The sequence below is a fragment of the Micromonospora rhizosphaerae genome, assembly GCF_900091465.1.
Lineage (GTDB): Bacteria > Actinomycetota > Actinomycetes > Mycobacteriales > Micromonosporaceae > Micromonospora > Micromonospora rhizosphaerae.
Genome location: NZ_FMHV01000002.1, coordinates 4,180,740 through 4,238,221, shown reverse-complemented (window position 1 = coordinate 4,238,221; position 57,482 = coordinate 4,180,740). Strand labels below are relative to the sequence as shown.

The 57,482-nt window shown below is 68.6% G+C and carries 49 protein-coding genes and 2 pseudogenes (1 of these 51 only partly in view); 16 read left to right on the top strand and 35 right to left on the bottom strand.

Annotated elements, in window-relative coordinates:
* Positions 1 to 211: 211 nt before the first annotated feature.
* From GA0070624_RS19815 to GA0070624_RS19775, 9 genes and pseudogenes are all read right to left on the bottom strand, one after another.
* Entirely contained in the window at positions 212 to 1,540 is a 1,329-nt protein-coding gene (locus tag GA0070624_RS19815; protein ID WP_091343239.1) for a radical SAM protein, read from the bottom strand.
* A 282-nt stretch (positions 1,541 to 1,822) separates the two neighbouring features.
* On the bottom strand, positions 1,823 to 2,566 hold the full coding sequence (locus GA0070624_RS19810) for an alpha/beta fold hydrolase (protein WP_176731786.1): 744 nt from the start codon (positions 2,564 to 2,566) through the stop codon (positions 1,823 to 1,825).
* A 649-nt stretch (positions 2,567 to 3,215) separates the two neighbouring features.
* Positions 3,216 to 3,344 (bottom strand): annotated as a pseudogene (locus GA0070624_RS19805) (NUDIX domain-containing protein); the annotation flags it as partial.
* An 83-nt stretch (positions 3,345 to 3,427) separates the two neighbouring features.
* A complete protein-coding gene (locus tag GA0070624_RS19800) occupies positions 3,428 to 4,591 on the bottom strand; it encodes an IS110 family RNA-guided transposase (RefSeq protein WP_091343234.1) in 1,164 nt (387 codons plus the stop codon).
* 335 nt (positions 4,592 to 4,926) lie between these two features.
* Entirely contained in the window at positions 4,927 to 5,568 is a 642-nt protein-coding gene (locus tag GA0070624_RS19795) for a nucleotidyltransferase domain-containing protein (RefSeq protein ID WP_091343231.1), read from the bottom strand.
* A 170-nt stretch (positions 5,569 to 5,738) separates the two neighbouring features.
* Positions 5,739 to 7,214, bottom strand: a complete 1,476-nt coding sequence (locus tag GA0070624_RS19790; protein WP_141715101.1) for a tetratricopeptide repeat protein — start codon at positions 7,212 to 7,214, stop codon at positions 5,739 to 5,741.
* A 130-nt stretch (positions 7,215 to 7,344) separates the two neighbouring features.
* Positions 7,345 to 8,247 carry an IS5 family transposase gene (locus tag GA0070624_RS19785; RefSeq protein ID WP_091343225.1) on the bottom strand — a complete coding sequence of 301 codons (903 nt, stop codon included), beginning with the start codon at positions 8,245 to 8,247 and terminating at the stop codon, positions 7,345 to 7,347.
* A 120-nt stretch (positions 8,248 to 8,367) separates the two neighbouring features.
* On the bottom strand, positions 8,368 to 9,546 hold the full coding sequence (locus GA0070624_RS19780) for an IS110 family RNA-guided transposase (RefSeq protein ID WP_091343223.1): 1,179 nt from the start codon (positions 9,544 to 9,546) through the stop codon (positions 8,368 to 8,370).
* A gap of 347 nt (positions 9,547 to 9,893) precedes the next feature.
* A complete protein-coding gene (locus tag GA0070624_RS19775; protein ID WP_141715100.1) occupies positions 9,894 to 10,109 on the bottom strand; it encodes a putative signal transducing protein in 216 nt (71 codons plus the stop codon).
* A gap of 186 nt (positions 10,110 to 10,295) precedes the next feature.
* Here GA0070624_RS19775 and GA0070624_RS19770 point away from each other — a divergent pair.
* The 4 genes and pseudogenes from GA0070624_RS19770 (at position 10,296) to GA0070624_RS34880 (ending at position 13,777) form a co-directional block, all read left to right on the top strand.
* Positions 10,296 to 10,861, top strand: a pseudogene (locus GA0070624_RS19770) (DinB family protein).
* Between the two features lie 305 nt (positions 10,862 to 11,166).
* Positions 11,167 to 12,396, top strand: coding sequence for an IS110 family RNA-guided transposase (locus GA0070624_RS19765; protein WP_218105216.1), 1,230 nt, complete (start codon positions 11,167 to 11,169; stop codon positions 12,394 to 12,396).
* Between the two features lie 131 nt (positions 12,397 to 12,527).
* Positions 12,528 to 13,250, top strand: a complete 723-nt coding sequence (locus tag GA0070624_RS19760; protein WP_091343216.1) for a hypothetical protein — start codon at positions 12,528 to 12,530, stop codon at positions 13,248 to 13,250.
* A 365-nt stretch (positions 13,251 to 13,615) separates the two neighbouring features.
* Positions 13,616 to 13,777, top strand: a complete 162-nt coding sequence (locus GA0070624_RS34880) for a hypothetical protein (protein WP_176731785.1) — start codon at positions 13,616 to 13,618, stop codon at positions 13,775 to 13,777.
* Here GA0070624_RS34880 and GA0070624_RS19755 read toward each other — a convergent pair.
* The 8 genes from GA0070624_RS19755 to GA0070624_RS19725 all read right to left on the bottom strand — a co-directional run bounded on the left by GA0070624_RS19755 (position 13,742) and on the right by GA0070624_RS19725 (position 19,765).
* Complete coding sequence (locus GA0070624_RS19755) at positions 13,742 to 14,968, bottom strand: RNA polymerase sigma factor (protein WP_091343214.1); 1,227 nt, start codon at positions 14,966 to 14,968, stop codon at positions 13,742 to 13,744. The genes GA0070624_RS34880 and GA0070624_RS19755 overlap by 36 nt on opposite strands.
* 43 nt (positions 14,969 to 15,011) lie before the next feature.
* Complete coding sequence (locus GA0070624_RS19750; RefSeq protein ID WP_091343212.1) at positions 15,012 to 15,383, bottom strand: YciI family protein; 372 nt, start codon at positions 15,381 to 15,383, stop codon at positions 15,012 to 15,014.
* Positions 15,384 to 15,778: 395 nt separating this feature from the next.
* Complete coding sequence (gene infA / locus GA0070624_RS19745) at positions 15,779 to 16,003, bottom strand: translation initiation factor IF-1 (protein WP_091343210.1); 225 nt, start codon at positions 16,001 to 16,003, stop codon at positions 15,779 to 15,781.
* A gap of 52 nt (positions 16,004 to 16,055) precedes the next feature.
* Entirely contained in the window at positions 16,056 to 16,826 is a 771-nt protein-coding gene (locus GA0070624_RS19740) for a GNAT family N-acetyltransferase (protein ID WP_218105215.1), read from the bottom strand.
* 282 nt (positions 16,827 to 17,108) lie between these two features.
* Entirely contained in the window at positions 17,109 to 17,561 is a 453-nt protein-coding gene (locus tag GA0070624_RS19735; protein WP_141715099.1) for a hypothetical protein, read from the bottom strand.
* A 421-nt stretch (positions 17,562 to 17,982) separates the two neighbouring features.
* A complete protein-coding gene (locus tag GA0070624_RS35870; RefSeq protein ID WP_245718888.1) occupies positions 17,983 to 18,438 on the bottom strand; it encodes a DUF6069 family protein in 456 nt (151 codons plus the stop codon).
* Positions 18,435 to 18,731 carry a hypothetical protein gene (locus GA0070624_RS35865; protein WP_245718887.1) on the bottom strand — a complete coding sequence of 99 codons (297 nt, stop codon included), beginning with the start codon at positions 18,729 to 18,731 and terminating at the stop codon, positions 18,435 to 18,437. Before GA0070624_RS35865 ends, GA0070624_RS35870 begins: the two co-directional genes overlap by 4 nt.
* 5 nt (positions 18,732 to 18,736) lie before the next feature.
* Complete coding sequence (locus tag GA0070624_RS19725; protein WP_091343205.1) at positions 18,737 to 19,765, bottom strand: RNA polymerase subunit sigma-70; 1,029 nt, start codon at positions 19,763 to 19,765, stop codon at positions 18,737 to 18,739.
* A 338-nt stretch (positions 19,766 to 20,103) separates the two neighbouring features.
* On the opposite strand from GA0070624_RS19725, the gene GA0070624_RS19715 reads away from it, so the two are divergent.
* Complete coding sequence (locus tag GA0070624_RS19715) at positions 20,104 to 20,958, top strand: sulfotransferase family protein (protein ID WP_091343201.1); 855 nt, start codon at positions 20,104 to 20,106, stop codon at positions 20,956 to 20,958.
* A gap of 181 nt (positions 20,959 to 21,139) precedes the next feature.
* On the opposite strand, the gene GA0070624_RS19710 is transcribed toward GA0070624_RS19715, so the two are convergent.
* Complete coding sequence (locus GA0070624_RS19710; RefSeq protein WP_091343199.1) at positions 21,140 to 21,343, bottom strand: hypothetical protein; 204 nt, start codon at positions 21,341 to 21,343, stop codon at positions 21,140 to 21,142.
* Between the two features lie 189 nt (positions 21,344 to 21,532).
* Here GA0070624_RS19710 and GA0070624_RS19705 point away from each other — a divergent pair, with 189 nt between their 5' ends.
* Complete coding sequence (locus tag GA0070624_RS19705) at positions 21,533 to 22,003, top strand: VOC family protein (protein WP_218105214.1); 471 nt, start codon at positions 21,533 to 21,535, stop codon at positions 22,001 to 22,003.
* Between the two features lie 498 nt (positions 22,004 to 22,501).
* Entirely contained in the window at positions 22,502 to 23,131 is a 630-nt protein-coding gene (locus GA0070624_RS19700; RefSeq protein WP_091343194.1) for a VOC family protein, read from the top strand.
* 167 nt (positions 23,132 to 23,298) lie between these two features.
* Here GA0070624_RS19700 and GA0070624_RS19695 read toward each other — a convergent pair whose 3' ends face one another.
* Positions 23,299 to 23,838, bottom strand: coding sequence for a hypothetical protein (locus tag GA0070624_RS19695; RefSeq protein WP_141715098.1), 540 nt, complete (start codon positions 23,836 to 23,838; stop codon positions 23,299 to 23,301).
* A gap of 154 nt (positions 23,839 to 23,992) precedes the next feature.
* Between GA0070624_RS19695 and GA0070624_RS19690 the strand changes: the two genes are divergently transcribed.
* A complete protein-coding gene (locus GA0070624_RS19690) occupies positions 23,993 to 24,307 on the top strand; it encodes a YciI family protein (protein WP_091343189.1) in 315 nt (104 codons plus the stop codon).
* Between the two features lie 334 nt (positions 24,308 to 24,641).
* Here GA0070624_RS19690 and GA0070624_RS19685 read toward each other — a convergent pair whose 3' ends face one another.
* Positions 24,642 to 25,277, bottom strand: a complete 636-nt coding sequence (locus GA0070624_RS19685) for an acyl-CoA-like ligand-binding transcription factor (RefSeq protein WP_091343186.1) — start codon at positions 25,275 to 25,277, stop codon at positions 24,642 to 24,644.
* 80 nt (positions 25,278 to 25,357) lie between these two features.
* Here GA0070624_RS19685 and GA0070624_RS19680 point away from each other — a divergent pair, with 80 nt between their 5' ends.
* A complete protein-coding gene (locus GA0070624_RS19680; protein ID WP_091343184.1) occupies positions 25,358 to 26,296 on the top strand; it encodes an oxidoreductase in 939 nt (312 codons plus the stop codon).
* 145 nt (positions 26,297 to 26,441) lie between these two features.
* On the opposite strand, the gene GA0070624_RS36900 is transcribed toward GA0070624_RS19680, so the two are convergent.
* Positions 26,442 to 26,963, bottom strand: a complete 522-nt coding sequence (locus tag GA0070624_RS36900) for a DUF6624 domain-containing protein (RefSeq protein ID WP_425413552.1) — start codon at positions 26,961 to 26,963, stop codon at positions 26,442 to 26,444.
* Between GA0070624_RS36900 and GA0070624_RS19675 the strand changes: the two genes are divergently transcribed.
* Positions 26,847 to 27,086, top strand: a complete 240-nt coding sequence (locus GA0070624_RS19675) for a hypothetical protein (RefSeq protein ID WP_141715097.1) — start codon at positions 26,847 to 26,849, stop codon at positions 27,084 to 27,086. The genes GA0070624_RS36900 and GA0070624_RS19675 overlap by 117 nt on opposite strands.
* Positions 27,087 to 27,484: 398 nt before the next feature.
* A complete protein-coding gene (locus tag GA0070624_RS19670; protein ID WP_091343180.1) occupies positions 27,485 to 27,829 on the top strand; it encodes a DUF6966 domain-containing protein in 345 nt (114 codons plus the stop codon).
* Between the two features lie 297 nt (positions 27,830 to 28,126).
* Here the strand turns inward: GA0070624_RS19670 and GA0070624_RS19660 are convergent, their stop codons facing one another.
* The 4 genes from GA0070624_RS19660 to GA0070624_RS19645 form a co-directional block, all read right to left on the bottom strand.
* Positions 28,127 to 28,534, bottom strand: coding sequence for an MmcQ/YjbR family DNA-binding protein (locus GA0070624_RS19660; protein WP_091343178.1), 408 nt, complete (start codon positions 28,532 to 28,534; stop codon positions 28,127 to 28,129).
* 129 nt (positions 28,535 to 28,663) lie between these two features.
* Positions 28,664 to 29,113: a VOC family protein gene (locus GA0070624_RS19655; protein ID WP_091343176.1), complete on the bottom strand. Its 450-nt coding sequence runs from the start codon at positions 29,111 to 29,113 to the stop codon at positions 28,664 to 28,666.
* Positions 29,114 to 29,192: 79 nt separating this feature from the next.
* Entirely contained in the window at positions 29,193 to 29,606 is a 414-nt protein-coding gene (locus tag GA0070624_RS19650) for a DUF2267 domain-containing protein (RefSeq protein ID WP_091343174.1), read from the bottom strand.
* A 338-nt stretch (positions 29,607 to 29,944) separates the two neighbouring features.
* Positions 29,945 to 30,238, bottom strand: coding sequence for a DUF1330 domain-containing protein (locus GA0070624_RS19645; RefSeq protein ID WP_091343171.1), 294 nt, complete (start codon positions 30,236 to 30,238; stop codon positions 29,945 to 29,947).
* Positions 30,239 to 30,404: 166 nt separating this feature from the next.
* Here GA0070624_RS19645 and GA0070624_RS19640 point away from each other — a divergent pair, with 166 nt between their 5' ends.
* A complete protein-coding gene (locus GA0070624_RS19640; protein WP_091343169.1) occupies positions 30,405 to 30,836 on the top strand; it encodes an SRPBCC domain-containing protein in 432 nt (143 codons plus the stop codon).
* Positions 30,826 to 31,155, top strand: a complete 330-nt coding sequence (locus GA0070624_RS19635; protein ID WP_091343167.1) for an ArsR/SmtB family transcription factor — start codon at positions 30,826 to 30,828, stop codon at positions 31,153 to 31,155. Before GA0070624_RS19640 ends, GA0070624_RS19635 begins: the two co-directional genes overlap by 11 nt.
* 111 nt (positions 31,156 to 31,266) lie before the next feature.
* Here GA0070624_RS19635 and GA0070624_RS19630 read toward each other — a convergent pair whose 3' ends face one another.
* From GA0070624_RS19630 to GA0070624_RS19605, 6 genes are all read right to left on the bottom strand, one after another.
* Entirely contained in the window at positions 31,267 to 32,055 is a 789-nt protein-coding gene (locus GA0070624_RS19630; protein ID WP_091343165.1) for a hypothetical protein, read from the bottom strand.
* Entirely contained in the window at positions 32,052 to 33,335 is a 1,284-nt protein-coding gene (locus GA0070624_RS19625; RefSeq protein ID WP_091343163.1) for a CHAT domain-containing protein, read from the bottom strand. The genes GA0070624_RS19630 and GA0070624_RS19625 overlap by 4 nt, the downstream gene beginning before the upstream one ends.
* Positions 33,332 to 36,694: an NACHT domain-containing protein gene (locus GA0070624_RS19620; RefSeq protein ID WP_091343161.1), complete on the bottom strand. Its 3,363-nt coding sequence runs from the start codon at positions 36,692 to 36,694 to the stop codon at positions 33,332 to 33,334. Before GA0070624_RS19620 ends, GA0070624_RS19625 begins: the two co-directional genes overlap by 4 nt.
* 30 nt (positions 36,695 to 36,724) lie before the next feature.
* A complete protein-coding gene (locus GA0070624_RS19615) occupies positions 36,725 to 39,259 on the bottom strand; it encodes an AAA family ATPase (protein WP_176731783.1) in 2,535 nt (844 codons plus the stop codon).
* Positions 39,260 to 39,630: 371 nt separating this feature from the next.
* The gene (locus GA0070624_RS19610; protein WP_091343157.1) at positions 39,631 to 39,882 is read right to left on the bottom strand and encodes a hypothetical protein; all 252 of its coding nucleotides are present in this window, start codon (positions 39,880 to 39,882) and stop codon (positions 39,631 to 39,633) included.
* On the bottom strand, positions 39,879 to 40,175 hold the full coding sequence (locus tag GA0070624_RS19605) for a DivIVA domain-containing protein (protein ID WP_091343155.1): 297 nt from the start codon (positions 40,173 to 40,175) through the stop codon (positions 39,879 to 39,881). The genes GA0070624_RS19610 and GA0070624_RS19605 overlap by 4 nt, the downstream gene beginning before the upstream one ends.
* Positions 40,176 to 40,498: 323 nt before the next feature.
* Between GA0070624_RS19605 and GA0070624_RS19600 the strand changes: the two genes are divergently transcribed.
* From GA0070624_RS19600 to GA0070624_RS34140, 3 genes are all read left to right on the top strand, one after another.
* Positions 40,499 to 41,386, top strand: a complete 888-nt coding sequence (locus GA0070624_RS19600) for a helix-turn-helix domain-containing protein (RefSeq protein WP_091343153.1) — start codon at positions 40,499 to 40,501, stop codon at positions 41,384 to 41,386.
* On the top strand, positions 41,379 to 41,582 hold the full coding sequence (locus tag GA0070624_RS19595) for a DUF397 domain-containing protein (protein WP_091343151.1): 204 nt from the start codon (positions 41,379 to 41,381) through the stop codon (positions 41,580 to 41,582). Before GA0070624_RS19600 ends, GA0070624_RS19595 begins: the two co-directional genes overlap by 8 nt.
* 328 nt (positions 41,583 to 41,910) lie before the next feature.
* Positions 41,911 to 42,963, top strand: coding sequence for a hypothetical protein (locus GA0070624_RS34140; protein WP_141715095.1), 1,053 nt, complete (start codon positions 41,911 to 41,913; stop codon positions 42,961 to 42,963).
* A 249-nt stretch (positions 42,964 to 43,212) separates the two neighbouring features.
* On the opposite strand, the gene GA0070624_RS19590 is transcribed toward GA0070624_RS34140, so the two are convergent.
* The 4 genes in view from GA0070624_RS19590 to GA0070624_RS19575 are tightly spaced (at most 52 nt apart) and all read right to left on the bottom strand, a layout consistent with a single transcriptional unit that may run on beyond the window.
* Positions 43,213 to 44,478 carry a serine/threonine-protein kinase gene (locus tag GA0070624_RS19590; protein ID WP_091343150.1) on the bottom strand — a complete coding sequence of 422 codons (1,266 nt, stop codon included), beginning with the start codon at positions 44,476 to 44,478 and terminating at the stop codon, positions 43,213 to 43,215.
* Between the two features lie 52 nt (positions 44,479 to 44,530).
* Entirely contained in the window at positions 44,531 to 46,705 is a 2,175-nt protein-coding gene (locus tag GA0070624_RS19585; protein ID WP_091343148.1) for a UvrD-helicase domain-containing protein, read from the bottom strand.
* The gene (locus GA0070624_RS19580) at positions 46,705 to 53,133 is read right to left on the bottom strand and encodes a DEAD/DEAH box helicase (protein WP_091343146.1); all 6,429 of its coding nucleotides are present in this window, start codon (positions 53,131 to 53,133) and stop codon (positions 46,705 to 46,707) included. The genes GA0070624_RS19585 and GA0070624_RS19580 overlap by 1 nt, the downstream gene beginning before the upstream one ends.
* Positions 53,130 to 57,482, bottom strand: the 3' portion of a protein-coding gene (locus GA0070624_RS19575; protein WP_091343143.1) for a DNA methyltransferase family protein. It continues 558 nt past the right edge of the window; only the last 4,353 of its 4,911 coding nucleotides appear in the window; the start codon falls outside the window, past its right edge; it ends in the stop codon at positions 53,130 to 53,132. Before GA0070624_RS19575 ends, GA0070624_RS19580 begins: the two co-directional genes overlap by 4 nt.

The following is a 57,482-nucleotide window of genomic DNA, read 5'->3' as shown; positions in this document are numbered from 1 at the left end:
CAACCACTCATCTCAAGGCGTCTCGCGCAAACTCGGCTACGAGCACGACGGGGTTTCCGTCGATGCGCGCGACGGTGAGGCCCGTCGTCTCCGACCGCCTGCGTCTGACTCTCGTTCGGCCTCTGATCCAGCATCCGGATCTGCCGCTGGTCGGGCGTTGGCAGCCCAGTGAGCCCGGCACGTCCAACTGTTGGCGCCGGTCTGCGGTGCGTCACGCCGGGGTGGCTGCCAGCCTCCCCTCGACAGGGAGGCTGTCCATGAAGGAGCTTACCGAGAAGACCGCGTTGCCGGCGCCGGGTGGGCCGTAGCCCGGCGGGCTGGACAGCCGGTTGGCTTCCATCGTCGCCCGGTAGACCTCTAGCAGGCGGATGTGGTACTCCAGCGGGGCGCCCTGCGGGTTGGTGCGGCCCAGCGGCGTCGTCGGCTCCGGGCACCAAGTGGTGAACCGTGGGGTGATACCGCGGGACATGAAATACTGCAGGCCCTCGGCGGTCGAATCGATCGCCTCGTCAACCGTCGCGAACCCGAACGGCGCGGCCATTTCGACCCCAGCGACGAAGTTCGGGATCACGTTGCGCGGCCCGAAGATTTCGGCGGAGTCGAGGATCCGGCGATGCCACTCCTCGCGTCCTACGTACCGCTCCTTGCCCGGGCAGTACAGCTCGAAGAGCCGCTTGTCCCACACCTCGTAGTTCGGGTGGTAGATGCGGATGCCGTAGTCGTGGAAGCGCTGCACGTCGTCCTTCGGCAGCGCCTGGGCGACGACCTTGCCGATCCACCGGCCCGGGAACCGCTCCTCGATCGCCTTGGCGTAGCGGCCGTAGAAGTCCGCCTCGGCCAGCCCGTCGACCCTGGAGGTGACGCTGCCGCCGGTGAGGGTGTACGCACGCGAGGCCCCGGCCGTGTCGTACCGGTCGATGATCTCCATCGCTTCCAGCACCTCGTCGATCGGCTTGACCCCGGTGTACGGTCGGCCGGCCGCCTTGTGCTGGCGCCAATTGTGGTTGATGTCGCAGTACTGGCACTCCTCCTTGGCGCCGAAGTACTGGCAGACCCGGAACACGGTCAGGTAGACCAGGTAGCCCCATTGGATCGTGGGCGCGACCTCCATGACCGACTTGCCGTTGGCGAGTCGGTGCCGGTAGTACTCCGGCATCGGTGGCAGACCGACGTACGCGATCGGCCGGTCGTCCAGGAACAGCTGCAGGGCGCCACTTCCGTCGTCCTTCACCCGGTACGGCGAGTCGGGATTGACGCGCACCGACACGACGGTGCGCCGCAACCCGTACGGGCCGCCGGTGAGCACGATCTCCTCCGGTGGCCGGCGCAGAGCCGCCGTGCCCAACTCCGGCAAGGTCCGATGGTCGAAGGAGAAGATGAAGTACGACTTTGGCTTGACGTCGCCGTTCTCGTTGTCGGTCAGCGCCGAGTCGTCGAAGGCCATGCCGCCACGCAGCAGGTCCTCCTTGATGACCGCCTCTGGCGGAATGTGCGGGAACCGCCCCATCAGGTCCTCGATGAGATCCGTGCGGGTCTGCATGCGCGCTCCCTCGGTCCGCCGTGACTACGCCGCCGCGACCACAGCATCAACCAGGCCAGCGGCCGCGAGCATCGTTATGCCCCGCCGACGCTACCCGCTCCCACGCCGCGAGTGAGGGGTCACCTCCGGCGCTCACCGGGCCTGGTCGACGCGATCTGCTCCGCGCCCCACCCGTCGTAGCCGCCGCACGGGGAATTACCCGGGCCGAACGCACTGACATGCCGAATAGCGGATGTGCTTCAATCCGCTCCGGTTCCGCGGCCATCTCGGGAGAGCCGGTTCTCAGCCGCTCGTTACCCACGTCAGCATCGCTTGCCAGTGGGCCGGAGACGGCGTGTGGGCTGCGTCCTCGCTGATGCGAATCTTGACGTTGGGCATCCGTGCGGCGATCAGCGGTGCGTCGGGAACGGCTCGGCCGGGGTCGTGTCGACCGGCCCAGATGAGGACGCGGCAGGGCACCTCGCGCAGGCCGAACCCCCATGGGCGGATGTCGGTGGCGAGCCAGTCGCCGGCCAGCCCGGCCGCGCCTTGGCGGGCACCTTCGCGGTTGGACTCCTCGTGGGGCCGCATCCAGGGGTCCTGGCCCGCGGCAAGCAGTTGCCGGTGCTGCTTGAGCGGATCCTCGGCGTACCATGCGGCGGCGCGGGTCACGTAGCGGCGCCCGAGCCCCGGAACGGTCCGCAAGGCCCACGCCTGAAACCGCTGCCAGCCACGCACTGTGCGCAGTTCCCGATACGGGCCGGTGAAGCCTGCGGCGACCACTCCGGTCAGTCGATGCGGGAACCGGGCCCCACAGGCCACGGCGTACGGCGCGCCACCAGAGAACCCGATCAGGCCGAAGCGCTCGATCCGCAGAGAGCTCATCACCGTACCGACGTCGTCAGCGACGCCGAGGAGCGTTGGCTGTCGGACAGGTGTGGACCGACCGTACCCGGGCCGGTCCACGGTGATCAGGCGGACGCCCGCCAACGCCGTGTCGTCCGGGCGGCTGATCCGAGAGCCCGGCGTGCCGTGCAGGAACACCACCGGCGGCCCGGCCGGATCGCCGTACTCCGCCCAGCCCAGGACCCGGCCGTCCGGCAGCGCAAGATCCATATCGCCTCTCCGCTAGATACCCGACGCAGCACCCAGTACAGCGCATAGACATTAGTCGCCGTATTGTGCAGTGTGGCAATGCCGAAGCGCACTGACATGCCGCGATCAGCGCGCTGAGTCGTCGCAGATCAGTTGGCGGCCGACTGTCGCGCCTCAGTCGACGGAGGACAGGCCGACTGCCGGCGTGTCTAGTCCCACCACCTGCTTGACGAATCCGTCCCAGCACATGCACGACAGTCGGCCTTGGTTCCTCGGTCGTCCTGGTTACAGTCGGTGACATCTGAGTGCCTGGGGGCCCACTCAGGCTCAGGCAGAGAACGAACCAATGCCGCCAAGTCGCCATGCACGAGGGGAAGGCCGTCCAGCTCGCTGATCCCGACCCATGCGATGTCGTCATGCTCGTCAGGTGCACGGTTGGTGGGAGAGCCAACCCAGTCTCCGATTTGCCAGACGCCCACGTGAACGGCGTCCTCACCACTGCCGGCATGCAAGTCGCCCAACCGCCCAACCGTGAAGAGGACTCCGCCACAATGTGAACACCGAGCTCCTCGCACATCTCACGCGCGAGGGCTTGTAGTTCCGACTCACCCGCTTCGACATGCCCCCCGGGCAGATCCCAGAGATCTGGGTATGCCCGGCGGGTCGGGCTGCGGTGTACTAGCAGGACCGCGCCGTTTTCAACGAGTGCGCCTGTGACGATGACGTGCATGACGGGATTAGAGCACAGGGATAGGACAAGCTCGCTCCAGCCAAAGGGGACACCCAGACATCCGGATCTGGCACCCCTCTGTGTCAAGCGGCCGCGGCGTGGGTTGTTCTAGGCTGGGGTGTGGCGGGTCCGGGAAGTGACTTTTCCGAAGTGTCGATCTCGGGGTTCAGGTCGGCCGCGCTGGATTGCAGAGTCGCCCCCGCGTGTCCTCCCGGGCCCGTCTTGACCAGCTTCGCGTCGGCGACCATCTGCCGGTAGACGATGTCGGACAGGCGCCGCTTCAGTGCCCGTAGGGCCTCCATCGGGGTCTTGCCCTCGGCCAGTCTGCGCCGGTGGTAGCGGCGCTCTTCGGTGTCACGGCGCAGTTGGACGATGGCCATGATGTGAAGGGCCCGGTTGATGCGCCGGTTCCCGGCTCTGGAGAGCCGGTGCCGGTTCTGCTCGCCGGACGAGGCGTCGATCGGTGCGGTGCCGTTCCACGAGGCAAAGTGGGCGCGGCTGGTGAACCGGGCAATGTCTCCGATGTCGCCGAGCAGGCGGGCCGCGCCGGACGGTCCGGTGCCGGTCAGGTCCATCAGCCGGCTTCCGGTGCTGTTGACCAGGTCGGTGAGCTCCTGTTTCGCGATTTTGATCTTCTTGTCGATGACGACGAGCTCGCCGATCAGCTCGCAGGCCAGCCGGCGACGGGTCTTGCCGACCACGTCGCGCGGGCGAACAGTGCCCAGCAGGGCGCGGGCTTGCTGGGCGGACAGATCCTTCTTCGCGCCGCCGGGCACCAACTCGAGTAGCAGGTGATGCAGCCGGGAGACCACTTCGGTGCGGGCCCGGCCGAGCTGGTCACGCCGGTCGACCAGCAGCCGTAACGCGACCGTGGTGTCGTCGGTGACGACCTGCCGCAGACCTTCGGTGCGCAGGGCGACCACGGCGACGCTGCGGGCATCGACCGGGTCGGTCTTGCGGCCCTGGCCGGTGGCGAACACGCGGGCCCGGGCGGACAGCTTCGCGGGAACGTCCACGACGGTTTCGCCGTCGGCGACCAGGCGTTGAGCGACGTGCCGCCCGATGCCGTTGCAGCCCTCGACCGCCCAAAGGCGGTCTTTGTGCTTGCGGCCGGCGGCGAGCATGGCCTGGTAGCCGTCGCGGTCGGTGCCGAACCGGCCCTGCCCGACCGTCTTCTCCCGCGCGTTGATGATTTCGATGGTGGCGGAACGCTTGTGCGGGTCCACGCCGATGATGACCTGAGCCATCCTGTCCTCCCTCGATCCGACGGTGTTCGTCGACGGGAGGGCAGCGCTACCTTGAGCCGGGCAGTCCCCTCTTGAGCCTCTCTCCGCCGCGGTGACCGGCGGGGCGCACGCCAGATGAGAGCCACACCAAACAGCGGTGGGCAGCCGCGATGAGAGCGACCCCACCGGTCACCTCGACCAAGCCTGGCCGGGCTGCGGTCGTACCACAGTCAAGAGGTAGCCGCGATCCGCGCGCTACCCGGGTGACGGCGTGCCGGGGCCGCTCACACGCGAATCCGTTGGAATGAGGGGACGGGCCGTGCTGCGTCACTGTTGCGGCTCGCCGTAGGACACGGCTACACGGCCGCCAGCCAGGCATGTCCCGGATGCACTTGCGTTAGTAGCCTGGACAGCGTCTCGCGTTGGGTATGAGTCAGCAGCGGGAGGACGCCGTCGAAGTCAGCCTGATCCTTTGGCCGTACGTGCTTGGCCTTGAAGAGAAGAACGAGCTCAGGGCTTAAGTACGGGATCCGGTCCGAGGTATGCCGGATGATCTCGGCGTAGGGCAGCCTGATCGTCTCGTCTCTCCGGTAGATCCACACCTCGCCGTCGTGCGGCTCACGGAAGACATCAAGCAGGTAGTGTCCGGTCGCCGGCTCGCGCAGCCAGGTCTGCCGAGTGGCACTCAGCACCTGTGGCGTCGCCGATTCCCAGATCCGAGCCGCGCCAACTGCGTCGAAAGTGAACTCGGCAAAGTGTTCGCGGATCTCCGGGAACTGCCCGGCTGGGACGCCGATCTCGATGTCGTGGTGCTCGCGGGTCTGCTCACCGCGGAACAGGTCCAGAGCCCAGCCTGCCGCGATATACCAAGGCGCGGAGATCCCGGCCAGGCGGCGTGCGACATCGTGCGGCTTCCAGCATTCCGCCCAGCGGGCTTCGAGTGCCTCGACGTCGCCGGGCGATACCTCGATACCGCCGCTGGGTAATTCGTCGTTCATCCGCCGAACGTATCTGGGATCGACTTCCGACTCGCCGTAGGCATCCTCATCTGCCGCTGGTCGCGCGTTCCTCAAGGCACACAACTGCCGAGACAGTGCGTGTGATCATGGCGAGGTCGAGGCTTGGCCTCGCGCGCCGATGGCCTGGTGCTGCAACGGCAGTCGGGCGGTTAGCCGGCGTAGCGGGGCTCGCTGAGCCGGCGGCGGAATTCCGCGTGAGCGGTCTGGAAGACGTCGTTGAGCCGCTCGAGCTCGGACTCGGTCGGTTCTCGCCGCAGCCCGACATCGATCTTGAAGTCGCCGTCCACGATCGCCACGTCGAGGCGGTCGAGCAAGTCCGCGGGAAGCCTGGTAATGACGAACTCGCGGAACGCGTCGGCGATCGTGCCCGCCATGTCGCCGCACCCGCAGGTGCGGCCATCCAGGACCGCACCGAGGTGGCTGCGGCCGATGATCGCGTCCGGGTGTACGGGATCCATGATGGTCAGGCCCTCCTCCAGGACCGTGCGGGCCTCCGACAGCCGACCCTCATGCTGGTGGAACAGACCGAGGGCGATGCAGGCCCGCCCGACCGTGTCATGGTCGGTGCCGCGGCGCGCCTGGCTCACTGCCTCGGTCAGCCGTTGCTCCGCCGGGCCCACCTGGCCGGCCTCCTTCAGCGCGAGACCCCAGTTGCGCAGCACCTGACTTCGCAGCTCCGGACGACCGATGCGCTCCGCCCTCGCGTGCGCCGACGCGTACGTGCGCAGCGCCGCCTCGGCATCGCCGGCTTCGTCCTGGGCCATCGCCAAGCCGAGCCCCGCCATCAGCGCCTCCTCCTGCCGTCCCTGGCGGTCGTACGAAGCGAGCACGCGCTCGATCGCATCAACCCGCCCCGCCTGGTCACCGAGATCACGGCCGAGGTTCGCCAGCGCGGACAAGGCGTTGAGCGTCGCTTGGTGGTCAATGCCGAGCCGCTCCTCCAAGGCGACGACCAGGGAGGTGAGCAGGGGCTTGGCTGCCGGATCGTCGTGGTCCAGCATCTGGGTGACGACTCGCCCGACCTGCTCGACGACCTCGTCCGGCAGTTGCTGCAGGCCCACGAAGAGCGGCTCGCGGGTGCCACCGGCGTGCACAATCGCTGCTCGCAGCGCCAACGCGGAGGCCACCCGCTCGTGCCCGTTGCGCCACAAGTTGGCCACCGCCTCCTCGACGACCTGCCGGGCACCTGCCACGTCGCCACGCTGCCGCAGCAGGTCCGCCAATGGTTCGAGGCCGAACGCGTACCCGGCATGCTCGCGACCGTAGAAGGCGAGCCGCTCCTGAACGCCCTGGCGTAACTCCGTCTCGGCCTCGTCGAGTCGTCCAGCCATGCGCAGCGCCAAGCCCAGATTGAGTCGGTAGGTCAACTGGTCCTTGCGGGACTCGTGATCGCGCGGCGTCGCGGAGACGGCGCGGCGGTAGCACTCGATCGCGCGGTCGCGTTGATCGGCGTCCAGCAGCACATTGCCAAGGTCGCACTGGGCCGAGGCCCATTCCGGGCTGCCGTGACCGTGTTTGTCCGTGGCGGCCTGCAGCTCGCGCGTCATGAGGTTCTCGGCGTCGCCCATACGGCCCTCGCGCAACAGCGCGAAGGCCACCTCGGCCGGGGTGGGGGGTGTCGTCACGAGCCGCAAGTTTAGGGCCCGCCTACTGGCGTTCGCGCACCCCTGGGAACACCTCGAGCGAGGCCCCGCCCGACGCGATCAACCAACCATGATCGGACATCCGCATCTGGTTCCCCCTCTAGCCCGTGTTTCATAAGGCTCGGAGCCACTGGTTGATGACGGCGATGGTGACGGTGGCTTCGAAGCGGACGGCGAGTTTGTCGTAGCGGGTGGCCATGGCGCGGTGCTGTTTGAGCTGGTTGATGCCGCATTCCACGGCGTGCCGCAATCGGTAGTCGACCGGGTCGAAGGCGGGTGGTCGTCCGCCTTTGGATCCCTTGGCCTTACGGTGGGCGTCCTGGTCGGCCTTGCTCGGGATGCAGACCCGGATCTTTCGGCGGCGGGCATACCCGCGGTTGCCGCGGCTGGTGTACGCCTTGTCGGCCAGGACCAGGTCGGGACGTGTGCGGGGCCGGCCCCCGCCGACCCGGTACACCTTGATCCGCTGCAGCACGGTGATGAACTGTGGGCTGTCTCCGCGCTGCCCAGCGGTGATCACCACGGCGAGGGTCTTGCGGCCCTGCTCGCAGGCCAGGTGCGTCTTGGTGGTGAACCCGCCCCGGGAACGGCCCAGCCCGTGATCGGCAGGCTCGGTGGCAACGCCGCCCGGCGGTTCTTTCTGCAGGTGACCGTCCCGGCGGGCACCCGCAGCGTGCTGGTGGGCGCGGCTGATCGTGGAGTCGACACTGACCGTCCAGTCGATCTTCCCGGCGGCGTCCGCCCCGGCCTGCAACCCTGCCAGGACCTTCGCCCACGTGCCGTCACGCTGCCAGCGCCGGAACCAGCGATACAAGGTCTGCCAAGGCCCATACACCTCCGGCACATCCCGCCACGGCGTCCCGGTCCGGACCCGCCACCGGATCCCGTCGATGATCTGCCGTTTCGTCCAACGCGGCGGACGCCCCCGGCCCGGCTCCACAGGCAGAACAGGCCGCAGCCCCGCCCACTGAGCGTCGGTGAGATCGTGCCGCCTCGCTGCCGCTACCCTGGGCACGAGGTCTCCGGTCGGTCTTCGGTTTGCTTGGTCGCTAACCGATCTACCGGAGACCTCCTCTCTTATCGATCACCGCCACGCCGGCTCTTCTCACCGCCCAGCGCCCTTACGAAACACGGGCTAGTCAAGGGGTTGCGGCGAGGTTGTTTTAGGCTTGTTGTCGGCGGGTCCGGGCTGTGACTTGTCCGAAGAGACGGCCGTCGGGATTGGGTCGTCCGCGCTGGATTGCAGAGTCGCTCCCGTGTGTCCTCCCGGGCCCGTCCCTGCGGTTCGCTTTGGCGTGGCGTCGCGAAGCATCCGCTTGAAGACGACGTCGGACAGGTGGCGTTTGAGCGCGCGGAGCGCTTCCATCGTCGTCTTGCCTTCGGCGAGGCGGCGCCGGTAGTAGGCCCGGCCGGGGGTGTCACGGCGGAGCTGGACGATGGCCATGATGTGCAGGACTCGGTTGATACGCCGGTTGCCGACCCGGGAAAGCCGGTGGCGGCGCTGGTCGCCGGAGGACGCCTCCAGCGGCGCGGTGCCGTTCCAGGACGCGAAGTGCGCGGCGGTACGGAACCTGCTGATGTCACCGATGTCGCCGATGAGCCGGGCTGCGCCGGAGGGGCCGATCCCGTACAGGTCGGTCAGGGTGCTGCCGTGCGCGGCGACGAGCTGGCGCAACTGCTTGTCCGCTGCCCGGATCTTGGCGTCGATCGTGGTGAGTTCCTCGATGAGTTCGCGGGCGAGATCGTGGCGGGTCTGGGCGACGATGCCGACCGGTGGCGGCGCTGTGCGTAGCAGGTAGCTGGCCTGGCCGCGGGTGAGGAATTTCTTCGCCCCGCCGGGGATCAGCTCGAGGAGCAGGTGGTGGATGCGGCTGACGGTCTCGGTGCGGGTCCGGCCGAGTTCGTCGCGGCGGTCGACCAGCAGCCTTAGCACGACCGTGGCGTCGTCCACGGCCACCTGGCGCAGGCCCGGGCTGCGCAGCCCGGCCACCGCGACGCTGTGCGCGTCAACCGGGTCGGTCTTGCGGCCCTGACCGGTGTCGAACACCCGCACCCGCGCGGACAGCTTCGCGGGCACGTCCAGGACCGGCTCGCCGTCGGCGACCAGGCGCTGAGCGATGTGCCGGCCGATTCCGCCGCAGCCCTCGATCGCCCAGACCCGGTCGGTGAACCGGCGGCCGGCCGCGAGCATCTCCTGATAGCCGACGCTGTCCGTGCCGTACCGCCCCCGTGCGAGGACCTTCTCCCGGTCATCGATGACCTCGATCGTGGCCGACCGCTTGTGTGGATCCATCCCGATTACTACACGACCCATGTGCTGGCTTCCTCCTGGCAAATGCTGGACATTCGACAGGGAGGGCAAAGCTACTTTGAGCTGCACAAACCCCTCTTGAGCCACTCCCCGGGCGGTAGCCGGCGGGCGCACCCCAGATGAGAGTCACACCCATGATGCCGTGGACAGCCGCAGAACAGAGCAACCCGCCAGCCACCTCGACCCAGCCTGGCCGGGCACAGGTCGTAGATCAAATTAAAGAAGTAGCCGCGATCCGAGCGGTTGGCAGAGCTGGGCGGGGAAACAGATTGGGAGCGGCGCTCCGCGCGAGATGCGGGACCTGTCGGCGCATCTCGTCGACGGCTGGCCGCGTACGGGGACTCGAGCCGTTAGGACGGCGAGTTCGCCAAAATTTGCCGTGCCCGGGCTTCGTCGGCCGGCGCGACCAGCACGCGCACTCCCTCCAACTGGAGTGAGCCCAGTTCGCCACCCGCGTCGTCGGCGGTGACCCAGGCGTCGATGCCCTCGCTCTGCAGCAAGCCCGCCACAATGTCGCCCTCGGCGCGGCTCGACACGCTGGCCACGGGCACCGTCCGGTTGGTCACGAACCGAACCATACTGCGTACGGGGGTTGTGATAGTCAGGAACCGCATCCGCTTACGGCAATCCGCTCGCCGCGGCGGCTGGGCCGGAGCGGGAAAGTGCCGCCTTGTAGGGCGCTTCGGGGCCCTGGCGGTTTCGTCGTAGGTTTGATCGGGTCGCCTGTCAATCTCTACTGTCGCACCGTGGGTGTGGACTGGAACGCAGAGCTGGTCGACCAACTTGAGTGGCACTGGCAGCATCAGCTTCGGCCACGGCTGGACGGGCTGACCGATGACGAGTACTTCTGGCAGCCGGTCCCGGGCGCCTGGACCCTCAGCCGGTGCGGCCAGAGTTCTGCGCCGTTGTCGGTCGGCGCAGGCGAATTCACCTTGGACTACGCCAGCCCGCCACACGACCGCGCGCCGGTCACCACGATCGCCTGGCGGCTGGCGCACCTCATCGACGTGTTCGGACCACCGACCGCACCCCACTTCGATGGCTCGCTTGCCTGTCACCGGGCCGTCGCCTACCCGGGCACCGCCGAGGCAGCACTGCGCCAGCTCGACGACGGGCACGATGCGTGGATCCGCGATGACCGCCACCTCGGCGCAGCCGGATCGCTCAGCCGCAAGGCGCCATCTCACCGCCGGAGTACGCGGATGCACCGATGGCGAAGCTCATCCTGCACGTACACCGCGAGGTCATTCACCACGGCGCCGAGATATCCCTGCTGCGGGACCTCTATCTATGGAAAGGCAGCCGAGGTCACCTATGACCGGGTAGTCCTTCCGATCTGGTGCACGCTCACTGCGCAGACTCTTCCTGTCGGCGGTCTCGTCGGGCACCGTGTCTGGTGCCGGCGATCTCGGGTCGTCGGCGCACCTGGTCTCCACCGGGCCACCGCCTTGCACGCTTGACCGTCAGAGGTCCGGCATGAGTTCCGCGGGGCCCGGTGGTCCCAGGACACGTATGACTGGCGACAGGGCTGAGCGCCGTCGAGCGCCGATCAGTGAGCGACCGGCTTCCGTGTCCTGAGACCACTGGGTGCCCACCTGCTGCTGCAACAGCAAGGAGGACACTATGAGTGTCGGACACGACTCCTCGATGCGTCGACCCACTGCGGGCATCGACTGGGCCAGCACGGAGCACGCCCTCGCGATCGTTAACTGCGACGGTGTTGAGGTTCAACGGATGCTCGTCGAGCACACCGCTGCGGGGCTGCGGAAGCTGCTGCGATGCCTGCAGCAGGCCATGGTGCTCGAGGTCGTTATCGAACGCCCCGACGGGCCCCTCGTCGAGGCCCTGCTCGATGCGGGGCTCACGGTCTTCGTGATCGCCCCGAACCAGATCAAGCACCTGCGCCGCCGCTACGGCGCAGCCGGCAACAAGGATGACCGCTTCGATGCCTACGTCCTGGCCGACACCGTCCGCACCGACCGCCATCGCCTGCGTCCCCTCACCGTCGACTCTCCCGCGACACTCACGTTGCGGATGACCGTCCGCGCCCGCAAGGACCTCATCGCCGCCCGGGTCGCGATGGCCAATCAGCTCCGCGCCCACCTCGAACACGTTCTGCCCGCCGTGATCGGGCTGTTCCGCGACATCGACTCCGCGATCACCCTGAGTTTCCTCACCCGGTTCGCGACTCAGGACAAGGTCGACTGGTTGTCGCCACGCAGACTGCAGAACTGGCTGCGCGGCGTCTCCTACCCCAACCCGGCACGAGCCGGGCTGCTGCACGCCCATCTGCTCGCGGCTACCCGCGGGACCACCGGTCCTGAAGCCACCGCCCGGGCGCACGTCACCGCTGCGTTGGTGGCTGGGCTTACCGCCCTGCGGGAGCAGATCAACGCGCTGGAAGAGCAGATTGAGCTCCAGCTGCTGCAGCATCCCGACGCGGCAGTGTTCACGTCCCTGCCCCGGGCGGGGATCGTGCGAGCGGCCCGGCTTCTGGCTGAGATCGGTGACGCCCGCGGCCGCTTCCCGACGCCCGAGGCACTCACCTGCCTGGCCGGCGCCGCGCCCTCGACCAGGCAGTCCGGGAAGGTGAAAGTCGTCAGCTTTCGCTGGGCCGTCGACAAACAACTCCGTGGAGCAGTCATCGACTTCGCCGGCGACTCCCACCACGCCAACCCCTGGGCCGCCGACCTCTACCGGCGGGCCCGGGCTCGAGGCCACGACCACCCCCACGCCACTCGAATCCTCGCCCGCGCCTGGCTGCACGTGATCTGGCGCTGCTGGCAAGACCGTGTCGCCTACGACCCCACCCGCCACCGAGCTCTGCAGGCCGTCCTCGCCCCTCCCGCTTGACACAGGGCTACTCATGCCGCTGACCGCGCGTCACGAGGTGTGGCCAGCTTCGATCGGGCAAGGCGTCCGGACGTGCCGAAGTGAGGACGTCCCTCAGCCTGCGGTGGTCCTTGCAAAGCTAGACTCGCGCAGTGCTCGATGTCCTGAGGCTGGAGCCGCTGCTGTTTCCCGCCGAGTTCACGTCACACCGTACGCGGATCCTCGTCAACGGCCTTGACGTCGTGGCAGCGGCCTACCCGCCCGACGGCTTCCACGGGAAGCCGGTAGCCGGATTCACGCCCTCGTGGTTGCTCGGGCCGGATGGGCTGGCTGTCTCGCCGGATGTCCGAGAGGTCGGACTGGGCGGCTCGGACACGACCGAGGACGAACTTACGGTCCGGATTGATCGGGCCGGCTCTGAGGTGATCTGGGACTGCTGGCGCCTGACAGGCATCGGAAAGGTGATCAAGAAGGGGCCGGAGGTCGGGCTGGGGATCTTCCGGTTCGACGCGCAGGCATACGCGTCTGAGATCTCCCGGGCGAATGCGCGGGCAAGCCGAATGTGGCCAGCACGGTCGGTTGCGAAGAACCTGCAGGCGGTGTTGTGGCGTGAAGGGTATGGGCAGGACGGCGGAGCCTGGATTCGCAGCTACGTAGCGATCCGCGCGCCGGAGGAACGCCCTGAGATGGTCGAGATCAGCTACTACGCCCTCGATTTGAGCGGACTGCGGTATGCCATGCCGGGCACATACGTAGTCACCTTTGCGGTCGACCGCACTGATCCTGACGCTCAGGCCCAGGCCATCGCGCACCGACTGGGCCATGAGGACCTGAAGCCGCTGTCGGTCCACCAACCGCATCGACAACGCCACTGACCACACTCATCTAATGGGTTCTGTCAGCCTGCTGCGGCAGGATGGCTCCGGTAGCGGCTGGCGGGTCAGCACTCCTCTCATCTGGCCTTCAAGGTCTTGCGGCAGACCGTGCGCCCGCTGGTCGTGAGGAGGCTGGACAGCTGATGGAATGACGGCCCTGCTTCTGTGCGGTGTGAGTCCCTAACACGATTTGCTGAATAAATGTTGATCAGCGCCACGATGTGAAAATCAGCCTCGCTCGGTGGAGCTCGAGTGAGGCGCGGGTCGTCGACGACCAATGGGATCTAATCGAACCGTTGCTGCCACCCAGGCCTGACAGAGCACCTGGGCCACGGCCGGTCCCGGACGAGGTCTACGCGCCGACCGTGGGCGAGTTTCTCCCCGGGTTCGCCGCGCTCCCGCCGTCCGCGTTCAGGGATTCGGCCGACGTGGCCGACGCGATCGACGGCATCCGGGCCGCGCTCGAGTCTCGGCTGGCCGAGCTGGAGAAGTCAGCCCAGCGTGGCCGCCTTGCGCAGCAGCACTGAGCGTTCCCGCTGGTTGGCGCACAGCCGGGCCGCCAGCTCCAGCTCGGCGCGCGCCTCCGGTCGCCGTCCGAGCCGGGCCAGCAGTTCACCGCGTACGGTCGGAACCAAATGCGAACCGGGGAGCCGGTCCGAGGCGATCAGCTCGTCCACGATGGCCAGGGCTTGCGCCGGACCCGAGGCCATGGCCACGGCGACGGCCCGGTTGAGCTCGACCACCGGCGAGGGCGCGACCCGGCCGAGCGCCTCGTAGAGCACTACGATTCGGTCCCAGTCGGTCGCCTCGACGGAGGGCGCCGACGCGTGGGCGGCGGCGATCGCGGCCTGCAGGCCGTAGGGGCCGAGGCCGCGAGTCGATGCCTTGGCCAGCGCGGCCAGCCCACGGCGGATCGCCGAAAAGTCCCACCGCCGCCGGTCCTGGTCCTCGAGCAGGATCGGTGAACCGTCCGGGCCGGTCCGGGCCGGGAAGCGCGCGGCCGTCAGCTCGAACAGGGCGAGCAGGCCGTGCACCTCCGGCTCGTCCGGCTGCAGCGCGGCCAGCGTACGAGCCAGCCGGATCGCCTCGTACGCGACCTCAGGGCGCAGCAGCCGGTCGCCCGACGTGGCCGTCGACCCCTCGGTGAAGATCACGTAGATGACGCTGAGCACGCCGCCCAGCCGTTCCCGGCGCTCGCCTGCCGCCGGCAGTTCGAACGGCACCCCGGCCGCCGCGATCGTCTTCTTGCCCCGGGTGATGCGGGCCTGCACGGTCGGCACGGGTACGAGGAACGCGCGGGCGATCTCCTCGCTGGACAGGCCGCCGACCACGCGCAGGGTCAGCGCCACTCGGGCCTCGGGGGAGAGCACCGGGTGGCAGCTGACGAACATCAGCGCAAGCACGTCGTCATCGATCTTGTCGGGATCGATTTCTTCGTCAACCGCCGAGTCGACCGCCAAGTCGGCCGCCAGCAGGGCGTATCGGTCCTGGAGGGCAGCCCGGCGGCGGATCGCGTCGATCGCCCGCCGCCGGGCCGTGGCCATCAGCCAGCCGGCCGGATTCGCCGGAGAGGCGAGCGGCCACGACACCAGCGCCTCGGCCACCGCCTCCTGGGCCGCGTCCTCGGCCAGCCCGAAATCGCCGGTGAACCGGGTCAGCGCGGCGACGATCCGCGCCGACTCGATCCGCCAGACGGCCTCGACGTCGGCCGTACCCATCAGATCTGGCCGTTGCTCTCGCGCCCGGCCCAGTCCTTGACGATCACTCGTCGACCTGCGGGACCTCGTCGCTCCCGGGCACCCGCCGGACCTCGATCTTGGACCCGGGGGCCGCCGGGACCCGCTTGGCCCATTCGACCGCCTCCTGTTTCGAGGCGACGTCGAGCAGGAAGAAGCCCCCGAACAGTTCCTTGGTCTCGCCGTACGGCCCGTCCGTGACCACTGGGGCCTCGCCGCTGAAGTCGACCACGACGCCCCGGCCCGGATCGTCCAGCCCTTCCGCCGCGAGGAGAACGCCGGCCTTGACCATCTCCTCGATGAACTGGCGGGTCGTGGCCATCATCTCGTCGATGTTGGCCATCATGGCCGCGTTCGACTCGTCCGTGCCCCGCATGATCAGCAGGTACTTCGGCATCGCGTTCTCCTCGTCCGGCGGGGCCGCCTCTCGGCCCTCGCACCCACACGTCGAACGACCGGCCCGCGGATCGACACGGCCCCGGAGAAATCTCTCGCCGCGACGCAGCCGATCCCTCCGACCCCCGTTTCGCCCGTCAGAGCGGCCCCTGAGCGATGGCTGACGCGGACGCCCTGCTGATCAGAAAGCTTATCGTCGCATCTTTGGAAGGCGGCGACGAGATGCGACAGCGGTGTCGGCGACCAGCTCGAAGCCGGACACCGATACCGCTGTCAGTTCAGGCCGGTGACGTGCCTACCCGGCCGGAATGCCGGACCAGGAACCGGGCCGAGTCGTCGCCTCTATTTCCGATCCAGGTCGGAGACCGCATTCTGATTTCGGCGCGTCGCCCAACGCTAGGTCCTGTACCGGTAGAGGATCCGGCCGCGGGTGAGGTCGTACGGGCTGAGTTCTACGAGCACCCGGTCATACGGCAAGATCTTGATGTAGTTCTTCCGTATCTTCCCGCTGATGTGCGCCAGCACCTTGTGCCCGTTCTGGAGCTCCACCCTGAAGGTGGCGTTGCGCAGGCACTCGATGACGGTGCCCTCGAGTTCGATGCCGCCTGATGTTCTCGCCATAGTTAGCACCTCCTCTGGTCGTATTCCGATGCGGCCGTGACGCGGTGGGGTGTCAGCGGAGGACCAGTTCCAGGTTGCTGCCGGCACGCCGGGCGCCGACGCCCTCGAACAGCGCCGTGGCCGCCCCGTTGGATTCGTTCACTTCGGCCGATGCTGTTTCGATCCCGCTGTAGTGCAGCGAACCCAGTACGTGGGCCAGCAGCGCCCGAGCGATACCTCGGCGGTGCCGGTCGGCCCGGACTGCGATCAGCCCGATCCGTGGCTGCCGGGTCACCGGCGCCACCCGGACCAGTCCCACGTATTGATCAGGCCGTGCTGCCACCGCATACTTCGACGAGTCCAGCAGGGTAGCGCCATCCGGGCGGGGCAACACCTCAGCCGGCATTTCCTGCCATCCGACGGTGGCCTCGACTTCGTCGCGAATCACGCGGTCCAATGTGCGTAGAGGGGCCTCCTCCGCCTCGCCGACGGCCACAATCGTCACGCCCGGCGGCGGTAGCACTGAGCCGAGTCCCGTGACCCGCGGGTCGGTGGGCACGAGGTACTCCCACTCGCGGCGTCGGGTCGTGAAGCCGGCTCGCTCCCAATGGGACGTCAAGTCGAGGTCAGCCTCGTCGACCACCGTGTACAGCGGCTTCGGCAGGTCCGCCAGCATGGCATCGGCGAGTTGGTCGAAAACCGCGCCGTGCCACGCGTCGATGCTGAGGAAGATCCGCCCGTCGGGCCTGCGCGAAGCGTCGCCGCGGCCGACCACCCGGTCGTCCTCCACAGCGTGCCATTGGCTCTCCGCGACCCGCGAGATCACTACGGTGTGCTCGCCCATGCCCGAAGTGAAATGCAAAGCATTCATAGGTCGTTGCCTTTCGGGATTGCCTTGTCGAGGCGCTCCCGGCGACACCTACGTCAATCGCCCGACCGTGACGACGAGGGGAGCACCCACATCGATACAGCGTTCATGGGTCTCACCTCCTCGCGCAATGTCACGGTCCGGGGCAAGCTATCAGCCCGACCGTCCTCCCGTCCAACCATTTCGCCCGGCCAACTCGGCCGGCCGCCAATGCGCTCATCTGCCGCCGAGCGGGCGGAGTTGCCTGCCGGTGTTCCGTCAGTAGTGACTGAAGACCTGGCGAACCGTGCTGCCGAGCACGGTCGACACTTGCGCTGCCTCGTCGGGCGACAACCAGCCGCGGCCTGGATTGCGAACCTGAAGTTCGAATCGCGCAAAGGCGGCCGGCCAGTGGTACTCCAGGTCGTTGAGCGAGACGGTGGCGCTGCAGCACGGTGTCACCGTGTCCAATGTTGCGAAGCGAGTGGCATAGGCATCGTCCATGCGCTCCTGCCACCAGTCGCCATCCAGTGGAGCCGTGCAGACCGGGCAGCCGACCGCCTCGAAGTTGGCGCCCTGGTCGATGAACGTAACCTCGGCGTACCGGCAGGCGACCAACTCTCCCGCGCCCGGACACATCGCCGAGACGACCAAGGCCGCAGCATCCGCGGCGTCCTGCGCCGGCACCCAGTCCGGCACGGTCGGCACGACACGAAGGAGACTTTCGCTCACGCCCATATCCTTACCAGCTGACGCCAAGCCGATATCCGCACAGCCGCCGATCGGTCCCATCGCCACGCGTAGGTGTCAGGGTTCGGCCGCGAGCGCGTCCTGGCGCGGCTTGAGCCTGACCTCGACCCGAGAGAGGGGTCAGATCCCGGCTCAAGCCGCCGTGCAGGAGCCGAATCCACGTGGGAGGCGCGCGACGGCGGGGTTGGCCAGGGTGAACGCGACCGGGGTAGCCGGTGCGCCCGACCGAAGCGGATGGCGTTTGGTCTTCATCCCGCAAGGTGCCCTGTGCTTCTTCGCACACGCGACTCAGCTTTCGAATTGACCAAGAAAAGGAACCTGGAATGGGGGGTGGCAGCACCGGGGGCCACGTTAGTGCGCTCGCGCACGCCCTTGCGCCGCGCGTTGTCCCGTTGCGGGATCGTCAATCGGTCCGGGTGCGGAGGCTCCGCGCCAGGGTGGGGATCATCACCGTCGCAGGGACGAGGTGTAGCCCGAGGAGGGCGGTGGTGGTGGCGGTGTTTGCTCCGGAGAGGAGGGGCGGGACCAACGAGATCGCGGTCAGCGACACTGCCGTCCACACGAATCGCTCGGCGGGGCGAGCGCTCCAACGAAGAAGAGCGACGGCAATGACGATGCCCACGACCGAGAAGAAGCCGGTCACCACGGCGAACCCGGACAACGGGATCGTCTCGCCACCATCGGGGACCTCGAAGTCGACGCCAACGGCCTGGGCAAGCGCAGCGGCGAGGGTGGTGGCCACCATCGCCGCGAGCGTGGCAATGAAGCCGGTGCCGGCGAGCCCGCGGAGTCGGTGAGTGTGGCTGGTCTGGCCCGATGCCGGGCCTGCGACGACCCCGGTGTCATTCATGCTGTTCATGTCGTTCCTCCATCGTTCGGTAACTGGCGTACGGGGTGTGTTGACTGGCAGGTGACGGTCCTGGCCCTGGGCGTGACGATGCGCACCCTCGCCGTGCGACGGCCGGGGTTCCGCAGGGCGCGGACGCCGGTGCCGCGGAGCCAGAACCCGGCGTCGGGTCCGAGGACCGGCCCGGGCTCGCCGTCGCGCAGCTCCAGCTGCACCCGCCCGCGGGTGACGACGCCGAACGCGTCGCACCACTCCGCCGCGACCACCGCGACACGCGCGCCACCGCGCAGCGCGAGCGTCCACACCGGGACTACTCCGTGCCGTCCGCCGGCAGGCGCTCCGGCAGCCCGAGCCGCGGGAACTGGTCGTCGTGGAAGATGACGACCTCGGTGATCGCTCCGCCGGTGACGCGCAGCACGTCGACCGTCAGCGGCAGGTACGCGCCCTCCCTCTCCCGCCAGAGGTAGAAGGCGACCGCGGGCTGCCGGTTCACGGAGGTGAGGACGGCGCGCAGGCCCTTCAGGTCCTCGAAGCCGTCCTCGACCCAGTCCCTCACCACCGCCTCGCGGCCGACGTACAGCCCCGGCGTGGGCGGCATCGAGCACCGGACGTCGTCCCGCAGCATCGAGGTCAGCGCTGGGATGTCGGTGGCCACGCTGGCGTCGGTGAAGCGGCGCACGAGCTCTCGCGTCCCGGCGTCGTCCTCGGCGCCGGTCCAGTCCTGCCGCTCGGCGGGCAGGTGCTGCCGCATGCCGGCGCGGGCCCGTTGCAGCGCGCTGTTCACGGAGTTGACGGAGTCCCCGAGGAGCTCCGCGACGTCCTTCGCCGGCCAGCCGAGCACGTCCCGCAGGATCAGCACGGCCCGCGGGCGCGGCGCGAGGTGCTGGACTGCGACCAGGTACGCCAGCTCGATCGTCTCCCGCGCGACGGCGACGGTCTCCGGCTCGTCCGCGTCGGCCGCGGGCAGCTCGTCGAGCAGCCGGTCCGGGTAGGGCTGCAGCCACAGCACCTCGCCGCCGGTCGCAGGCTCCGGGCGGCACTTGGCGAGCAGGTCCAGGCAGGCGTTGGTGGCGATCCGGTACAGCCAGGCCCGGAACGTCGACCGCCCCTCGAAGGTCTCCCGCCGCCGCCAGGCACGGAGGAACGTCTCCTGCACGGTGTCCTCGGCGTCCTCGAACGACCCGAGCATCCGGTAGCAGTGCACGTGCAGCTCCCGCCGGTGCCGCTCCGCCAGCCCCGAGAACGCCGGCTCGTCGACCTCGCCCAGACCGCTCACGCCCAGCCCGCTCTCGCCCAGACCGCTCACGCCCAGCTCCTCCAGCCGCGTGTCCGCACTCATCACGTCATCCTTCCGCCTCGTCGTGTCCCGTCGTAGGTGTGACGAGTGCGGGCGCGACAACTCATCACTAGGGTCGGTCGGCATGGCTGCTCCAGTGACGGATCCGGTGGCGGAACACGACGCGCGGTACGGCCGTCCGGCACGCACTCGGCGCGGCGGGTGCGGGTCCGGCCCGAAGCGGGTGAAGGGGATAAATGGCTTGCACAGGCGCCGGGCTGAGAGTTTGACTGCTCGCCATGCCTTTTCCCTCACCGATCTTCGTTGCGGGTACGGGTCGTTCGGGAACGTCACGGATCGCCGACATCATCGGCGAACATCCGCTGATCCATCGGATTCCCATGGAGACCCGGTTTCTCATCGACCCGGGTGGCCTGCGGGACCTGGCCGACGCGCTCACCGATCGATACGACCCCACCGTCGGTGAGGACGCCCTGCACCGGCTGAGCGACTTCCTCACCGTACGAGTGCCCGGCCGGCGCGACGATCGCGGCAAAACCGTTCCCGAGCTGGTCGGCGAGCGGCGCTACCGGGACGCGGTGCAACAGCTCTGGCCGCAGTTGATCGCGTACACATACGACGAACCTGCGCCCGCGGAAGGCTTCGAGCACGCCGACCGGCCTGCCGGGCCGTTCGAGCCGCTGAGCCGCCGGCGGGTACTTCCCAGGTATTTCAGCGACCGGGGCGAACTGCTCGGAATCTTGCGGGGCCTGATCGACACCATGTTCGGCGGAGCAGCCGCCGACGCGGGCAAGCCGACCTGGTGCGAGAAGACACCGTTCAACCTGCTGTGCATGGAGTTCCTCTGGGAACTGGTCCCCGAAGCGATCATCGTGCACATCAAGCGTCACCCGGTCTCAGTGCTCGCATCCCACCTGGCCCAGCCATGGGCACCGCCCACCGTCGACGGCGCGCTCGCCTACCTCAAGCCGGTCTACCACCGATGGCTCACCTGGAAGAACACGGTCGACCTGACGGGCAGGCGATACATCGAGGTGAAAGCAGAAGATCTCGCAGCCGACTGGCCCGGGCAGCGCCGCGCCCTGTTCGAACGGCTCGACGTCGACGACTTCGCCACCCCTTCAACGTTTCGGTCGCACAAGCTGACGAACCGCAACGACCAATTCGACGACGAAACCCGCGAGTTCATCGAAGAAGCACTCGGCAAGGTCATCCCGGCCATGGGATATGAGTGACGGCTCTGGCTCTCCACCTTGACGACGCCGCGTCGCGCCCCTCGAACGCCCGGTAAACGCTGCTTCAGCCGAACCGCATCGCAGACCACTCGTTCCCAACTTTCCGCCCGTCTTTTGAGCCCGCGATTATGGGCGGGTGTTGCACGCTTCTAGCCGCTGAGCACGCGCGACCCCCTACGAACTAGAGGTGGTCGCAGTACGGAGAGCAACGACGGCCAAGGGCGTGGCCCAGGTCCCGCAGAAGAGTGCCCAGGCGCTCGACCTCCTCGGCGGTGGGCGGAGTGATGGCTGCGCCGGCCGCGATGTGCTCTCCGGCCTCGTACAGCGCGACGTACAGATCTTCGGCGGTTGCGCGGTCGAGCCGCAGAACGATGTCATCCTCCATGCGCAGACCCTAATCGCACGTCTCGCGGCACCGGTTGGCCAAGGTCAGGTGCGCGGATCTGCCGCCCAACCGCGCGCTCGTTCTCGCCGCTCGGTGCGCAGTCATGCCGAGTTGTGGACGGTCACACGGTGACGACAGGCCTCCTCGGTTGGCCTAGATACTGTGAACGCCGCCTGCCGTGGCAGAAACATGTTCGATACGACGACGGGAGCACGGTCCATGTCATACGTACGACGCTTCGACCACGTCGGCATCACGGTCGCAGATCTCGATGTCGTGAGCGCCTTCTTCGTGGCGCTCGGCCTGGAGGTCGAGGGCAGGGCGTTCGTCGAGGGCGAGTTTTTGGAGACGGTCTGCGGCATTCCCGACTCCCGCACCGAGATCGTCATGCTGAAGTCGCCCGACGATCGTGCGCGCCTGGAGCTCGCGAGCTTCGTGCGGCCCGACTCCGTGCCGGGCTCGCCGGCCGCCATGGCCAACGAGCTGGGGTTGCGAAACGTGTCCTTCGAGGTCAACGACTTGCAGGCCGCTGTCGATTGGGCAGCGAGCGAGGGCTACGGACTGGTCGGTGGCATCGGCGAGTACGAGGGTGCTTGGCGGATGGCCTACGTCCGGGGGCCCGAAGGGATCATCGTCTCGCTGGCTGAGCGCATCGGCTGAACTCGCAACGCCCGCGTCTGCCGCGATCCGAGCGCTACTCACTGTCACGGTGATCGGGTCAGCGGTCGCTCGGTCATGCCGAGATGAGTGTGTTGCGGGCTGGCGAAATAAGTCGGTCGACTTCTGAGGTTCTCGGCCTGGGAGGGCGGCGGAGCGACCTGCTGTCGTCTGGTTGACAATGCTTTGCGGAAGCCCGTGCCTACACTCCGGGCGCCGGAAGGCCATCGACCGATGAGTGCACCGATCGCCCCGACCGGCAGTTCGCGCCCGACTGATCCGGCAACGGGTGCCGAAGTTGGTCGCCGCGGGCGCGAGGGTCGTTCGTGACGAGTGGTATGGCGACGTCCTTGGTCATGTCGTCATGCAAGACACCGAGGGCAACAAGTTCTGGGTCGCCTGATGCCGGATCGACGCCACATCGCGGGATGATCTCGTCCTGGAGAACGAGGTCGCCATTGGCTGGGCGTCCGTCTTGCCTTCGATGTTAGTTTCGCCTGCATGACTGGGCAGATCACGGCTGGGCAGTTCCACGCGGCCGACGGTGTCGAGGACTGGCGCTGCCTCTACCATGTGGTCTCGGCCTATTTCCCGACCGGCTCGTTGGACAAAGGCATCGAGCTCGTCGCTGAGATCGGCCGGCTCGCCGACGAGCACGAACAGCAGTACCTCGCTATCGATCTGCGTCGCGCCGGCGTTACCGTGAGCCTGGGAGTGCGCCACATCGCGCTGGCCCGGCGGATATCGGCCGCGGCCAAGCAACTGGACATCCCGGCCGACCCGAGCGCCGTGCAGCTCATCAACGTCACCCTTGACGCGCTCGTCGGTGCGGATGTGCTGCCGTTCTGGCGAGCGCTGCTCGGTTATCGCCAGCTCGGCGAGGACTACCTGTTCGACCCAGCGCGTCGCGGCCCCGGCTTCGGTTTGCAGCACATGGATGCGGCGCGCCCACAACGCAACCGCATGCACCTCGATGTCGCCGTCCCACACGATCAGGCTGAGGCCCGCATCGCCGCCGCCTTGGCTGCGGGCGGCCGCCTAGTCTCCGACGCGCATGCGCCGATGTGGTGGATCCTGGCCGACGCCGAGGGCAATGAGGCCTGCGTCGCCACCTGGGTCGGACGCGAATAAGGGACCCACTCCGGGCAGCAAAGACTAATGGCGCACCGCTACCCCTTCCGCGCCGATCGGCGAACCGAGCATCCGCTTCTGCCGCGATCCGCGCGCTACGCAGCGTCACGCCGAGCTGACCTGGTTGCCGTCCGGACATGCCGAGTTGAGGACGTTATGGCGGACGCCTAGCGGCAGGCGACAATGGGATCGGCTCTCGGCCAACGCTCGACGTCATCTCCTGCCCGCAAGTATGCCGCGTCTGGATCCGACGGTGAGAGCCAGAGCTCAAGTTCGCCGTTGCGGTATCCGGTGTCCCGGGCATCATCAGGCAGGTCGGTGGCGATCGCCAGTTTGTCGCGAACCCCATAACCGATGACCCCTTCGGGGTCACGGATGAACTGGCGGATCTCGGCGGTCGACTGAGAGACGGTGCCCAGCGGCCACCCGAGGTGCATCATCACCGCGCTCTGCCAATCGCAGTGATCCGGTCCGGCGATGCTGTTCAACTCTCGCCCGTCGACCGGACGGCCTCCCTTGGTCCACGTCGGGCCCGGGTAGGGCTGCGGAGGGGAGAAGTAGTACGCGACCGACCCCCGCGTCGACGACGTGTCGTCACGTTCGCCTACAGCGGGTACGTGCCGGCGGACCTCGCGCTGACCCCCGTGGCCGGCGGGGCTGCAGGCAGTAAGCAGCACCAGACTCAGGCCGGCGGCGAGGATACGCATCATTCCACTGTGACGGATCGCCGGCGGCACAGGTTCCATCGGCGGGACGTGACCATCCTGTTCTGCCGCGAGTGGTGGCGCCAGACGGGCCGCTGCGCTGACCAGCTGACCAGCTGACAACGAAAGTGTGTGACCCCGGTGGTAGGACGAGACCATGTATCTCGTTCACCTGTCGCACGCCGGCCCGCATTGGGATCTTGCGAGGCCGATGGAAGAACAGACCGACTGGCTCGCGCACGCGTCGTACATGGACCTGCTGGTCGACGAAGGGATCATCGTCTTGGGCGGTCCGCTCGACGACGTGCGCGTGGTGCTGGCTATGGAGGCGGAGTCCGAGGAGGCCGTCCGGGCGGTACTCGGCCGGGATCCGTGGAGCGGTACCCACCTGCGGATCGACAGGATCGACCCGTGGACGATCCGCCTGGACAGCCGCCATACCAGGGCTGACCGGTCGAACATCCGCTCGTAGCCGTGTACCGCACCGACCCCGTCAACGCCGGCCGGGTGGGCGTGGCCGAGCAAGGTAAGGCCCGCCCGCGCACAGCCGCACGCACGACCGCTCGTAGCCGCTGATCGGGCGCTCGCCTCTGCATCTCGATCAGGAACGCGCGGCGCCGGCCTTGAGGCTCCGCAGCTGTTCGACCTTGCGTTCGGCATCCTGCCGTAAGTACGAGTCGAGCGCCGAGAGAGGCATGGCGTCGGCGTCGTCACCGAGACGGAGGACAGGAGCGTAGAGCGGCAAGCCTCCCCGTACGTCGATCTGCACGCAGTCGACCGACTGGATTGCGCTCCCGGGGTGCCGCTCAGCCGGCGCCGTGCGACGCGGTAGGCGCGTCGAGGGCCGGCGCCACGACGGCGAACGCCCGGTCGGTCAGCTCGGCCAGGTGCTGCTCGTCGTCGCCCGCCTGCCACTGCTGGAGCACCGTGTCGAATGCCAGCAGGGCCATCCCGGCGGCCATCCGCGGGTAGGGGTCGGTGTCCGGGTCGAGGCTGCGGCGGGCGGCCAGCTCGGCGGCTAGACCGGCGCGCCACTGGATCTGCCGTTCCAGCCAGCGGGCCTGCAGGGCAGGGGTGTCCAGGATCAGCCGGACCACGACCCGGGCTCGCTCGGCGTGGTCGGGGTGGTCGGTGCAGGCGGCGAGTGGCACCCAGACGGCGTGGCGCAGCGCGACCGACGGCGGCTCGGTGCGCGGCCGCGCGGCGAGTTCGGCGACGATGTCCGCGCCCATGTCGGCCAGGAACCGGACGACCACGTCCTCCTTGGACGCGAAGTAGCGGAAGAAGGTGCGCCGCGACATGCCGGCCGCCGCCACGATGTCGTCGACGGTCACCACGTCGAAGCCCCGGGTGGCGAGCAGCATCAGGGCGGCGTCGCGCAGCTCGTCGGCGACGAGCTGGCGTTTGCGTTCGGCCATGCTGCTGTCCGCACGAGATCTCATTCGCCGATGCTACGTCATGCCCACCATGACATCTAACGCACGCCTTGACACATGGTGTCACCGACAGCACAGTGGGACGCATGACTGCTGATGGCTGGACCGAGGAACGGATCCCCGACCTGAGCGGCCGCACCTTCGTCGTCACCGGAGCCACGAGCGGACTCGGCCTGGTCACCACCCGGGCGCTCGCCGCCCGCGGCGCGCGCGTGGTGCTCGCCGTCCGCGACGAGGAGAAGGGCCGCCGTGCGGCCGCCGGCATCGCCGCCACCCGGCCACGCGTCGATTTGCAGGTACGGCGGGTCGACCTGGCCGACCTCGACTCGGTGCGGGAGTTCGCCGACCGGATGCACGCCGAGCATCGCCGGGTGGACGTACTGATCAACAACGCCGGGGTGATGGCCCCGCCGCGCACCCTCAGCCCGCAGGGGCACGAGGTGCAGTTCGCCACCAACCACCTCGGGCACTTCGCCCTCACCGGGCTCCTGCTCGAGCTGTTGCTGGCCGGCCGTGACCCGCGGGTGGTCACGGTCACGTCGGTCAACCACCGGCGCGCGAGGCTGCCCTTCGCCGACCCGACCGGCGAGCAGGGCTACTCCCCGATGGGCTTCTACAACACGTCCAAGCTGGCCAACGCAATATTCGGTTGTGAGCTGCACCGCCGGCTCAGCGCCGCGGCCAGCCCGCTACGTAGCATCCTCGCCCACCCCGGCTACACCGCCACGAACCTGCAGACCAGCACCACCACCCCGATCTGGCGGATACTGCTGGGCCGGATCGGCAACCCGCTGCTCGCCCAGCCGGTCGACCACGGCGCCTGGCCGCAGCTGTTCGCCGCCACCGACCCGACGGCGCGGCCGGGCCAGCTCGTCGCCCCCGGCGGGCCGGCCGAGCTGCGCGGCCACCCCGCGCCGGGAAAACTGTCCGCGGCCGCGACCGACCCAGACCACGGCCGCCGCCTGTGGGAGCTGTCCGAACAGGCCACCGGCGTACGGTTCAGCTCGCTGCGCCCATCGAGCTGACCGGCCACACGTCTCTCTACACGACCCGTCGCCTACCTCGGGCCGTCGGCCACCGGTGCCGCCTCGCTCCACTACTCCGCCGGATCGGGGCGGCAGATGCGCCCCGCCCGCGATTCAGGGATTCTCCCGGCATGGCACTCTGCGCTCACAGCGGGCTCATCGTCGGCTCAAAGAGGTCAAGGGCTTCAGCGCCAGAAACCGGACGTAGACATGGGGCCCTCACCCGAGAGACTTCCAGGAGCACCGACCAGGGCGGGCCGCGACACCCCGCACCCCTACCGCAGACTAGTTCGCGTCCTGGGCGCAGATCGCGGTCATCTCGGCCAGGTAGCTGGCCAGCGGATCGAGGCCCGCCGCCGCTCGCCGCTGGTCGACGCCGGGCTCGTCCCGGATCGGGGTCGCGGGGACTGGGGTCCGGGCCGCACCGCATTTGCGTCCCGTACACCTGTGGCTCCCCCTTCGCGACTGCCACCCGATCCTCGAGATATGCGAGGTTGCCCGGCGACGCCCGACCGTGTGCGGCGGCCTCGCGCAGCAGTGCGAGCGCCTCTTGCTGGAAGGCGAGGTCGAAGTCGGAGTGCTGGGCTATCGCCCAGGCGGCATCCTCGCCGTCCTTGCCGACGAGATCGATGGTCGGCCAGCCGTACTTGTGGACGATCTCCTTCAACCGGGCGGTGCGCTGCTGATCACTCTCGCCCTGGGGACGGCCCTGGCGCTCGTCCTGGTCACGCTCGAGCATCTCGATCAGCTCGTCGTGCAGAGCCTTGTCGAACCTTGCCGGAGAGCGTGATGGGGACGGCACGGCCGACGCGGATGGCTCGACAGGCCGGGGCGAGGTCGAGCAGTCCGCCAGCGCCACGAGGGCGGCCAGCGGCAGCAGGACTCGCAGCAGGACTCTCATAGGCACACTCCGCCCGCCGATTGTCGCCGGCCGCGCCGGCAGTCACAAGGAGGTTAGGTCTCATTAGCAACGGCGACAGCAACCGACCTCGGACCAGGATGGCCGTCGGCGAAGGAGCGCGGACACTCGCCCGAGGTCGACGGACACGGACGGACACCGCCGGACGGCGCGCGCAGTTCTTACAGACAGAGGGGTCACCGGGTCGCGGGAGGCGCTTGTGCCGAGTCGACGAGGACGATGTCTAGGCGGCACTCGGATTCATCAAGCACCACACGAGGAGGCCGGCCGTGGTCGAGGTGCCGCAGTCGCGTATCGATTGGAACCTTCGGCGGTTCCGGTCCGCGCTCGTCGAGCTGCGCGAGCTGCTACGCCGGCATGACAACGAGCACTGGGCACAGTGGGCGGACCGAGCACTTACCCGCTTGGATGCTGGGGATGCGGCTGGCCTTGATTACTGGCTGGACGCATACGGCGGCATGGGAAGCATCAACGATCTGTCGATCAACTGGAGCGGGTCGCTGTCGCCGGATCGAGAGCAAGCCGTCTACGAGCGGATCGAGGAACTCCGAGGATTGTGTTACAGCCTGGCGGCTCAGCTCAAGGTCGACATTCAGGAATCTCGGCAGCAATGACCATTCGAGCGGCGGAGACCAGTCGCCCGCTGGGCGACACGGACGCGGTGCGCGAGGTGACGCAAGTCCGCCAGCAGCCGGCGGGGGTCGCCGCCGGCGGAGCGGCCCACGCCGAGATTGCCGGCGATTGCGGTGACTGACCCGCCGCGGGCTTGGCGGACGCGGGCGATGTCGAGCTGGCCGGCATGACCGCGACCGGCCGGCGCCCGCAGCGGCTGCGGCGCGCAGTCCGTCGATGGTGCGTTCCCGGACCAGCTAAGGCTCGGCCTGCGGCATCGGGGGAGCCGCTACCGCGGCCTACTGATCGGCTCTGCTCAGATCCGGGCTCAACGAGTCGGTGCCGTCATCGAGGTCACCGACGAGCGAGTCCGGGGCACGCATGCGCCACGCGTCGGTGACGAGCTCCTTCAGGCGATCGACGCTCACCTGCGTCAACCTCAGCATGACCAGGGGCAACCCGTCATACGCCGGCGTGGTGAAGAAAGCCTCGGGCTCGCCGAGGAGCAACGCCTGCTTCTCCGCTTCGTCGCCGACGTACAGCACCGCGATGTCGGTCCGGATGAGGCGCGGCGTACCGGGTCTGCGCTCGGGGTAGGACCAGACGAACCCTTTGTCGGCGACCCGGAAGTCGAAGCCGTCACTGTCGATCTCGACCACGTGCGGCAGCGCCAGCGCCAGCTGACGAACATCATCGGCATCAGCCATCGAGGTCGCTCCAGCACACCGCCCCCTGCATCCGGACAGCCTAACCACCCCGCCGCTCCGCCGGCCCACAGGACTCGACAGCGAGACGACCCGCCGGAAGCGACGCCGTAGAGCAGTGTGAGCCGATCGTCAGGCGGTGGCGGCCCGACCCATCTCGGCCAGGATCCCGGTGCCCTGACCGAGCTCGATCAGGTAGCCGTCCGGGTCGCGCAGGTAGCACCGGATCTCGACGCCATGATCCTTCGGCTCGGTCAGGAACTCCCCACCCCGTGATCGCCATTGCTCATAGACTGTACGGACATCGGTGACCCGGACGTTCATCGCGCCGCTGAGTGTGTTCGGATCCGGCGGGGCTTGGGCTTGGATGGCCGGCTTGTCGTCGGTCGGACCGCCTTCGTTGTTGATCACGATGTAGCTGTTGTGGAACCGCAGGATCGCCGGCTGGCGTTCCCGCACCACCGTCGCTCCCAGCACCCGCTGGTAGAACTCCCGTGAACGGTCCACATCCCGCACGATCAGCAGGTGTGTGAGCACCAGCCCACCCTCGGGCTGGAAGTAGTCCGGCGCCTCGCTCGCCATCCACGCCTCCTGGGTCCAGTTGGCAACGGCGTACCCGCGTGCGGCGCGGGCACACCTGCTCCTGCCTCGACTGTGCGTGCTACGAGCCGGGGCGCGGCAGGCCACCGGCACCCACCGGTTCGATCACCTGCCAGAACTCCTTCGGAAGCTGGGCCACCGTGTCCTCGAACTCGTCACGGGAAACAGCCTCACGTAGCGTGGTGAGCGCCGCGCGGACCCCGGCAGCGGCGAGCGCACGGTCGACGCCCGGGCGTTCCGCCACCCGCTGCACGAAATCCTCGAGCCCGAGCAACGAGTTGGGCTGTTCCCGCCTAATCGCTTGGCGCAGGCAGTCGTCAAGCCCTTCGGGAAGCTGATAGGCAAGGTCCTCAGCCTGGCCGGCGCTGATCCGATCTGCCAATGTTTCCAACGTCGCGCGGGTGAGTGCCGCCGCCTGATCGGTCGACACCTTTGCCCGCGTGGCCACTGCGTTGATGAAATCCTGGTATTCCACCTGATTCTCCTCTCCGGCCGGGTCGCCGTTCAACCGTTGCCGACGCGTCCATACCGTCAAGGGCACTTCACCTCAAGGGCCCGGCGAACTCCTGCCTCGCTCGACAGCCTTCCCGGAAAAGGGTGACGGTGCCTCATCCCGATCGGGCGAACCAGCAAGGTGCCCCCCGACAGCGGCCTCCTCGAGATCCGATGATCGGGAGGGTGAGCTGTTCGACCGTGAGGCGGCCGCGAATTGCCGGGTTGGCGGTTGAGCCGTCGAGCCCGCCCCCGCCGCGTTCAGCGGCGGAGGCGACGGGCGCAGGAGCCGTCGTGGTCGGCGCGGAGGGGCGGCGTGCGTCAGGACGCCGCTTCGATGATGCGCAGGTCGCGTTCGGCTCCGTCGTCGAGCGCCCGCAGCGCCTGCTGGTAGGCGGGGCTGTTGTAGGCGGCGACAGCGGCGTCGACGCTGTCGAACTCGATCAGCGTCGTGCGCTCCACGATTCCGGACTCGAACGCGTGAGCCGGGAGTCCGCGCGCCAGGAACTTGCCGCCCGCGGCGCCCAGCGCCGGCCCGGCCAGCTCGATGTAGGCGGCGAGCTTCCGCTCGTCATTGATGGACCGGAAGGTGTTGATCCAGTAGGCCTTCGGCATCGTCCCTGTCTCCTGTTCGTTGTGTGTCCAACCCTACGGCCGAACGCGGGTGGCCATCCGGGCACCACCGGTGGATCCCGTCCAGCAACGCTGAACCCTTGACGCAACCGGTCGATTGCAATAGCGTGAGTAGCAACTGAACGGTTGCTACTCACTGGAGGCTGTCATGGGGTTCCCCGATCGCATCGAACGGACCGTCGAGCTCGCCCACCCACCGGCCAAGGTCTGGGCCGCGCTCACCACGGCCGAGGGACTGGGCACCTGGTTCGGCAACCGGGCGACGATCGACCTACGCCCGGGCGGGTCAGCCCAGGTGACCTGGACCAGCGGCGACCGGGCCGACCTGCGTATCGAGCGGGTCGAGGAGCCAACGGTTTTCGGCTTCACCTGGCACATCTACGGCTTGCCCGACGACGATCCGCGCCGCACCTACGTCGAGTTCACGCTCGAACCGGTCGGCGCGGGCACGCGGCTGACCGTGGTCGAGTCCGGCTTCGCCCAGTTGCCGGAAGACGACTACCGCAAGGCGTACGCCGGCAACACCGAGGGCTGGGCGAGCGAGCTGGGCGAGTTGGTCGAGTACCTCAATGCCGCCTGACATCGAGGCGATCGCCGAACAGGTCTTCATCGCCCTGGCCGACCCGAGCCGGCGCGGCATCCTTGCCGCGCTGGCTTCGGGCGGTCCTGCCACGGCCACAGACCTGGCCGATCGCCTGCCGATCACGCGGCAGGCGATCGCCAAGCACCTGGCCCTGCTTGCCGAGGCCGGCCTGGTGACGGCCGAACCGGGAGAGCGGCGCCGGGTGCGGTACCGACTCCGCTCCGCCCCGATGCAAGTGGCGCAACAGTTTCTGGCCGCGCTGGCCCGCGACTGGGACCGCCAACTCGACGCGTTGAAGGACCACCTCAGCGATTGAGCTCGGTTCCCCCCTGCTCGGGCAGCAGGCGCGACCACCTCCTGGTTATGAAGCTGCCGTCACGGTACGGGTCGACCGGCGTGCACCGCCGCCCTGTGGCGGACCAGCTCCTCACCGCGATTCGGACAGGTCCTCCGGGTACTCGACCTCGATGACGGTCGGCTCCGCAGCTGTGGCCGACGGTCCGACCATCCCGGGCCCGTCCTCCCTGCCCCGCGTTGCCTCAATTCGCGGCCCGTCCTGCCACCAGCGGTCTTGCACGCACCGACCGCGCCACAGCACGGTCGTCTGCCGCTGGCTGGTGAAGGTGGCAGCCAGCCCGCGAGAGGATCCGACGCTGACGCCCGTCCCGCCGCCGGCCAGTGGTGCCCCAGCGGCCACCGCCTTCACGCCGAGGTCGACCACGGCCTCGCCGTCCGCACTGGCGGACACCAGGATCAGCACCGGTCCGCCCTGCGCGACCTCGGTCACCAGCACCCACTCCCGGCGCCAGTCGCCGCGCTGGTAGCGCTGCACCAGCAGCCCGTCGAGGGTGTCCAGCTCGACGATCTGTCGGGTCCGCACCGCTCCGGCCTTCAACACGAACGCGCCCGCGCGGGAAAAGCGAATGCGCAAGCCAGCGTTGCCGGAGACCATCCCTGGCAGCGGCTCACCGTTCGCGCCCACCCACGATCTCACCTCGGCACCGTCGCTGGAGGCGTAGTCGAAGCTGGTTGGCACGCCGACGGGCCCGACCGAGAACGGGATGCCCAGGGCGGACAGGGTTGTGTGCGTGGTCCAGCCCCCGTCGCCGAACACGCCGATGTCGCCCAGGCGCATGGACGTGCCCGGCAGCCAGACCGGGAGTCGGTCGAACCCACCGCGGGTCTCGTGCCACAGGTCGCTCAGGAGGGTCTTCATGCGTCGCCTCCCGGGACGGGTACGGCGTACGTCGGTACCGGCGCGACCCGCAGGCCGGCGTACGCGTGGACGGAGTACAGCAGCCCGAGTGGGTTGCCCCAGTCCTGCAGCAGCCGCCACTTCGCCGCGTGCAAGGCCTGCCCGACATCCATCCCGTGGGCTAGAAGGTTGGTGTAGAACCAGCGGGACACCGCGGCCGCGGCCCCGTCCGGGACGTTCGCCGCGGTCCCTATGATGCCCCGGTTGCGGTTCTGGGCGAAGGGCTTGAGCAGCGACGTGGCAGTGGCCGGGTCGAGCGCAGCGGTCCCGCAAGCGTTTAGGAACACCAGCGGCATTGGCGGCCGCCGATCGGGTGGCGGAGAGGAATCCGGGTCCGCCCAGATCCGCATCAACTCGTCGACCAGGTCGTCCAGGAGGAGCATTACCTCCCGGCCCTGCTCGTCAGCGAGCCGGTACCCCGGCATCCGGTCTCCATCGCCCACGCCCTCGCAGTGGCAGGAGAAGTGCACCACTTGGTCGAGCGGGCCGTCGGGGCGCCCGTCCACGCCCAGTGTGGGATCGCAGAGCTGCCGGGCGACGGTGGGAGCCGTCTCGTCGCCGACGTCGCGCGGGTACGGACCGCGCAGCCGGACCAGGTCCCCCCTGCCCCGGAAAAAGCCCAGCTCCTGCTGGGCGCCCGGGTAACGGGAGTCGTACATCATCCGCAGGGGCAGCCGGTCCCAGCCGTCCAGGGTGGAGTCGTCCACCGGCCGGTCAGGGTCGCTGCGCTCGACCACGACTGCGAAGCCGGTGAAGGCGGACGCGACCTGGGCCAGCTCGGCGACGTCCCGGGCCCGGCCGCGGGTGACCGGGTCGAACAGCGGCACCAGTTCCCACGGGAAGTACTGGTCGGAGCGAGCCAGCACGTGAATCAAGGGGGTGTGCGGGGTGCGGGTCCGCCAGGTGGGGCACGACTCCCGCAGGAAGCGCGACATCCGGTACAGGTCCGCTTCGGGGTCCAGCAGCGCCTCCGACAGGAAGACGCGGCCGGCCCTCGCCATCGTGCTCAGCGCGTCCGCGGCGGCGTTGACTGGCAGGGACCGGCCGGTTCGGCAGCGGTCCGCTGCCGCCCCGATGGCGCGGCCGAATTTGTGGTGACAGGCGCGCAGCACATCGGGGGCGGCGAGTCCGACGGTGAGGGAAGCCGACCCGTCGGCGGCGGTGAGCCGCAGCTGGACGCCACCGTCGACCGTCCGGCACCACACGGTCACGTCCGGGCGGCGTTCGGGCCGGCCGCTCACGCGCCCTCCCCCGGATCCTCCGCCATCAGTTCGATCGGCAGGGACTGCACCAGCCGGCCCGAGGCCACCAAGCTGATCCGCAGGTCGTGCCCGCCGGGCGTGGTGGCTCGCACCGACGTCCGGTGCCAGATTCGGCCATCCTCCACGGGGCACCCGGCCGTGAGTTCCGGTTCGGCCACCTCGACGAACGGCGCGTCCACCAGCACGGTCAGGTCGACGTGTGAGGCCGGCGTCCCCACAGCGGCCACGACCTCCCGCCACACCTGCACGCCGACCAGGTCGGGCCGGCCCCCTGGCTCACCTGCGTACGCCCGCCAGCCGGTGGCCACCAGTACGGTCAGCTCGCAGGTCTCCCCGACCGGCACCCGCCAGACGGGTGCCGCCCCGTGTCCCTCGGCGAGTTCGGCACCATCGAGCCCTGCCCCCAGCGCGCCCCGGAAGACCACCGGCTCCTCCCGTGCCAGGTCCTGCCGCAGTTCGTCTTGCACCCGCTGGACCACCTGACTGCCCAGCCGCGCCGCTAGCGTGTCCGTCACGGCCGGGGCCAAGGCCAGTGGCCCCGCCCCCGCGGCTACCAGCACGGGCATCGCCTCGCGAGCCGGCCACCATGGAGCCGTGATGGCCGCCGGACCACCGTTCGCCCCGGGGACCGGCCCGGCCGGGGTGACCGACTCGAGCAGGCGCAATACTCCGCGCAGGCCCGCCCAGTCCTTCTGAGCGGAGAATGCGGTCGCTGCATCCACCAGCAATTGCCGGCCACCGGAACGGTCCCCGGCGGCCAGCCGGATCTCACCGGTGACCCGGCAGAGCCGGGCGACCAGCGGGGCCAGCACCTCCGGCATCTCGTCCGTTGCCAGCAGAGCGTCCAGGTCCCGTTCCGCCGTGCGGACGATCTGGTCCGCCTCCACCGGGTGTCCCAGGGCGAGCACGGCGCGGGCGAGCAGGCACTGGGCTCGGACCACGCCGATCGGATTAGCCATCTGGCGGAAGGCGACCACGGCGCCGGCGGCCCGCCGGACGGCTCCCTCGGCGAGGCCCGGCTTCGCCGCTCGCGGACGTGGGCCGGCCGGCGATGCCGCGCACTCCTCGAGCAGCAGCCGCGCCCGGCGGTACCGCAGAGTCGCGGTCCGGCGCTGGTCGCCCCCCATACAGCGGGAGGCTTGGTCGAGGTACTCCGCGGCGCTCTGCCAGTCCCCGCGGCGCCTACTGGCCTCCGACATGGACAGCCGGATCCGGTAGCGGGTCGACTCGGTCAGCTGATCGTAGACGATCTCGTCACGCACCGCCTCGGCCCGGAAGTCCACGTGGTGGGCCTCGGCCAACAGGATGCCCACCAGCCGCTGCTCCATCTTTTCCCCGGCGACCTCTGCCAGCCGCGCGGCCTCCTCGAGCCGCTCCACCGCGTGCGTATAGGCCCCGGCCTGCAGGAAACCCTCGCCGATCTTGCGGGCGGCCACAGCGAGGCGACGCCGGGCTGCCCCCACGGTCGCCGGGTCCCCGGCTAGCCGTCGCGCCCGTTCGACTGCCCGGCCGAAGCACGCCTCCGCGTCCCGGTACCGCTCCACGGCCACGAGGTACGAGCCCTTGGCCAGCAGAACGTCGACCACCCCGAGGTCGACGCCGTTCTGCTCGGCCGCGTCCACGGCCCGATCGTATGCACGCAGGGTCGCCTCCTGGGAGATCTCCTCGGCCACGCAGCCGTCGAGCCACGCCCCAATGCGCCAGCACAGCGGGCTGAAGTCCGCATCCCGGCCCAGGTCGCTCTCGATGACCTTCAACAGGTTGGGGTACTCGGCGCGCACCCAAGCGACCGGGTGGTCGGCGATCAGGGCCGGCAACTTCGAGTGCGGGTCCGCCTCGGCCCAGGCGTTGCCGGACAGGTCCGGTTCGAGGATCGCCAGCGCGGCCCCCGCCATCGCCGCGTATGTCCGCACGAGCCGCTCCTGCGCCTCCTCCACCTCGTACGCTGGCAGTTGCCGAACCTGCTCGGTGGCGAAGAGCTTGACCAGCGGGTGCAGGCCGTACCGGGCGACGGGGGAGATCACGTCGGGCCCGAGGTCCTCCAGCAGTTGCGCCGCGGCGAGCCGGTCCACCAGCGCCTCCGCCTCGGCCGGGTCGAGCTCCAGCAGCGGGCCGAGTACCCATGGGACGAAGGTGGCCGAGGGAATCAACGCAAGCATGCACAGCGCCCGCTGCTCGCGCGGCAGCAGCCGGTCGTACTCGGTCCGCAGGTGTCCGTGCAGCGAGCGCCCCGGCCGGTCCAGCCAATTCAGCCGGGAGCGGGATTCCCGTAGCAGCGCGGCGATCTGGCAGATGTCCGCCCCGTCTTTGGAAACCCGTTCGCCGGCCGCCCGCAGCGCCAGCGGTAGCCGGCCGCAGAGCTGTACGACCTCTGCCGCACATTCCGGCCGGACGCTCTCGCCGGTGCGGGACACCGCGCGGAAAATGGCCAAGGCCTCGTCCTCGTCGGGCGGGTTGAGCGAATAGGACGGTTCGACCAGCGGGTCCGGCCAGACCAGGGCCCGGCGACTAGTGATGATCACCGCGGCGGCCGGGTCGCTGGGTAGCACGGGCCACACCTGGTCGGCGTTGCGCGCGGCGTCCAGGATGAACAGGATCTTCTTCTTCGCGGTCAACGAGCGGAAGATCATGGCCCGTCCCACCGCAGTGTCCGGCATCTCGCTTTCGGCCCACCCGAGCGCGATGAGGAAGTCCTTGAGGATCTCCGCCGGGTTGCGTGCCGCGCCTCCTGTGCCGAGGTTGACGACGATCTGACCATGGGGATAGGACCGGGCCAGCCGCCGCGCGAGCTCGTCGGCCAGGCTGCTCTTGCCAACCCCCGCCATGCCGTGCACCAGCAGCACCACCGGCCCGGCGGCCCGGCGACGGGCTCGGCGGTCCGGACCGTGGCGCAGCAGCGAGCGAACGCCGGATGGGCGCTGGGAACGCTGGATGTCGTGCAGGCCCTGGAGCTCCCTCAACTCGCGCTCCCTTCCGCGGAACAACTCGTCCGGGGACGGCAGCGTGGGTACCCTCCTGCGCCGCCATCCGGCCAACCACCGACGGGCGGGGTCGAGCCTCGACCGCTGGCGGCGCGACCGCCGGTCCGAACGCTTCCGCGGTGCCTGCGGAGCACCGACCGGGATCTGCTCGTAGTTTTTCTCGGGAGGGTCGGTCAGCAGCACGGCGAGGCCGCCGAGCAGACCCATCAGCAGTAGGGCGGGCAGGTGAAGGACGGCCGGGATGGCGTCGTACGCGGTGCCGAGCAGGCTGCCGAGGCCGGCTACGGTCGCGGCGAGGGCGATGCGTACCTGTCCGCGGCTGCGGCGCAGCCGCTGGACAAACGAGCGTAACGACAAGGATCCTCCCCTCGAAGCCGGTGGTGCGGGTCAGCCGCCCGCCTGAGAGGTAGTGGCGCCGGCCCTGGTTTTTGCAGCTGAGCGCAGCAGGGCCGGGCCCTTCGACCCGACGGTCCCGGGTCCGCGATCCGGCGCGGGAGCCGACAGTAGATCGCCTGATGTGCGCGCCTCCCACAGCGCCCGGCTGGCGCGCTGCAGGCCCCGCTCGTCTCCCAGATTCGTGAACGCCTGCTGGGCGGCGGTGAGCAGCTTGACCACCTCGCCGGTCCGTCCCGTCCGGTGGTAGACCACGGCCAACCGGGTCGCCGCCTCCGCCTCGATCCACCGGTCACCGCAGCGTCGAAGGGTGCCGAGGCACTCCTCGAGTTCCTGCGCGGCCAGCGGGAGGTCGTTCTCGGCGAGGTGGGCCAGGCCGAGGGCGAGCCGGGCGTGTGCACCGCCGTAGCGGTGGCGGAGGTTGGTGAACCCGTCGAGAGCGGCCACGGCGAATTCTCGGCTCTGGTCGAACCGCTCCAGGTCGAGCAGAACGAGCGCCCGCTGCAGTCGAATCCAGGGGCGGCGCAGGCGCTGACGGCGGTTGCCCGTGAGCGACTCCGCCTCCTCGAGTACCGAGTCGGCGGTGTCGGACAGCTCCGCCCCGTCGCCCGCTGACTCCGCCATGCCGTCGACCGACCCGCCGCTCACAAGGGCACTGCCGGCCAGGCCGCATGCCCGCAACAACTGGGCGTACGCGAGGAGGACGGCAGGTCGCTGCCGGACGCCGGTCTCGCCGAGGTCGGCGCAGAGCTTTTCAGCCTGCAGGTAGTGTCGCCTGCCGGCGTCCAGGTCGCCCCGCTGGGCCTCCAACCGGATCAACTCCCGCAGCACCCGTATCTCCTCATCGCGATCCCGGGCGTCGCGCGCGAGCTCGAACGCGGCTGACAGGTCGTCCGCGGCCGTCTGGGTGTCGTGCAGCTGCTGGCGGAGAGCACCCAGCACCCGCAATGCGCGCGGCCCCGCCACCTCGGCGCGGTCCCGTGCCTCCTCGGCGCAGGTGATGCCCTCGTCAATCCACCCCAGTTCGGCGTACACCTCGCCCAACGCGGCGAGAGTCAGGGCCTCCTCCGCCGCGAGCGGGAGCCATCCCGAGTCGTCGGGTTCCAGCCCGGCGGCCCGGTTCCGGCAGAGCGCCAGCGACTCCCGGGCGGTGTTCAGCGCGTCGTCGAGCCGACCCTCGTCGAGGGCCTCGAAGACGCTGTGCCGCAGGTCCTCGTTGATGTCCTGGTGAATCCGCCGGTTACGTTCCGCGTGTAGGGCCCTCCGGGCGCTGCGGCGTTGCGGGGCCAGGATCAGGCCCTTCAGCCGGTTCAGCGCGTATCTGTGTACGTGCGCCGGAACCCGGAAGACCAGCAGCCCGGTATGGTCGTCGAACCGGCGTTCCACGAAGCGGGCGGAGGCCAGCCGATCGAGCAGTCGGCCAGCGATGGCGTCGGTGAGTCGCCGGTCGTCGTGCGCGCCGTTGTAGAGCGCCGTCAGCATCCAGCGTTCCACAGGACGCCGCTGGTCGGTCAGGCCCAGCAGCGCCAACGCCTCCCGTTCTTCGCTGGTGAGCAGGGCGAACGCGAGATCAAGGATGCCTTGGAACGGCACTTCGAGGGTGGAACCTTCGGCGCGCGCCGGGTCCGGGATACGCCGCACGACGTGCTCCAGGGTCCAGTTCTTGCGCACGGTGAGGACAGCACCCGCGAGTTGCAGCGCCACCGGGTAGCCGCCGGAGGCCGTCACGACGCGTTTGGCGGACGCCCGCTCCTCAACGACCCGCCTGCCGCCGATCAACCGGTCCAGCAACTCCATCGCGGCATCGAAGCCGAGCGGAGCCAGCCCGATCGACAGGTGCGGGGCTAGCTCGGACACAGGGCTACGGCAGGTCACGATCGTCAGGCACTTGGCGCCCGCCGGCAGCAGCGGTTCGATCCGGTCGAGGTCGCCGGTGTTGTCGAGGATGAGCAGTACCCGGCGATGGCGGGTATGGTTCCGGTACCACCGGCTCAGTTCGGCCGGTCCCGGCATCCGTTCGCGCGGGCCGCGCAGGGACCGGACCAGGCTCTCCAACCGCTCCTCCGGCAGCCGGTTGTCCGCCGTGTAGAAGCGCAGCAACAACTGACCGTCTGGGTACTGATCGGCGACAAGGTGCGCCACGGTGAGCGCGAGCGCGGTCTTGCCGACACCCGGGTCGCCGTGGATGACAACCAGCCCACCGCCGTCGCGCCCGTGCTCGGTGAGGTACTGGCAGATCCTGTCGATCTCGACGTCCCGACCGACGAGCAGGCCCGGCGGTGGCGGCACGTCGGCGGGTACCACGCGCTGGCGGCGCGGGCTCCCGGACGGGTGAGCAAGGCCGCCCGGCACTGCGGCCATGGTGGGCAGCGGCCGGCGACGGACGACGACCAGCGCGATGCGGGTCAGAACGCCGACCGCGATGAAGGTGAATACGGCAGCGGCGAATTGGTACACCAGGGGCGGTGGATCGGGAAAGGCAGCGGGCAATGCGAACGAGGTCGCCTCTGGAACGGCGTACGCATGCATGGACTCTCCTCGAAGGGGTCCATTCATGATGCCTGCCGGACGCAAAGCGAAGCCAGGTGATTGGCACCTTTAGATCAACGGAAAGGCGGCCGGTGGCGCGGAAACTGGCTGTCGAGCGCCGGCGACCGGCCGGACGGGGGATGCCCGGGCGGACGCCGCCGTCCAGTGGACAACCGCCACGACTCGCAGTTCAATTCGAGGCCGCCGCCATACGCCGCCATCACTGGTGCCGCCTTCAATCACGCTCGATCAACTTGCGGATGAGTGCGCCAGGCTCGATGCCGCGAGCTTTCGCTCCGGCGAACAGGGCTTCGGTTCCACGTACCCTACGGACGGTGCGGGAGACGTCGCATCCTTGGCCCGAACCGGTGTCAGCGGCGGAGGCGGCGGGAGCAGGGGCCGTCGTGGTCGGCACGGAGCAGGCAGCGCCGCCCGCCGGGCAGGAGCCGGTCGCAGAAGACCCGATGGCGTAGGTTCTGGTCGTCCTCGGCCGACACGGTGGTCTCCCCCGGGTCGGCCTGCGGCAGCATCCCGGTCCACCGGGCCACCACCCGGGCCAGGCGCTGCGCGGCGGGCAGGTCGGCGGCGGTCACCGGCAGGTGGATTACCCAGCGCTCGGTCACCGGCGCTCGCCGTTCGCCCGACGGGCCTGCTCGGACTGCCAGCAGCGCAGCGCGGCCTTGATTCGCAGCGTCTCCTGGCGGTTCTTCGTGATCTCGGCGTAGAGCGCCAGCATGTCGCCGGCGACCCGGTCGAGGTACGCGTACACCTCGACCGGGTCCAGGCCGCGGCGCCCGAGCCGCGCCAGCGGGAAGCGGCGCTCGCGCACCTGCCATGGCAGCAGCCAGGGGTACGCGGACGAGCGGTAGGCGGTCGCCTCGCTCCCCTGCCCCGGTCGATCGTCGCGGACGCTCATCAGCCTGCCCCTCCTGCTCGTGGAAGGGGTGGGCCCGCCCGCCCAGCTCCGCACGGGCGGACACACCCCGCCCTGACACCGCAGCTTTCCTCAGCGGTGCGGCACCAGGGCTGCTCAACGGATTGCCGATCGAGAGGCGCGGCGGCCGGTCGGGGAGATCGCCCGGCCGCCGCGCCGGTAGTCATCCTGTGACAGTACGAAGTGGACAGGCAACGTTTGACAGCGGATTTTCTGGGACAAACCTTGACTTATTTTCCTGAAACCCAAAGATGTTCCAGGGGCGTGTCACGCGGTGTTGCGGAATGGAACCAGGGAGTGCCCGGATGGCAGAGGACATCGGCTCGACCGTGCCACGCCGACAGCTCGGCCGGCTGCTGCGACAGTTCCGCACCGAGGCGGGCGTGACGCTCGACGCCGCCGCCGAGGCGCTCGAATACAGCCGGCAGAAGATCTGGCGGATCGAGTGCGGCCTGGGCGCGGTCCGGGCGCTGGACGTCAAGGCGATGTGCGAGCTGTACAACGTGTCGCCGGAGATGACCGAGGCGATGCGCGGGCTGGCGGCCGAAACGAAGTCCAAGGGCTGGTGGCACGCGTACGGGGACGCGGTGCCGAGTTGGTTCGAGCTGTACGTCGGCCTGGAATCCGCCGCATCCCGTCTCCGCGGCTATGACGAGTCCCTGATCCCCGGCATCTTTCAGACCAAAGAGTACGCTCACGCGCTCTACCGCCTTGGGCGGACCTTGAGCGATGAGGAGCGTGAGCGCGCCGTTCAGGTACGGTTACAACGGCAGGCGCTGCTCACTCGGCGACTCCCCGCCGCTCCTCGACTGGAGTCGGTGTTATCAGAGGCGGTGCTCCGCCGAACCGTCGGAAGGGCGGCCGTCATGACCGCCCAGCTCTATCACCTCATCAAGCTGTCCGAGCTGCCGAACGTCTCGGCGAGAGTGCTGCCGCTGGCGGCCGGCCCTCAGCCCGGCGCGGTCGCAGGCACCTTCATGATTCTCGACTTCCCCGCGACCAAGGGCGGCCGGGCGGCGCCGGAACCGCCGATTGTCTACAGCGAGTCGCTGACCGGGGCGCTCTACCTCGACAAGCCTGACGAGCTGGCCGCCTACGAGCGCGTCTGGAGGGGTCTGGATGCGCTCGCCCTCGGCGAGGCAGAATCGAAGGACATGATCAAGAGAGTCATCGGGGAGATGCGGCATGACTGACCTGACCGGCGCCGTCTGGCGCAAGAGCACCCGCAGCGGCGACAACGGCGGCGCGTGCGTGGAGGTCGCCGACAACCTCCCCGACATCGTCGCCGTACGCGACTCCAAGGACACGGACGGACCGACGCTCACCTACGCGTCACAGGCATGGATGGCCCTTGTCGCGGCCATTAAGAGCGACGGCCTCACGTCATGAGGTTCAGCCCCGATGTCGTCGGGGCGGGGAATGCGCCAGCCACGCCGATGCGGTCAGGATGTCTGCCACCCTGTTCGAGCACCGGTCCCGGCTGACGGGCCTTAGCTGCCACTGCCCGCATATGCCGCCACCGGCGAGCCAGCGGCGCAGCCAGAAGTCGTTCAGCGATCTGCGCTGCTTGAGCAGCTACCTGCCGGCCTAGGGCGACAGCGAGCCACTGCTTGGCACGCTCTGTCGGCCACCCGACTCATGCTTCGTGATCGTCAACCTTTGCATGAAGATAGCCCTTCCATGACTAACGAGGCGCTAGCCATACCAGGGGAGCGTTGTGGCGAGCGACGGTGAGGAAGTCCAGCGGGAAACGCCGCCTGCGCCGGCCGCACAGCCGGTCTCAATTCAAGCAAATCGCGTACCCCGCAACCTCTCATTTTCAGCTTCAACCACGGTAAAGGCTCTAATTGCTTCACCGATCGTCATCCTGCTAGCCACGGGGACGCGGCTTATCTTAATTGCCAACTATGATACGGCAACAGCAACATCAATAGCTTCAGCCAATGGTGCCGCTAATACGATTTTAGGCACGGTTATTCCTCTTCTTCCCGCTTTCTTTCCGCTTCTCTTTCTGGCCTTAGTTCTCTACCGGAAGGCATTGGCGGCACTCCTGACCGGTGTTGCAATGATGCTCGTGTCACCGGCGTACTCGTCTTTCACAGCAGCTCTGCATACGGGGTCGCGACGCTTCTTGGTGATTGTTACCGCCCCGGCACATTACTTCGACTGGGTGGCCGAAAATGAGCGTCATCTGCGCTCATTCCCTGCAATGTGGCAGGCATTAACAGACGGCGTCGAGTCACCCCGCGACCTTCTACTGGTGGCGGCAGATTGGCGAGTCCAGACGCTCTTCTATGCTCTCGGCGCAGTCGTCCTGGCCCACAATGCCGGGCGTCGCTGGCGTCACGCACGCGAAGACAGGTCATTCTCTTGGACGGGCATCAAGTTTCGCCTATTGCCGCTCGGCATGGCCTTCACGGCACTTTTCGTGCTGGCATTCGTCGATCAAATCTATCAGCCGCCGAGCAAGCCGCGCGTAGTGGCCGAAATTCTGCGACAACCGTGGGTCCCACCCGAGAAGCTAACGCTTACGAACGGTGCATGGCGGGTGGGATACACGCTTTCGTACAAGGATGGGTGGCACGTCCTACTGGAAGAGGAGAGTCGTACGATTATTTACATCAGAGCAACTGACGTCAAGAGCCGGACCGTATGCAGCGTCAGCACTAGCTTGAAAGGTGAAAGACCACCGCTCATCCGGCTCGGGCCGCCCGTGCCGGACGGGGTCCCTGAATGCCCCAGCCGCGACAACTCCTCCCGCCCCAAGTGACCTACCAAAATGGGTTTACAAATGAGCATTTCCGTGGATTGGACGGGGGCGTCGCTGCTAAAGCGCTGGATTAGTGGACTCGAGAACGCAAGGAGAGAGCAACACGAGCCTTGCCGCCGAACCTACGCAGCGGCACCTCCACCTACGTCCACTCTGGAGGCCGCTTGCGAGGTTATGCCGACGATCAGAGGATGCCGTGCGAAGCGCCGGGCATGCCGCGGTGTCTGATCGGGGAACCCCATCCGAGAGTTAACGGATGGCGGGCGGCTCAGCGACTGCGGTTGGCTCGCCCAACTCGAGCTGGCAAGCCGTCGCCTGTCGCCGGCACTCTTCAGCAAGATGGTCGTCCTCTGACTGGTCTAAGGCTCGCGCCAGCGCCTCAAACGCCTGACGGGCCTGCCGGAAGTCGCCTGCAAGCACGTACAGGTTGGCGAGATCGAGCCTTAGAGCGAGGATCTCTGCAGCGGGCGGTTCCACACGGGGCTGTGAGCGGAGAGCGTCCTCCAACACGTCGGCCGCTTGCACGAACCGTTCGTTCTCGGCCAGTTCCCGTGCCCGTGCCCGCAGCTCGACCAGTTCCGGCTGGGACCTCTGCGGTGGCAGGAAATCGGCTCCGGACGGAGGTACAGGCGCGTGGGGCTTGACCGTCCGCGTGGCCACGACCCCGAGGCTGTGAGCGCCTTCGAGAAAGGGCGTGAGGAGCTGCTGGATCTCTGCAGCCGATGCCGGCCTATCTGCGGGGTCTTTGGCCAAGAGGCAGAACAGGAGATGCGCCAAGTCGTCGGGCACGTCCGACCGGTACTCGGTGACGATGGGGACCGGTGATTGCATGTGCCGGCGGAGCATGTCGGGAGCGTTCTTGGCTTCGTAGGGCGGCTTCCCGGCGAACATCTCGAAAAGGATGCACCCGAGCGCGTACAGGTCCGCGCCAGGTCCGACGACGCCGCCTGAGGCCTGTTCCGGCGCGATGTACGCCGGAGTGCCCAGCGTATGACCCGTGGCCGTCAAGCGGGATGCCTCGGCCGGGCCGAGCAGTGCGGCTACACCGAAGTCGAGGACCTTGACCACTCCGGAGGGCGTAATCATCACGTTCTGGGGCTTCAGGTCACGGTGCACCAGCGAAGCGTCGTGCGCCGCGGCGAGCACCGAGCAGATCTGCGCCGCGATCGAGGCGGCTTGTCCTACGGGTAGCTCCTCCTGCTCGGCGATAAGATCGGCGAGCACGACGCCGGGCACGAGTTGCATGACGATGTAGAGGTCCGGACCGTGCTCACCCAAGTCGTGCACAACTGGCACGCCAGGGTGGTCGAGCCGGGCGGTGACCCGTGCCTCCCGTCGGAAGCGCTTCACCGCGACCTCTCGCTCGTCCTCCGGCACCTCCATCTGACGGAGGAACTTTACCGCCACCGGTCGGTCGAGCCGTTCGTCGTAACCCGCCCAGACCTGACCCATCCCGCCGCGCCCGATTGGGTACGTCAGCTCGTACCGGTCGCCGATGCGGTCCCGCGCCTGCACGTCTCGCCTCCCCAGATGTCCTGCCTACCCCCGCCCAGGCAGGGGTCGGCACTCACGTTAGCTGTCGCTGCACGAGCCGGCTCGTGAGGAAGGGGCTGGGCGTCCCGTGCCAGAACACCGCCAGCTCGTCTCGGGGCCGGGTCGCGGCGACGAAAAGCAGCGATCGGTCCCGCTGACGCTCGCGCTGGTAGCGCTTGGGGTCGCTGTCGCGGTACCGGTTGATCATCTGCCGCGGCACGAGTCCGTCGGACACGCCGGCGATGATCATCCGCTGGTACTCCAGGCCTTTGAACCGGTGCATCGTCCCGACGTGGATGCCGTCCGGCTGCTTCGGCCCGTCCGGGCCGATCTCCACGACCGCCAGGCCCTCCGCCTCGAGCCGGGCGATCACGTCGCCGGCCAATTCCTTTGTCGGTACGCAGATCGCGACCGAGCCGTCCGTCGGGTTTCCCCAACTGTTCAACTGGTCGACAACCAGATCCCGCTCCTGGGCCCAGGTTGCCGCGCCTCGGAACGTCGGCCGGCCGCCTCGCAGCAGGGATCGGTAGCCGGCCAAGTCTTCCTCGCCGCCGTCCAGGTCGTCGTAGACCTCGCCGGTCATGATTTGCAACGCGTCGGCCAGGATCTGCCGGGTGGTGCGGTAGCTCAGGGTCAGCCGCGACGACCGGCCGCGGATGTTGATGCCGAGGCTGCTCAGCGTCACGTGATTGTCGTAGATGCGCTGGTGGGTGTCGCCGGTGAGGAACATGTCGTCCTGACCCGGAGCGACCATGGCGCGCAGCATCTTCCAGTGCGCGGCGCTCAGGTCCTGCGCTTCGTCCACAACCACGTGTCGGTAGCGGGGACGGTAGTGGCCGCCCGAAGACTCGCCGGGGCCGTTGGCCGCAGCGCGGTCCATCTCCAGGCGCGCTGCCCGCTGCGCCACCTGACGCCAGGTCCAGACACCGCGACCTTCGAGCCAGGTTGTGAAGCGCTCGGTCAGCTGCCAGATCTGGTCCCGCTCGACGCGGGTCAGGCTGCGGCCTCGGTTGGGCCGACGTGCCTTGAAGTACTCAGTCCGGGAGTTGAGCACCTGACCGAGGATCACCTGAGTCCACTCGGCGGCGAGGAACTCCGCGTCCCAGCCGGACTCGCCGGTCTCGAGGAGGAACTCGCTCCACAGCTCGGGGACCCGGTTGTCGTCGACGACGCGACGGCTCCCGCCTGCCTTTGCCTCGGTCACCACCCGGCTGGCCAGGCGGTCGATGTTGACGATGTCGACGCGGGCTACCAGGTCCTGGCCGCCGAGTGCCAGCAGCCGGGTCCGCAGGTCGGCGGCGAGGTTGCGGTTGAAGGTGGTGAGCAGGATGGGTTTGTCCGTGCCGGGCGGCAGCTGCCGGGCGAGGTGCGCGACCCGATGCAGCGCGACGATCGTCTTGCCGGTGCCGGGACCGCCGCCGACCCGGGCAGGGCCGTTGTACTTCTTCTCGACCAGCTTCCGCTGAGTGGGGTGCAGGAAGATCTGCCACCGCTCGAAGGCCTCGCCGATGATCGCCTGCAGCGCCTCGTCGTCCGAGGTGACCTGTGTGGCGGGGCGTTCCACCGCCGCTTCGAAGTCCTCCGGGTCGACCGGCTCGTTGGCGCGCACCGGGTCGGTGACCTGCTTGAGTACCTCGTCGTAGGGGGTGCCGTCGAAGAGCGCGAAGAGCACGTCGGTGGTGAGCTGCGGCGCCCGGTCGAGCAGCTCCAGCAGCTCGGCCTCGGTGGTGAGTTCCCGGATCTGCGGCAGCAGCGGCTCGGAGACACCCAGTTCCAGAAGCTGGGCGTCGGTGTACGCGTCGAAGAGCGGCTTTTGCGCGGGCGCCGGCTCGGCGTCCGGCGGTACGACCCGGCCGACGATGCTGTCGCCTACGGGTGCCAGGTCGACTACTTCGATGCCACCGGTGATCCGGTTGATCCGGTACGCGTACCGGGACAGGTCGTCGTACACCTCGCCCCGGTGCTTGACGGCGACGAGCAGATAGTCCCGGTCGGCGATGTGCAGGAGCAGCGCCCGGTAGTCGCGGTTGACCCGGGCGGACATCAGCCGGGAGTCGCCGTTGAGCGACTTTAGGTTGAGCCCCGGGTTCTCCGGGTTGTGCCGGAACTTGTGCATGAACTCGTAGACCGCCCCGATGTCGGCGCGGGTGAGCTTCATAACCTCCTTGTCGGCGCGGTCCAGCATCCGCAGGGTGGCTCCGGTGCTCATCAGCTCTCTCCCCCACTCGTCCCCGTGAGCTGTGCTGCCAACTCTTCAAGCGACCAGTCCCGCGCCGTCCGCGCGTGCCAGCCCGCTGCGGCGTACGCCCGGTCACGGTCTTCCGTCTCCGGGTCGCCGGCCGGGCCGGTGAGCACGATCGCGATCCGCCGGTCGGGCCAGGCGAGCTCGGCGGGCCACGCCTGGTCGCCCAGCTCGTAGCCGACGATCGGTGCGGGCAGGTTCTGCCGCGCGAGCTGCTGTACGAGGAGCTCCAGCGTGTTCTCGTCGCGATCCATGTATTGCAGGACCTCGTGCCAGGGCGACTCGTCGTCGACGGGCTCCGGCTCGGCTGGCACCGGCTGTCGCGCGACGCCGAGCCAGGTGGCGGTTTCCTCGTCGAGCGGCAGTGCGCGCTGGGCCAGTACAAGTCCGGTGCCTTCGGTGACCGCCATCGACGCGGGATCGAAGGTGTCCAAGGTGGAGACCGCAAGCTGGCCAGCGTCCCCGCCGCCGTTAGCGAGGAACTGGATGACGTTGCCCCAGGCGAGCCAAGCGACCCAGCGTTCCTTGTGTCCGTCGCCGGCCACCGCGGCCGGCAGATCGTCGACGACGGTGAGCGCCGACCATGTCGGCAGCGGCTTGCTGCGGCCGTCGACAACCACCGTCACTGCGCAATCCGCGTTGTCGCGAGCGCGGCCGACGATGATGTGGCGTTGCAGGGAGGGCGCGGGCAGCGATTCGCCGCGCAGCGAGGCGAGCAGCCGTTCACCGACGCCGGCGGAGTCGGTGGGGCTGTTGTCGCGGGCCTGCTTGAGCATCCCTGCCAGGGTCGCTTCCGCTCGACGCTGCCATCGCACGAGATCAGGGTCGGCAAGGAAGCGCATCAGCTGCTCGACCGGGTTGGTCCAGATGGTCTCCTCGAGTTCGTCCGGATCCGCGCCCGGGAGGAACTTCCGATAGTTCTCCCGGGCCGCCTGCTTGCAGACCCCGCCGTACGGCATCCAGCGCCCCTGCCCCTCGGCGCTCCCCCAGGTCTTGACGTCATCCCAGGTGGCGGCGAAGACCAGGTAGCCGTGGGCGCGCAGCCGGGCCCGCTTCTCGGCGTCGTCGGCGAGCCGGTTGTACTGGGGCGAGGCGTGGTATTTGAAGCCGTCGAGGTAGACGGCCACCTCAGGAGAGGGTGCGTCGAGGCGCTTGAAGTGCACGTCGGGCCGGGTGCCCTTGACCGTGTTCTGCAACTTCATCTGCCAGTGCGTGACGCTCTGCCCGCCGTCGCGGATGAATCGCAGGTCGGCGATGCGGGCGCCGTCGTGGTCCCGGCGTCGGTCGATGCGCAGTCCGGAGCCCGGCGTCTCGCCGAGGGCGAGCAGCTTGGTCAGGAACTGCAGCTCCAGTTCGCTCTCCACCTGCTGGATCAGCGAAATTTCATCGGTACGGGTGCCCTCCTCGACACCCCAGCTGTCGAGAAGCTTGTCGAGCATGCCCAGCGCCTCGTCTCGGCTCATCAGCGCGAAGTGCTCGTTGCGGGCGTAGCGCAGCAGGCAGCGGTGGCACACTGGCTTCGCCTCGTGCCGGCAGTCGCAGTCGGCGATGCGCTGCCGGGCCAACTCCAGCACCGCGCGGAACTCCTCCGGCCTCGCCAGGCGGTGAAGGTAGCCGGTGCCCTGCGGTTGGGTGTCGTAGACGACCACGAAGTTGCGGGTTCCGTCGCTCTGCCCATCCGGCATGGTGGCGGATACGGCCTGCAAATGGGCCGGCTCGCCGCCGTACTGGGCCGAGATGCCGAGCTTGATCGCGGCGGCGAAGGACAGCAGTCGCTCCTGCACCATCGCGGTCGCCGCCGGAATGAGGATGCGCAGCGCCTCGGTCTCCAGCTCGTGGGCCAGGACCAGGTCCACGTGAGCCTCCGGCGCCGCCGGCGAGCGCCGGTACGGACACCAGGGCCGGTGGTGCTCCGCGCCCTGCACGACGGTCGCACCAGAGGCCTGCGCAGCGAGTTCCTGGCTCGCCGCCGGCAGACCGTCCAAGGTGGTGCCACCGCAGGAGGTGCAGGTGTGGAACCGGTTGATCCGCACCTCGTCGCCGGCGAAGAGCTCGGCGGCCCGGTCGTATCGCTGGGCGCCGAGGTTGAAGTGGCGGATCATGGCGTGCCGGCTGTAGTCGACGCCGAAGGTGTCGTGCGCGTGCCGCCACGACGAAGCGACCTTGGCGGGGTCGATGTCGACTGCGACGGTGGTGGCGTAGAAGCGGCGGTCCCGGTCGTCGCTGTCATCCCGGATGCGGGCGTCGTCGCGCTTGTCCCGGCTGTAGACGCGGGTCGGCTGGAGCACCCGGAACAGTCGACCGTGATCGGCGATGCCCCGGTCCCCGCAGCGCGGGCACGGACTGGTGTCCTCCTTGGCCAGGTGGGTGCGCACGTACCCGCACTGGGCGCAGACCCGCCACTGCTCGTGCGCGGGCCGGTCGGCCGGGCCGACGTCGAGGCCGGAGATCTCGTGCTTGTAGCCGCGGATGTAGTAGCTGTTGCCAGGGGCGATCTCGACGAGGGCCTGACGGGCGGGGCGGGCGTACTCGCGCAGTTCGCTGTGGAACCGGCGGTCGTCGTCGGTCTGCTCCTCCCAGGTCAGGGTGGCTTCGAGGTCGGTGCGGCTGTCGGTGAGTGCGTAGTTCGGCAGCAGCCCGAACTCGACCATGGTGCCGTGCGCGGCGGCGGCGCTGACCTCGCGTAGGCGGCGCCGGACTGCGGCTTCCTCCGCCTTGAGCATCCTGATCTCGCGGGCGTGGTCCGGGTCGCTGGGCACCAGGGTGCCGCGGGCCGTGGCGATCTCCTGGAGCCGGCGCCGCAGATCGGCCAACCGTTCCTCCCAGGTCTCGTCGGCCTCCTTCACCCGGTGCAGGATGCCGCCCACCGCGAACTCCCGGAGCTGGTCGGCGGGGGCGCGCAGGACCTTGTCGCCGAACAGCGCCAGGAACTCCTCCACCAGCCGGGCACCGTCTCGGCGGCCGGCTTCGGCGAGGTTGGTGAGCCAACCGCTGGGCCCGAAGAGGACGTGCGCCCGCCGGGGCATCGGCAGCACCCCGGGCAGCCGGCCGCGCGCGGCCAGGTCGATCAGGTGCGCCAGGTACTGCCGGCGCAGGATCTCCACGGCGGACAGGAAGCAGCCGGGTGGCACGATCTGCCCGGCGATCATGTCCCTCGGCTCGGTCAGGTAGTAGCGGTCCCGCTCGCTGCGCCCGATCAGGGTGAGCACGAGGGCGTTGCCGCTCTTACGGCCGGCCCGGCCGGCCCGCTGCACGTAGTTGGCCGGTCCGTGCGGCAGGGACGCCAGCACGACCGCGGAGAGCGCCCCGATGTCGATGCCCATTTCCAGGGTGGGCGTGCAGGAGAGCACGTTCGGGTCGGTGTACCGCTGGCCTTCGCGGAACTCCTTCTCCACGGTCTCCCGCTGGGCGCGGGTAAGCATGCCGGTGTGTTCGCCGGTCACCACCCGGAAGACGGGGCTCTCCAGGTAGAGCCGCCGGTAGTAGTCGTCGGGTGCGGTGCCGTCGTAGGCGGCCTGGAGCCGGCCGCGGCAGCGGTACTGCCGGCACGGCTGGCCGATCCAGTCGGCGACCCGGTCGGGGTGCTCGGTCTGCTGCCAGTGGCAGGTGTCGCAGCCCACGCCGGCCTGCACGGCGGCCGTGTCGTCGAGCCGGGTGACCCGCAAATGGCCGGGCATCAGCCCGTACACCGTGTTGCCGTCCTCGGTGTCGCCGGCGGCGACGATGTCGGCGGCGGCCAGGGCCGGCAGCAGCCGGGTGAGGTAGCTGGCGGCGTCACCGAGGTCGAGGCCGAGGCACCGCGAGGTCCAGTCCTGGTACCAGTTGCCGCGCGCGGTGATCGCGTCGAACTCGGAGCGGGACTTCGGTGTCGCAAGCAGGAACGCGGGCGCAGACACACCCTTCGGAAAGGCCGGCATGCCGGCCGGGCGACCACCCCAGACCTGCCACCGGGTGCCGCCCCGTTTCAGGTACGGCACCAGCCACTCGTGGTAGACCGCACCCCGGGTCCGCAGCCGCTCCAGCAGGCCGCGGAGGAAGGCCAGGTAGCGGACGTCGTCCGGCGGCGTGCCGCCGAGCTGCGCGGGGCCGGTGAGGTGCACGTCTCGACAGATCGCGGCGGCTTTCGCGGGGTCGTCGAGCGCGACCTCGACGGCGACGCTGCGGGTCAGCTCCAGGGTGCGGCCCTGCCGGGAGCGCAGCCCAGTCTCCATCACGGTGGCGAAGACGAGCCGCTCGCTGATCAGCGACCAGGTCTCCCGGCTGCCGGTGTGTTCCCCGGCGAGCAGGCTGTCGACCCCCGGCTGGTCGTGCAGGTCCGGCGGGACGACGGTGGAGAGGATCTCCGGCCGCGCCGCCGCCTCGATCATCTCGGCGAAGAGGTCGTCCAGCCCGACCGGCTGCCCCGGTTGCAGCCGGCTGGCGAGCAGGGAGCGCAGGGAGAAGGCGTACGACCGGTTGGCGACGAAGCCGGCGCGGTGCGCCGCGTCCTGCACCGAGTCGTTGAAGAGCAGCGTCTTCTTCTCGCGCTCGTCCAGCTCGCCGCCGGTGAAGAGCTGGGTGACCGCCACCGAGGCGAGGGTGGCCAGGCCGGCGCCGAGGAAGCGGATGCCGTGATCCATCTGGCAGGACGGGCAGCGGTCCTTCTCGGCCGCGTCGATGCCGAGGATGTCGCCGAGCACGACGATCGCGTCGTCGCTCGGCTCCCGGTCCCGCTGCTCGTCGAAGGGGCGCACCCGCCGGCCGTACCTCAGGACTAGCAGGCCGCCGGTGCGCTGCCGGATCTCGTCGTCGGTCGCGGCGATCAGCGCGCGGACCCGGCGCTTGTCCCGGCCGACGCTGGCCCGGTAGATCTTGTCCGGGTCGGTCTCCAGCTCCTGCGGGTCCTTCTCCGGCGACAGGGCCATCCAACCGGAGCGGCCGCAGTGCCGGCAGTAGATGGCGGGCAGGCGCGGGTAGCGGTTGTCGGCAACCACGACGTCGGCATCGGGCGCGTACGGGTCGAGCTCGCGGGGCGGTTCGCCGTACCAGCCGAAGGCGGGCTGGTTGGAGGTGCCGCGCAGCAAGCGGGACACGGCTCGTACCCACAGGTGGGTCTCGATGTTGAGCAGCGGGCGGCCCGGTGCCTGCGGGTTCTGCGCCATCGAGAGCAGGCCGACGAATCGGGCGAGGGCCCTCGCGGTGACCTCGGGGCGGGTCTTCATGGCGCTGCCCCAGCCCGTGGCGTTCTTCCTGGGCAGCACGTCGATGATCTCGTCGAGGGTGCACGGCCGCGCCTGCAGCGAGTCGAGCACCGCCTTGGTCAGCGGGTGCTGGCGCAGCAGCTCACCGAGGCGTGCCGGGTTGTCGAGGCAGGGCTCGCCGACCACCAGCTCCGCAACCTCGGCCATCATCCGCTCGGGGTTCCGGTCGTCGACGGCGGCGAGCTGCTCGGGGCTGGGCAGCGGCAGGCTGAAGTCCTGGCGAGCCATGAACTCGCCCGGCTCGTAGCGGTCCTCCCCCACCAACGACTCGGCGCCGAAGGCGACGCCGAAGACCTGCTCGGCGACCTCACGGATGGCCGTACGGCCGTCCCGGCCACCGCCCTCGCCGAGGGTGGCGGAGGTGGCGACCGGGCAGATCGGGCCCAACGGTCGGTCCGGCCCGTCGAGACCGAGCGCGGCGGCGAGCCGGCGCAGCAGCATCGCCACGTCCGTGCCCTGCGCACCGTCGTAGGTGTGGAACTCGTCCAGCACCACGTACGCCGGCTCGGCCCCCGCCCAAAGCGGGAGGTCGTCCGCGCGCTGGAGCAACAGGTCCAGCATCTTGTAGTTGGTGATCAGGATGTCCGGCGGGGTGCGCCGCATCTCCGACCGCTTCGTCATCACGTGCTGGTACTCGATGGCCGCGACGTCGCCGATGTAGAGACCGGCGGTGACGGCGCTGAGCGCCGGGTCGGACAGCAGCTCGTTGATGCGCTGCGTTTGGTCGGTCGCCAGGGCGTTCATCGGGTAGAGCAGGATCGCCTTGATGCCGGTCTTCCCCTGCTGCCGCTGCCGCCGGCAGTGGTCGAGCACCGGAATCAGGAACGACTCGGTCTTGCCGGAGCCGGTGCCGGTGGTGATCAGGGTCGGCTCGGCCACCTTGCCCTTGGTCGACAGCCGGACGAACGCCTTCGCCTGGTGCAGGTAGGGGGTGAAGTCGGCTGGGGCCCAGTCCAAGCACGCGCGCCAGTCCCCGTCCGCCGAACGGAAGGGGGTGCGGATCCGCAGGTACGGCCCGCGGAAGATGCCCTGCTCCGGGTGGGAGAGGAAGCCCTCCAGGCCCTGGCGTACGCCCTCCTCGGTCAGGCCGAAGGTGGTCGTCAGGTACTGGGTCAGGGTGCGGCGCAGGGTGTCGGCGGCGATGGTTGGTCTCATGACGGCTGCCAACCCGCGTCGATGGCGTCCTGAAGCCGCTTGCTAAACACGGCGTGCGCCTGCCGATACTCGTTCTCCCGATCCGCCTTATAGAATGGGGTGGCGTAGCCATCAGGAACCGGATTCCGATCAGGATCGTCTAGGTACGCTATCAACTGATCGTAGTGCTCCTTGGTTTGTCCGAATCCAAAGGCGTAGGGGTCACCCGCAATTTTTCGACCCCGAGAGTCGAACCACATTTGCCTTTCTCGGTCCACGACAATTGGATAGCGGGACCGCAGGACAGCAATTAGCTCCTCGACGCCGATCCCTAGCCACACCGCCACAAGTGAATCGATCTCAACCAAGGCCGCTCGCCGCTCGTGCTCGGTCCGAAGCGGAGTGTCCCAACTCCATTCTTCGTTCACGCTCGCCAGCGGTTTCACGCTCTGCCAATCAGCCGCCCAGTTCTCGGCTTCCCATCCGGACTCGAAAAGCTTCGCCCAAAGACTTCTGTAGTCATCGGTCAAGCAGTTCAAACGCAGGGTCCTGAAAAGCAATGGCGCACCCAAGGGGTGGCCCAGCAGAGGAGCCGGCATCGCTCTTGCTTCGCCCGTCACGAGATGAGTCCGACCCGTAATTCTCAGTAGATAATCCAAGGGCAACGACGCCCAAAACCCACTCGACAATGCTGTTTCTTCGTCCGTAGGTAGAGCCAGGGAAAACACAGTAAGAACATGCGCTGGTCCGGGAGGAATGAGCGCCGCGAAGAGAGATCGCTCACTGCTCTTTGGATTGATCATGGCGCGCCAAGCAAGCCGGTACCGCCCGGTATAGCGCTGACCACCCCACATGTCCTGACCTGCACGTGTGAGCGCCTCTTCCGGACCAAGCACATAATTCGTCAACGGCTTGAAATCCTGGGCGATGCTCTGCGGGTCCAAGGCATCCCAGTCTCCCTGGCTACGGCACGGTACTCGCGGTTGCTTAAAGAAGGGGTGTGCGATACCAAGGTGTGGCCCCTGAATGACGAGGGAAGCCACTTCAGTCGGCCGAGACTGCTCCCAGACAATCAGACCAGACTTCTTGGCGCTCGCCTCGTCGTAGCCGCGGCTAATTCGCGGCGCATCCCCTAGTCGCCGTGAATACTTTGCAATAGCTGCGATAGCACCGTTCTCCCCGGTACTAATAGGGTGCAGGAGTGCGGTTTGCGCCACCGGCGAGGTCTCGCCCCGCAACTGTCGCCATTGGTCCAACACATCGGCGTTCACCTCGACCACCCGCGAACGGTGCGGCCTGACGTCCCAAACGCCGTTGAACTTTTGTCCGGGAACTCCGCCGGAACCGTCGTGCGTCAAAGAATCAACTAGCGGAGAGGCCGCATAGAGCTTACTCAAATGCAAGAAGCTGGGAGATGCGTCTTTTCCGTAGATGTGGAGCCCAAATTCAAGGTCCCGGCTAGCATCAGCGAAAGCCCAGTTTGCCCCGTTAACAAACCCGCCGTGAAGTCGAAGGTGCCGATATGCGGCCGCGCGGAGTTGCCCCTCCTTAGCTCCCCCGAAGTGAGTATCCGGGTGGATGAGGCCAGCAGTTCCATTGATACCAAGGTGAGCCCATACCTGACACATGAAGGCCCTGTAGAGGTCGGGCTGCGTCCCTACCAGCAATGGGTAAACAGTCACGTGACCTAGGAACGCGGCCATGCCAATGTTGACGGCGAGTTCGCCGACATACTGAGATCGGACAACACCCAATCCAACCAGGGCGTTCCTGCGAGCGTGCCACACCTCAGCTGGCGTTTTTTCGATCAGCCGAAACCAAGGATCGTGCTCAGCAAGCACGATGTCTTCCATCCACCGAGGTCGCACCCACGGCGGGTTGCCCACTTGGAGGTCAAAGCCACCCTTGGCGAAGGCTGGGGCGAAAGTTAGTTCCCAGTGGAAGAAGCCCTGCTGGTCGGCGATCTGGTCGGCGGCGAGGAGCCAGGGGAAGCGGTCGGAGAGGGTCCAGGGGGCGTCGACGCCGATGACGCCGTCGAGCTTCTTCTCGAAGTCGCTCATTTCGCTGAGGCTCGTGAGCTTCCGGCCGTAGAACCTCTCGGTGTTCTCGTCCGGGTCGCTCCGGCCGATGAGCGCTTCGGCGAAGGTGAGCCAGTCGTCGAGGTTGGTCAGCGGCACCTGCTGGCGGAGCTGTTCCGCCACGGTCATCCGCCGGGTGCCGGTCGGCTTGGTCGTCAGCTTCATCTGCTGCGGCTGCACGTTGCCGAAGATATCCGGGGCCTCGTAGACCACCTGGTCCTCGTACGCTGGCACCTCCTTCACGTGCGACACCTGTACGGGCGCGGCCGGGTATGCCGGGTCGGAGCCGTCGAGCAGGCCGACCTTGTCGAGCGGCCAGAACCACAGCGCGCACCAGACGTCCATCAGCGTCTTGAGTCGCCAATACGGCGTGCCGGGTGCGGTCAGGTCGGCGAGGATCTTCTCCCGGGGCACCGCTTCGGTCACCGGCGGCAGGTCGTCGGCGCCCCAGACCTTGATGTCCCGCCGGATCTCCCGCTCAGAGATGGCGAGCCGCTGCAGCACCAGGCCCCACAGGAATTCGACCCGCCGCCCGAGCGCCTGCAACCGCTTGACCTGCGAGTTCTTCCCCTTGGCCGACGGCACCCGCTTCATCGCCGTACGCCATGCCTTGAGCTTGGCGGTCTCCTCCGGCGCCAGCTCGCGGGCCTCCTTCTCCCCCGCGACCGCGCCCCACCCATCGGCGGGGAGCAGGAAGTGGTGGATGGTGCCCTCGTCGATCGGCCCGTCCCGGAACGGCTTCTCCGCCGGTGCGGTGGTAAGCCACGACTTGTCGGCGAGCTGCTTCGGGTCGTAGAGCTTGCGCCCGCAGCCGATAAGCGAGTTGCCGCGCTGCAGGTGCAGGCCGAACCAGGGCGCCTGGAGGCCGGCGTGCATGACGTTGAGCCAGAGCGACACCTCGGCCAGCTCGACGGCGGTGCGGTTGAGATCGACGCCGTAGCAGTTATGCAGGGCGATGAACGCCTTCACCCGCTGGAGTTCCAGGTGGTACTGCTCGGGGTCGAGGGTGACGTCGAGTTCCTTCTGGCGGCGGCGCAGGTATTCGGCGGCGACCTGGTTGATCGCTTCGTTGAGGAAGGCGCCGGAGCCTAGCGCCGGCTCGCAGATCGTCCAGTCCAGCAACTCTCGAGCGGGCGTGACCGTGCCGTCCTGGTCGAGGCGGTACTTCAGGGCGAGCTGAACGGTGACCTCGGTCAGCGACTGCGGGGTGTAGTAGGAGGCGCTGGTCTGCCGGTCCCGGCCGGCGAGCCGGTAGACGAACGCGCCGGGGGCGTAGCTGACCCGGCTACGCACGCCCGTGTACGGGTCCTCCTTGTAGACGAAGACTCCGTCGTCGTACTCGTCGGCCTTGGACGCCGGGATCATCCACGAGCCGTCCTTGGGGTCGCCGTTCTTGGCGACCTCGTAGAGCTGCTCGGTGGCGACGAAGCCGGTGTACGACATCAGGCCCTCGTAGACCGCGCCGAGCTGGTTGATGCCGAGCTGGGCGTACGAGATGAAGCCTCCGCGGCGTTTCTTGGCGCCCTTGGTGAGCATCAGCCGGCGCAGCACCTGGTAGAGGACCTTGTTGCGCAGCCGGGTGTCGATGGTCGGCGCGTCGAGGGCGTCCGGGTCGTCGCTGTCGGGTCTGGGGATGAACTGACCGATGAACTTGGTCTTCTCCGGCAGGAACAGGTCCGACTTCATCGGTTCGAAGCGCAGGCCCTCGCCCTCGCTGGCCTTGACGTCGACCTCCGCGCCGCCGCGCGGCCGGTGGCCCTCGTTGACCATGCGGAAGAGCAGGTCGAGCGACTCGTACAGGTGGAAACCACCCTCGGCGGAGGGAGCGAGCCGGCGGGACACGAGATCGCCGATGCGGGCGAGGCTGTAGCCCTCGACGTACTCGCGGTCGTTGACCGGGAGCACACCCAGTTCGGGGCGGGCCTCGGCGTAGAGCAGGAAGAGGATGCGATAGAGGTAGCGCAGGGCCTCCCGGCCCAGTTCCTTGGCCAGCTCGTCGAGATCCATCACCTGCTGCGGCTGGTAGCCATCCTGCCGGATGCGGTCGAGGACCTCGTTGGCGATGAGTTCGACGGAGACCTTCAGGCCCTCGCGGAGTTCGCTGGAGACGCCGACGGCGTGCTGGCGGGAGCCGGCGACCAGGTCGGCGAGGGGTTCGGTGCCGCCCTCCGCTGGCGGGCGCAGCGAGTCGGCGCCGAAGAGGGCGGCGACGACGTCGTACTCCTTGTCGTCGTTGCGGGCGTACGCGGTGTCAAGGCTGACGGCGAGGTAGCGGCCCTCGCCCCAGGCGCT

Bases quoted from the DNA above. Each gene is read 5' to 3' on its own strand.
- GA0070624_RS19815 (WP_091343239.1), bottom strand. From the start codon at position 1,540: ATGCAGACCCGCACGGATCTCATCGAGGACCTGATGGGGCGGTTCCCG.
- GA0070624_RS19800 (WP_091343234.1), bottom strand. From the start codon at position 4,591: ATGGCTCAGGTCATCATCGGCGTGGACCCGCACAAGCGTTCCGCCACC.
- GA0070624_RS19795 (WP_091343231.1), bottom strand. From the start codon at position 5,568: ATGAACGACGAATTACCCAGCGGCGGTATCGAGGTATCGCCCGGCGAC.
- GA0070624_RS19780 (WP_091343223.1), bottom strand. From the start codon at position 9,546: ATGGGTCGTGTAGTAATCGGGATGGATCCACACAAGCGGTCGGCCACG.
- GA0070624_RS19765 (WP_218105216.1), top strand. From the start codon at position 11,167: ATGAGTGTCGGACACGACTCCTCGATGCGTCGACCCACTGCGGGCATC.
- GA0070624_RS19755 (WP_091343214.1), bottom strand. From the start codon at position 14,968: ATGGGTACGGCCGACGTCGAGGCCGTCTGGCGGATCGAGTCGGCGCGG.
- GA0070624_RS19750 (WP_091343212.1), bottom strand. From the start codon at position 15,383: ATGCCGAAGTACCTGCTGATCATGCGGGGCACGGACGAGTCGAACGCG.
- infA (WP_091343210.1), bottom strand. From the start codon at position 16,003: ATGGCGAGAACATCAGGCGGCATCGAACTCGAGGGCACCGTCATCGAG.
- GA0070624_RS19740 (WP_218105215.1), bottom strand. From the start codon at position 16,826: ATGGGCGAGCACACCGTAGTGATCTCGCGGGTCGCGGAGAGCCAATGG.
- GA0070624_RS35870 (WP_245718888.1), bottom strand. From the start codon at position 18,438: ATGAACAGCATGAATGACACCGGGGTCGTCGCAGGCCCGGCATCGGGC.
- GA0070624_RS19725 (WP_091343205.1), bottom strand. From the start codon at position 19,765: ATGAGTGCGGACACGCGGCTGGAGGAGCTGGGCGTGAGCGGTCTGGGC.
- GA0070624_RS19715 (WP_091343201.1), top strand. From the start codon at position 20,104: ATGGAGACCCGGTTTCTCATCGACCCGGGTGGCCTGCGGGACCTGGCC.
- GA0070624_RS19710 (WP_091343199.1), bottom strand. From the start codon at position 21,343: ATGGAGGATGACATCGTTCTGCGGCTCGACCGCGCAACCGCCGAAGAT.
- GA0070624_RS19705 (WP_218105214.1), top strand. From the start codon at position 21,533: ATGTTCGATACGACGACGGGAGCACGGTCCATGTCATACGTACGACGC.
- GA0070624_RS19700 (WP_091343194.1), top strand. From the start codon at position 22,502: ATGACTGGGCAGATCACGGCTGGGCAGTTCCACGCGGCCGACGGTGTC.
- GA0070624_RS19695 (WP_141715098.1), bottom strand. From the start codon at position 23,838: ATGCGTATCCTCGCCGCCGGCCTGAGTCTGGTGCTGCTTACTGCCTGC.
- GA0070624_RS19690 (WP_091343189.1), top strand. From the start codon at position 23,993: ATGTATCTCGTTCACCTGTCGCACGCCGGCCCGCATTGGGATCTTGCG.
- GA0070624_RS19685 (WP_091343186.1), bottom strand. From the start codon at position 25,277: ATGAGATCTCGTGCGGACAGCAGCATGGCCGAACGCAAACGCCAGCTC.
- GA0070624_RS19680 (WP_091343184.1), top strand. From the start codon at position 25,358: ATGACTGCTGATGGCTGGACCGAGGAACGGATCCCCGACCTGAGCGGC.
- GA0070624_RS19660 (WP_091343178.1), bottom strand. From the start codon at position 28,534: ATGGCTGATGCCGATGATGTTCGTCAGCTGGCGCTGGCGCTGCCGCAC.
- GA0070624_RS19655 (WP_091343176.1), bottom strand. From the start codon at position 29,113: ATGGCGAGCGAGGCGCCGGACTACTTCCAGCCCGAGGGTGGGCTGGTG.
- GA0070624_RS19645 (WP_091343171.1), bottom strand. From the start codon at position 30,238: ATGCCGAAGGCCTACTGGATCAACACCTTCCGGTCCATCAATGACGAG.
- GA0070624_RS19640 (WP_091343169.1), top strand. From the start codon at position 30,405: ATGGGGTTCCCCGATCGCATCGAACGGACCGTCGAGCTCGCCCACCCA.
- GA0070624_RS19635 (WP_091343167.1), top strand. From the start codon at position 30,826: ATGCCGCCTGACATCGAGGCGATCGCCGAACAGGTCTTCATCGCCCTG.
- GA0070624_RS19630 (WP_091343165.1), bottom strand. From the start codon at position 32,055: ATGAAGACCCTCCTGAGCGACCTGTGGCACGAGACCCGCGGTGGGTTC.
- GA0070624_RS19615 (WP_176731783.1), bottom strand. From the start codon at position 39,259: ATGCATGCGTACGCCGTTCCAGAGGCGACCTCGTTCGCATTGCCCGCT.
- GA0070624_RS19605 (WP_091343155.1), bottom strand. From the start codon at position 40,175: ATGAGCGTCCGCGACGATCGACCGGGGCAGGGGAGCGAGGCGACCGCC.
- GA0070624_RS19600 (WP_091343153.1), top strand. From the start codon at position 40,499: ATGGCAGAGGACATCGGCTCGACCGTGCCACGCCGACAGCTCGGCCGG.
- GA0070624_RS19595 (WP_091343151.1), top strand. From the start codon at position 41,379: ATGACTGACCTGACCGGCGCCGTCTGGCGCAAGAGCACCCGCAGCGGC.
- GA0070624_RS19585 (WP_091343148.1), bottom strand. From the start codon at position 46,705: ATGAGCACCGGAGCCACCCTGCGGATGCTGGACCGCGCCGACAAGGAG.
- GA0070624_RS19580 (WP_091343146.1), bottom strand. From the start codon at position 53,133: ATGAGACCAACCATCGCCGCCGACACCCTGCGCCGCACCCTGACCCAG.